This window comes from Sphingomonas sp. NFX23 (genome assembly GCF_049887795.1).
Lineage (GTDB): Bacteria > Pseudomonadota > Alphaproteobacteria > Sphingomonadales > Sphingomonadaceae > Sphingomonas.
Map to the genome: position 1 here is coordinate 111,796 of NZ_JAGEKH010000008.1, position 57,671 is coordinate 169,466.

The 57,671-nt window shown below is 62.2% G+C and carries 45 protein-coding genes and 3 pseudogenes (2 of these 48 only partly in view); 16 read left to right on the plus strand and 32 right to left on the minus strand.

Annotated features, from left to right (window positions below; genetic code table 11):
* Both J4O76_RS20415 and J4O76_RS20420 read left to right on the plus strand, forming a co-directional pair.
* A protein-coding gene (locus J4O76_RS20415; protein WP_051916163.1) for a YncE family protein crosses the window boundary here: on the plus strand, nucleotides 1-414 show its end. 1,005 nt of this gene lie to the left of the window's left edge; 414 of the gene's 1,419 nt are visible here — the last part of the coding sequence; the start codon falls outside the window, past its left edge; its stop codon occupies nucleotides 412-414.
* 161 nt (nucleotides 415-575) lie between these two features.
* A complete protein-coding gene (locus J4O76_RS20420; protein ID WP_426283887.1) occupies nucleotides 576-2,012 on the plus strand; it encodes an IS1182 family transposase in 1,437 nt (478 codons plus the stop codon).
* Between the two features lie 565 nt (nucleotides 2,013-2,577).
* On the opposite strand, the gene J4O76_RS20425 is transcribed toward J4O76_RS20420, so the two are convergent.
* On the minus strand, nucleotides 2,578-3,675 hold the full coding sequence (locus J4O76_RS20425; RefSeq protein ID WP_426283894.1) for a site-specific integrase: 1,098 nt from the start codon (nucleotides 3,673-3,675) through the stop codon (nucleotides 2,578-2,580).
* A 373-nt stretch (nucleotides 3,676-4,048) separates the two neighbouring features.
* Between J4O76_RS20425 and J4O76_RS20430 the strand changes: the two genes are divergently transcribed.
* From J4O76_RS20430 to J4O76_RS20470, 9 genes and pseudogenes are all read left to right on the plus strand, one after another.
* Nucleotides 4,049-4,330, plus strand: coding sequence for a type II toxin-antitoxin system Phd/YefM family antitoxin (locus J4O76_RS20430; RefSeq protein ID WP_426283895.1), 282 nt, complete (start codon nucleotides 4,049-4,051; stop codon nucleotides 4,328-4,330).
* Between the two features lie 88 nt (nucleotides 4,331-4,418).
* The gene (locus J4O76_RS20435) at nucleotides 4,419-4,724 is read left to right on the plus strand and encodes a hypothetical protein (RefSeq protein WP_426283896.1); all 306 of its coding nucleotides are present in this window, start codon (nucleotides 4,419-4,421) and stop codon (nucleotides 4,722-4,724) included.
* Nucleotides 4,725-4,881: 157 nt separating this feature from the next.
* A complete protein-coding gene (locus J4O76_RS20440) occupies nucleotides 4,882-5,079 on the plus strand; it encodes a hypothetical protein (protein ID WP_426283897.1) in 198 nt (65 codons plus the stop codon).
* Between the two features lie 227 nt (nucleotides 5,080-5,306).
* Nucleotides 5,307-6,182, plus strand: coding sequence for a transglutaminase-like domain-containing protein (locus tag J4O76_RS20445; protein ID WP_426283898.1), 876 nt, complete (start codon nucleotides 5,307-5,309; stop codon nucleotides 6,180-6,182).
* A gap of 265 nt (nucleotides 6,183-6,447) precedes the next feature.
* Nucleotides 6,448-7,347: pseudogene (locus J4O76_RS20450) on the plus strand (DUF6880 family protein); the annotation flags it as partial.
* Nucleotides 7,325-7,873: a DUF6880 family protein gene (locus J4O76_RS20455; RefSeq protein ID WP_426284009.1), complete on the plus strand. Its 549-nt coding sequence runs from the start codon at nucleotides 7,325-7,327 to the stop codon at nucleotides 7,871-7,873. The pseudogene J4O76_RS20450 and the gene J4O76_RS20455, both read left to right, overlap by 23 nt.
* 252 nt (nucleotides 7,874-8,125) lie before the next feature.
* A complete protein-coding gene (locus J4O76_RS20460) occupies nucleotides 8,126-8,917 on the plus strand; it encodes an SDR family NAD(P)-dependent oxidoreductase (RefSeq protein ID WP_426283899.1) in 792 nt (263 codons plus the stop codon).
* Nucleotides 8,914-9,960 carry a glycosidase gene (locus J4O76_RS20465; RefSeq protein ID WP_426283900.1) on the plus strand — a complete coding sequence of 349 codons (1,047 nt, stop codon included), beginning with the start codon at nucleotides 8,914-8,916 and terminating at the stop codon, nucleotides 9,958-9,960. The genes J4O76_RS20460 and J4O76_RS20465 overlap by 4 nt, the downstream gene beginning before the upstream one ends.
* A 213-nt stretch (nucleotides 9,961-10,173) precedes the next feature.
* A complete protein-coding gene (locus J4O76_RS20470; RefSeq protein WP_426283901.1) occupies nucleotides 10,174-12,009 on the plus strand; it encodes a cation:proton antiporter in 1,836 nt (611 codons plus the stop codon).
* A gap of 250 nt (nucleotides 12,010-12,259) precedes the next feature.
* Here J4O76_RS20470 and J4O76_RS20475 read toward each other — a convergent pair whose 3' ends face one another.
* Together J4O76_RS20475 and J4O76_RS20480 are read right to left on the minus strand one after the other, a co-directional pair.
* Nucleotides 12,260-15,634 carry a UvrD-helicase domain-containing protein gene (locus J4O76_RS20475; RefSeq protein ID WP_426283902.1) on the minus strand — a complete coding sequence of 1,125 codons (3,375 nt, stop codon included), beginning with the start codon at nucleotides 15,632-15,634 and terminating at the stop codon, nucleotides 12,260-12,262.
* Nucleotides 15,634-18,282: a PD-(D/E)XK nuclease family protein gene (locus tag J4O76_RS20480; RefSeq protein ID WP_426283903.1), complete on the minus strand. Its 2,649-nt coding sequence runs from the start codon at nucleotides 18,280-18,282 to the stop codon at nucleotides 15,634-15,636. The genes J4O76_RS20475 and J4O76_RS20480 overlap by 1 nt, the downstream gene beginning before the upstream one ends.
* Nucleotides 18,283-18,775: 493 nt before the next feature.
* Here J4O76_RS20480 and J4O76_RS20485 point away from each other — a divergent pair, with 493 nt between their 5' ends.
* Genes J4O76_RS20485 through J4O76_RS20495 form a run of 3 tightly spaced genes read left to right on the plus strand, consistent with a single transcriptional unit; the run spans nucleotide 18,776 to nucleotide 24,773 of the window.
* Nucleotides 18,776-19,972 carry a DUF6361 family protein gene (locus tag J4O76_RS20485; RefSeq protein WP_426283904.1) on the plus strand — a complete coding sequence of 399 codons (1,197 nt, stop codon included), beginning with the start codon at nucleotides 18,776-18,778 and terminating at the stop codon, nucleotides 19,970-19,972.
* A complete protein-coding gene (locus J4O76_RS20490; RefSeq protein ID WP_426283905.1) occupies nucleotides 19,969-21,777 on the plus strand; it encodes a hypothetical protein in 1,809 nt (602 codons plus the stop codon). Before J4O76_RS20485 ends, J4O76_RS20490 begins: the two co-directional genes overlap by 4 nt.
* A complete protein-coding gene (locus J4O76_RS20495) occupies nucleotides 21,774-24,773 on the plus strand; it encodes a DEAD/DEAH box helicase family protein (RefSeq protein WP_426283906.1) in 3,000 nt (999 codons plus the stop codon). Before J4O76_RS20490 ends, J4O76_RS20495 begins: the two co-directional genes overlap by 4 nt.
* A 58-nt stretch (nucleotides 24,774-24,831) precedes the next feature.
* On the opposite strand, the gene J4O76_RS20500 is transcribed toward J4O76_RS20495, so the two are convergent.
* Nucleotides 24,832-24,996 (minus strand): hypothetical protein, encoded by a 165-nt coding sequence (locus J4O76_RS20500; protein ID WP_426283907.1) that lies wholly within the window; start codon nucleotides 24,994-24,996, stop codon nucleotides 24,832-24,834.
* A 188-nt stretch (nucleotides 24,997-25,184) separates the two neighbouring features.
* Here J4O76_RS20500 and J4O76_RS20505 point away from each other — a divergent pair, with 188 nt between their 5' ends.
* On the plus strand, nucleotides 25,185-25,691 hold the full coding sequence (locus tag J4O76_RS20505) for an outer membrane protein assembly factor BamE (protein WP_426283908.1): 507 nt from the start codon (nucleotides 25,185-25,187) through the stop codon (nucleotides 25,689-25,691).
* Between the two features lie 255 nt (nucleotides 25,692-25,946).
* Here the strand turns inward: J4O76_RS20505 and J4O76_RS20510 are convergent, their stop codons facing one another.
* From J4O76_RS20510 to J4O76_RS20530, 5 genes are all read right to left on the minus strand, one after another.
* Nucleotides 25,947-26,084: a hypothetical protein gene (locus tag J4O76_RS20510; RefSeq protein WP_426283909.1), complete on the minus strand. Its 138-nt coding sequence runs from the start codon at nucleotides 26,082-26,084 to the stop codon at nucleotides 25,947-25,949.
* 206 nt (nucleotides 26,085-26,290) lie between these two features.
* The gene (locus J4O76_RS20515) at nucleotides 26,291-29,128 is read right to left on the minus strand and encodes a phospholipase D-like domain-containing anti-phage protein (RefSeq protein WP_426283910.1); all 2,838 of its coding nucleotides are present in this window, start codon (nucleotides 29,126-29,128) and stop codon (nucleotides 26,291-26,293) included.
* Nucleotides 29,085-32,039 carry an anti-phage-associated DUF1156 domain-containing protein gene (locus J4O76_RS20520; protein ID WP_426283911.1) on the minus strand — a complete coding sequence of 985 codons (2,955 nt, stop codon included), beginning with the start codon at nucleotides 32,037-32,039 and terminating at the stop codon, nucleotides 29,085-29,087. The genes J4O76_RS20515 and J4O76_RS20520 overlap by 44 nt, the downstream gene beginning before the upstream one ends.
* Nucleotides 32,040-32,056: 17 nt before the next feature.
* A complete protein-coding gene (locus tag J4O76_RS20525; RefSeq protein WP_426283912.1) occupies nucleotides 32,057-32,611 on the minus strand; it encodes a DUF3780 domain-containing protein in 555 nt (184 codons plus the stop codon).
* A gap of 38 nt (nucleotides 32,612-32,649) precedes the next feature.
* Nucleotides 32,650-35,751 carry an anti-phage-associated DUF499 domain-containing protein gene (locus J4O76_RS20530; protein WP_426283913.1) on the minus strand — a complete coding sequence of 1,034 codons (3,102 nt, stop codon included), beginning with the start codon at nucleotides 35,749-35,751 and terminating at the stop codon, nucleotides 32,650-32,652.
* Nucleotides 35,752-36,404: 653 nt separating this feature from the next.
* On the opposite strand from J4O76_RS20530, the gene J4O76_RS20535 reads away from it, so the two are divergent.
* Complete coding sequence (locus J4O76_RS20535; protein WP_426283914.1) at nucleotides 36,405-36,812, plus strand: hypothetical protein; 408 nt, start codon at nucleotides 36,405-36,407, stop codon at nucleotides 36,810-36,812.
* 534 nt (nucleotides 36,813-37,346) lie between these two features.
* Here J4O76_RS20535 and J4O76_RS20540 read toward each other — a convergent pair.
* From J4O76_RS20540 to J4O76_RS20650, 23 genes and pseudogenes are all read right to left on the minus strand, one after another.
* Entirely contained in the window at nucleotides 37,347-39,116 is a 1,770-nt protein-coding gene (locus J4O76_RS20540; protein WP_426283916.1) for a hypothetical protein, read from the minus strand.
* 84 nt (nucleotides 39,117-39,200) lie between these two features.
* Nucleotides 39,201-39,668 carry a hypothetical protein gene (locus tag J4O76_RS20545; protein ID WP_426283917.1) on the minus strand — a complete coding sequence of 156 codons (468 nt, stop codon included), beginning with the start codon at nucleotides 39,666-39,668 and terminating at the stop codon, nucleotides 39,201-39,203.
* Between the two features lie 183 nt (nucleotides 39,669-39,851).
* The gene (locus J4O76_RS20550) at nucleotides 39,852-40,739 is read right to left on the minus strand and encodes a hypothetical protein (protein WP_426283918.1); all 888 of its coding nucleotides are present in this window, start codon (nucleotides 40,737-40,739) and stop codon (nucleotides 39,852-39,854) included.
* A gap of 1 nt (nucleotide 40,740) precedes the next feature.
* On the minus strand, nucleotides 40,741-41,415 hold the full coding sequence (locus J4O76_RS20555) for a hypothetical protein (protein ID WP_426283919.1): 675 nt from the start codon (nucleotides 41,413-41,415) through the stop codon (nucleotides 40,741-40,743).
* An 80-nt stretch (nucleotides 41,416-41,495) separates the two neighbouring features.
* Nucleotides 41,496-42,284: a hypothetical protein gene (locus J4O76_RS20560; protein ID WP_426283920.1), complete on the minus strand. Its 789-nt coding sequence runs from the start codon at nucleotides 42,282-42,284 to the stop codon at nucleotides 41,496-41,498.
* A 205-nt stretch (nucleotides 42,285-42,489) separates the two neighbouring features.
* Nucleotides 42,490-42,876 carry a PIN domain-containing protein gene (locus J4O76_RS20565; RefSeq protein ID WP_426283921.1) on the minus strand — a complete coding sequence of 129 codons (387 nt, stop codon included), beginning with the start codon at nucleotides 42,874-42,876 and terminating at the stop codon, nucleotides 42,490-42,492.
* Nucleotides 42,873-43,118 (minus strand): annotated as a pseudogene (locus J4O76_RS20570) (AbrB/MazE/SpoVT family DNA-binding domain-containing protein). Before J4O76_RS20570 ends, J4O76_RS20565 begins: the two are co-directional and overlap by 4 nt.
* Nucleotides 43,119-43,768: 650 nt before the next feature.
* Nucleotides 43,769-44,728: a SphA family protein gene (locus J4O76_RS20575; protein ID WP_426283922.1), complete on the minus strand. Its 960-nt coding sequence runs from the start codon at nucleotides 44,726-44,728 to the stop codon at nucleotides 43,769-43,771.
* A gap of 145 nt (nucleotides 44,729-44,873) precedes the next feature.
* A complete protein-coding gene (locus J4O76_RS20580; protein WP_426283923.1) occupies nucleotides 44,874-45,512 on the minus strand; it encodes a TetR/AcrR family transcriptional regulator in 639 nt (212 codons plus the stop codon).
* A gap of 171 nt (nucleotides 45,513-45,683) precedes the next feature.
* Nucleotides 45,684-47,237 carry an IS66 family transposase gene (tnpC, locus tag J4O76_RS20585; protein ID WP_426283924.1) on the minus strand — a complete coding sequence of 518 codons (1,554 nt, stop codon included), beginning with the start codon at nucleotides 47,235-47,237 and terminating at the stop codon, nucleotides 45,684-45,686.
* Nucleotides 47,238-47,298: 61 nt separating this feature from the next.
* Complete coding sequence (gene tnpB / locus J4O76_RS20590) at nucleotides 47,299-47,646, minus strand: IS66 family insertion sequence element accessory protein TnpB (protein ID WP_426283925.1); 348 nt, start codon at nucleotides 47,644-47,646, stop codon at nucleotides 47,299-47,301.
* Complete coding sequence (gene tnpA / locus J4O76_RS20595; RefSeq protein WP_426283926.1) at nucleotides 47,643-48,089, minus strand: IS66-like element accessory protein TnpA; 447 nt, start codon at nucleotides 48,087-48,089, stop codon at nucleotides 47,643-47,645. Before tnpA ends, tnpB begins: the two co-directional genes overlap by 4 nt.
* Nucleotides 48,090-48,229: 140 nt before the next feature.
* Nucleotides 48,230-48,862 (minus strand): aspartate/glutamate racemase family protein, encoded by a 633-nt coding sequence (locus J4O76_RS20600; protein WP_426284010.1) that lies wholly within the window; start codon nucleotides 48,860-48,862, stop codon nucleotides 48,230-48,232.
* Entirely contained in the window at nucleotides 48,862-49,626 is a 765-nt protein-coding gene (locus J4O76_RS20605) for an alpha/beta fold hydrolase (protein WP_426283927.1), read from the minus strand. The genes J4O76_RS20600 and J4O76_RS20605 overlap by 1 nt, the downstream gene beginning before the upstream one ends.
* On the minus strand, nucleotides 49,623-50,450 hold the full coding sequence (locus J4O76_RS20610; RefSeq protein ID WP_426283928.1) for a 2,3-dihydroxyphenylpropionate 1,2-dioxygenase: 828 nt from the start codon (nucleotides 50,448-50,450) through the stop codon (nucleotides 49,623-49,625). The genes J4O76_RS20605 and J4O76_RS20610 overlap by 4 nt, the downstream gene beginning before the upstream one ends.
* The gene (locus J4O76_RS20615) at nucleotides 50,443-50,748 is read right to left on the minus strand and encodes a hypothetical protein (protein WP_426283929.1); all 306 of its coding nucleotides are present in this window, start codon (nucleotides 50,746-50,748) and stop codon (nucleotides 50,443-50,445) included. The genes J4O76_RS20610 and J4O76_RS20615 overlap by 8 nt, the downstream gene beginning before the upstream one ends.
* On the minus strand, nucleotides 50,745-51,896 hold the full coding sequence (locus tag J4O76_RS20620; protein WP_426283930.1) for an alpha/beta fold hydrolase: 1,152 nt from the start codon (nucleotides 51,894-51,896) through the stop codon (nucleotides 50,745-50,747). Before J4O76_RS20620 ends, J4O76_RS20615 begins: the two co-directional genes overlap by 4 nt.
* A gap of 70 nt (nucleotides 51,897-51,966) precedes the next feature.
* Entirely contained in the window at nucleotides 51,967-53,073 is a 1,107-nt protein-coding gene (locus J4O76_RS20625; RefSeq protein ID WP_426283931.1) for an FAD-dependent monooxygenase, read from the minus strand.
* Nucleotides 53,070-53,867 carry an FAD binding domain-containing protein gene (locus J4O76_RS20630; RefSeq protein ID WP_426283932.1) on the minus strand — a complete coding sequence of 266 codons (798 nt, stop codon included), beginning with the start codon at nucleotides 53,865-53,867 and terminating at the stop codon, nucleotides 53,070-53,072. Before J4O76_RS20630 ends, J4O76_RS20625 begins: the two co-directional genes overlap by 4 nt.
* On the minus strand, nucleotides 53,864-54,343 hold the full coding sequence (locus J4O76_RS20635) for a (2Fe-2S)-binding protein (protein ID WP_426283934.1): 480 nt from the start codon (nucleotides 54,341-54,343) through the stop codon (nucleotides 53,864-53,866). Before J4O76_RS20635 ends, J4O76_RS20630 begins: the two co-directional genes overlap by 4 nt.
* Nucleotides 54,340-55,080: an SRPBCC domain-containing protein gene (locus tag J4O76_RS20640; protein WP_426283935.1), complete on the minus strand. Its 741-nt coding sequence runs from the start codon at nucleotides 55,078-55,080 to the stop codon at nucleotides 54,340-54,342. The genes J4O76_RS20635 and J4O76_RS20640 overlap by 4 nt, the downstream gene beginning before the upstream one ends.
* Nucleotides 55,077-57,428, minus strand: coding sequence for a xanthine dehydrogenase family protein molybdopterin-binding subunit (locus tag J4O76_RS20645; protein ID WP_426283936.1), 2,352 nt, complete (start codon nucleotides 57,426-57,428; stop codon nucleotides 55,077-55,079). Before J4O76_RS20645 ends, J4O76_RS20640 begins: the two co-directional genes overlap by 4 nt.
* A gap of 127 nt (nucleotides 57,429-57,555) precedes the next feature.
* Nucleotides 57,556-57,671 (minus strand): annotated as a pseudogene (locus tag J4O76_RS20650) (citrate/2-methylcitrate synthase); its annotated part runs 109 nt beyond the window's last position; the annotation flags it as partial.

Consider the following 57,671-nt stretch of genomic DNA (forward strand, 5'->3'; position numbering starts at 1 on the left):
CAGGGGCCCCAAGGCGTGGCCTACGTTCCCGGCGCGGTGCCGGTAGGCGATGGCCGTGCAAACCTGATGCCGCTCGCCCAGGCCGGCATGAAGATCCAGCTGACTCTTTCCGGGACTGGGCGCAGCCAGGTCACGCTGTTCGATCAGGGCCAAGTCCAGATTTTGCAGGCGGCGGTTGCGGGCCTCAGTCCAAAGATGCCCTATGTCCTTGGGCTATCCTCCCGCGCTGATGGCAGCGGCGTGATCCAGCCTCTGGCGAAGTTCATGACCAATCCGGCGGGCGGCGCGATAGTCAACACGCTCGGACCGCTCCGCCAGATCGTCAGCGACGCAAAAGGCGACATGCGCCGTTACCTCGTCATTGCTCCGGGCGACCCGATGATGCCGGGCGCCGTCGTTCAGGTGCAAAAATGAGGATTCCGGTGAAACCTGCGATCTCTTGTCCGTATCCGGTATCTTGGTCATGACGCTGGTATAGGCTGCCGCAGCGTTTTGAGACTGTCGGAAAACACATCAGACCGTCCGAAAACCGCCTGATGGATTCCCGTAAGGTTTCGTATCCGGTATGATCGGGCATGGGCTACATCGAACGTCAATCGCGCGATCAAATGCTGCTGCTGCCAGCCTCGGTCGATGACTATGTGGCGGCAGACAACGCGGTGCGTTTCATCGCGGCCTTTGTCGACGATCTGGATCTGGGGGAACTGGGCTTTGACCGCTTTCGGCCAAAGGCGACGGGCCGACCCGGCTACGATCCCGCGGATCTGCTGAAGCTTTATCTCTATGGCTATCTCAATAGGGTCCGCTCAAGCCGATGCCTGGCGGCGGAAGCCGGGCGCAATCTCGAAGTGATCTGGCTGCTGGGTGGCCTGCGTCCCGACTTTCGCACGATCGCGGATTTTCGGCGCGTGAACCGGGCAGCATTCAAGCCGCTGTTTCGCGCCTTCGTGCTGCTGTGCCGCAAGCTCGATCTGTTCGGGCGGGAACTGGTTGCCGTGGACGGCACGCGCCTCAAGGCGGTGAACAGCCGCAAGCGCAACTTCACGCAGCAAAAGCTGGCCGGATGGATCAAGCTCGCCGACGAGCGGATCGAAGAGTATTTGGGACGGCTTGATCGGGCCGACCGCGCGGAAATCGAAGCGCAAGGCGCGGCGCGCCGTTCGGCCACGCTCGAGGCGAAGCTCGCGCGGGTGCGAACACGGCGTGAGCTGCACCAGGCGATGCTCACCGAACTGGTCGCCAGCGGTGAGAGCCAGCTGTCACTTACCGACCCTGATGCCCGGGGGATGGCGATGCACCCCAAGGTCGGGGTGGGCTACAATGCACAGGTCGCGGTCGATGCCCGATACAAGCTGATCGTCGAGCAGAACGTCACCAATTCGGGCAGCGACCTTGGATTCCTGGCCCAGACAGCCGGGGCCGCGCGTGAGGTGCTGGGCGTCGAACGTATCGATGCAGTCGCTGACAAGGGCTACTACAAGGGCGAGGACATTGCTGCCTGCGAGGATATCGGCGTCGTGCCCTATGTCGCGCGGCCGCAGCGCGGCTCGGCGGTTGCAAGCGGCTATTTCAACAGGACCGAATTTCACTACGACCCGAAGGCCGACTGTTACGTCTGCCCGAGTGGTGATCGCCTTGATCCTTATACCCGCACCCGCAAGGACGAGCATATCTCTATCCGCTATACCAATATGCGGGCCTGCCAAACCTGCTCCCTAAAGCCGCAATGCACTTCAGGCTCCCGGCGAACTATTGATCGCTGGGAAAACGAGGCTGTGCTTGAACGCATGGCCGAACGACTTGTCGCGCGGCCCGATATTCTCGACAAGCGACGCGAGACGGTCGAGCACCCGTTTGGATCAATCAAACAGTGGATGAACCAGGGTGCGTTCCTCATGCGCGGTCTCGCCAACGTCAATGCCGAGTTCAGCCTGACAGCGCTCGCCTACAACCTGCGGCGAGCCATCAACATCCTCGGCATTCCCGCCCTGCTCCGCGCCGCGCAGGCCTGAAAAGGCCGGACATCCATTTCTCAAGAGAATATCGCGCTGACGATGCCCAATGTGAGGGATTTGGGCCGCCGACGAGCGATCCAATCCAGAAATCCTGCCTCACGCGCCCTCCAGCGCAGCGCGCGCCTAATGGCATGGCCATCCCGGAGTTTTCGGACGGTCTGACATGATTTCCGATGGCACCTCCGTGGCCACGGACGTGGTCATTAATTGAGGCTCAGCCTGGACGACAAACCCTGTCGCTTTGCCTGAGTAGGCGGAAACCCGATCTTGGCGGTTTTCCGTCACTATCGATCGTTAGCGTTTAACTGGCTCCGTTCTGTGCGCCGCCCCCTGTCTCCGACAACGACATCAATCTTATTTTGCACGACGAAACAACCGGCGACACGAAGGTCGTTCAGCGGGCCGCAGCATCGACTGGGACGGTGCTACCTGATTCTTGAATCGTCGAGTTTAACCCGGACGTAATTTGGGATGACGGAGCGGTGAGCAGCCGGAGTGTCGTCGAAAGCACGAACTTTTGGTGCCACTCGCGCTATTCTCCCCAGCCCGGCGACTGACGAAATCACAAAAACCCCTCTCCAGCATGTTCGCGAAATCGCTCATGATCGCGCACGTATTCCGCGACCATGTCGATGGAGGCGTGCCGGCTATGCTCACGCATCTTGAACAGATTGGCATTTTGTCGCCCCGCCTCCGTCAGGAACCCAGCCCGCAGCGAGTGGCCGGAGAATAAGCCCTCCGGATAGCCCGCGGATCGGGCAGCGGCTTTCACGACAAGCGCCACACCCTGCCCGCTCATCGGCTGCTCGGTGAGCCGCCCTTGCGGAGTCAGCTTTCGAAACACCGGACCGCTGTCGATCGCGGCTTTCTCAAGCCAGGCGCGATAATGCCGGACGGGCTCGAGGCGCCGACCATCGGGTATGGCGACACTATGCCCCCTGCCCTCCTGGTCGGTTTTCGACGTCGGAACGCGGACCAGCAACCCGCGCGTATCGTCCAACACCCGGCCCACGGTAATCGCCACAAGCTCGGAGCGGCGAAAGGCCCCGGCCATTCCGATCGCCAACAAGGCCCGGTCACGGTACGACCGAAGATCCCCGCCATCGATCGTCCGCAACATATCACGCAACACGTCGCCGTCTGCGGGGCGCTTCTTACCCGACGGATCGTCGCGCTTGTCGCGCCGGATGGCACGCATGGCTTTTTCCAGCCGCGCGCCGTCTGGCTGTTGCGTCGGCGGATCGAACCCCGCTGCGCGGTGCGCAAAGACGATTGCAGATAGCCGTCGACCGATCGTCGAACGCCCTAACGGCTTGGCCAAAGCCTCGCGCCCTCCCCGCGCCCGATGCGGCGTCCGTGGGACGAAGCCGCGCTCGGCGAGTAAGGTCAGGAATGCAGCGACGATCGCCGGCGTCGCGGGCAGCGATCGATAACCGCTTTCCTCGCACCAGGCACAAAACAGCCGCCAGTCGGATTGGTAAGCGCGCAACGTCGCTTCTGCCGACGCGCGAGCGACATAGCCATCGACGCGGTCGCGATCGTCCGGCGCCAGATCGGGTAGGTATGCTGCGAGTTCGTTGACCTGATCGGCCACGACGAGGTCGCCGGCCAAGCTCGTGTCAGTTTCGGCGTCGTGTGACACGTCGGGTCGCTCGATCATCAAATAGGCCGGATGTCACGTTTTTCATCGCCTGACAGGTACGCGAACGCTCAATTTGACGCCAGCATGTTTCTAGCGGGAATGACTTTTATCGCTAGAATAGTTTCCCGAGTTTTTTGAGCTTAAACCGTCACTCCAGTTCTCCCGATTCAGTCGGTCTTCCAGCCTTCCGATATCTTGACGATTATCCCCCTTTTCCCTATTTCATCGATATCGGCTTTAATCCGGTCGTGTTTCTATTAAAACCCGCACGTGCAGGCTAAGCCCGCACGCGCGATCGAGCCCCCCGCGTACCGGCAGCAGCCTGCATGCGATCGAGATCCCGCCGCGCGGGTAGCAACCTGCAACGCATCCAGCACAGGAACACCCGCTCATGGCGACGAGCATGGAAATCGTACCCTCGGGCGAATTGCAAAAGCAGTTCGGCCGCTATTCCGACGAGGCGATGATCCGCCCGGTCGGAGTCAGCCGGAACGGCCGCGTGCGCTTCGTCATGGTCCCCGTCGATGAATATGAGCGCCTGCGCCGTCGTGAACGGATCGCCGGCCGCGTGGAGGATCTTGATGACGAAACCCTCGAAGCCATCTGCGGCGTCGAACCCGGCCGCGGCGCCCAAGACGCCGAAAAAAGGCTCAACGCTGCCGCAACCGGGTGAAGTCCTCAACTACAGCTACTTGTGGGAATATGAGTACGTTAAAGGCCGGGATGAAGGTATAAAGGACCGGCCCGTCGCCGTCGTTTTGGTGACCCGTCAGAAGGATGGGATCGATCAGGTGCACGTCGTGCCGCTGACCACCAAGGCCCCTACCCGCGATCAGTTGGCGATCAAGGTGCCGGAAGCCGTTCGCCGCGACTTGGGTCTGTCCGGTGACCGATCGTGGATCATCATCACCGAGTGGAACCGGTTCGCATGGCCCGGCTACGACATTCGACCCATCGCAGGTCGCGAGCCGGCGGTGAGCTATGGTTATTTGCCCGCCAGCTTCTTCCGGCGCGTCCGCGATGCGATCGTAGCTGCTGGGATCGGCCGGCCAGTGGATCGCGACTGACGCAACCGGCAGTGATCGAAATCAACCGTCCATCGCCCTCGGAATTCGCGCTTTCGACGACACTCCCGTCCTATGGCTACGGTCATCACGTCATGACCCGAACATTTAAAGGCGCCGCCCCTACGCCGACTTCGGCCGCTCACTCATGTACCTATGGTTGCGCAAATACTTCACCCTCTCCGTGGGTGCTCAAAACTTCACCGACGAGCATCCTGATCGCCTGTCGCCCAACTCAACGGTGCAGGTTTATCCGCTCAACGGTGGCACGTCGGATGGTCAGGTCTATCCACGTAACGGCGGTCCATTCGGCTTCAACGGAGGCTTCTACTTCACCCGTCGACGCGTGAAAATCTGAGACCTCGTGGGGGCGCGACTGCGCCCCCACGATTTGCACTCCGTGACGTAGCATGTTGACTAGACTCACTCCTCAGGGCCCAGATCATCCACGTCTCGCGCAGGACTCTGTCAGAGGAACATGAGCTCATTACGCGGGAACGCAACCACTGAGCCCGCCGCTGGTTTATGGTAAACATCAACGGCGGCCGGTCCGGTTCATCGCGGGTACTTTCTCGACGAGGCACTATGCTCATCCACGCTGGCTATTCCCTGACCTTCGACTGCAATGCCCCGACACCGGTTATCGCCATGCTCAATCTCCACCCTTCGCGACTGGCAGATTTGCGATCACCGTACGAAATGTACATCGGCGCGGCGACCGATCGGGAAGACTACCGCGATGCGTTCGGTAATATCTGCACCCGCCTGATGCTGCCAACCGGCACGACGACACTGTCCTGCGACTTCGTCATTGAGGATAGCGGCAAACCCGATCCACAGTATCCCGCTGACCAAAAACCGGTTGAGGAACTCCCGGCCGAGGTACTGACCTATCTTTTGGGCAGTCGCTACTGCGACACCGACCGCCTGACGACAGAGGCTTGGCGTTTGTTCGGCCGAACCGCACCAGGGGCGCCGCGCGTCCGCGCGATCGTCGACTTCGTTCATCAGCATGTCACCTACGGGTACTGCCACGCCCGCGCTACGAGGACCGCTTACGAGGCTTATGAAGAACGGGTCGGCGTCTGCCGTGACTTTGCCCATCTCGCAGTCGCCCTGTGCCGCTGCATGAACATCCCGGCGCGCTACTGCAGCGGTTACCTGGGCGACATCGGCGTACCGCCCGTTGACGTCGCAATGGATTTCCATGCCTGGTTCGAGGTTTATCTCGGTAATTCATGGCACGCATACGATGCACGGCATCGCATCCCGCGCACCGGCCGCATTTTGATGGCAGTAGGCCGCGACGCTGCCGATACCGCCCTCACTACCGCTTTTGGCCGGGCGCGGCTCATTCGCTTTGATGTTCACACGGAGGAGATGTCAGCGCTTGCACCGCGAAATGTACCGCGTCACGATCCCCTCCTGGCGCACGATGGCATCCTGGAACTTGTCGTTTAGTCTGGCGAACTGTGTTCCTATGCCGTCCCCTTTGTGATTGCTAATCCTACTTGGACCCATTCCTCGTCGTTCAACGCCATTTTATTGCTTCTCATCTCCGGCCCTTCGTTCACCTTGCCGGGCGGCCGTTTGGCTCATTGAGCGGGCTGAACGGCATGGGATAGTTGATTTCCGTCGTTAGAACCCAGTGGCCTCATATGGCGTAAACCGGTCCCCAGCTTGAAGTGCCGCTTGACGGATCGAGCCCTGATCGTGACGGAGGTGCATGCCGTCCGAGACGACGCTGAATGCGAAGAACCTCGCCGCGCTTGGAGCCGAGCGCCTGGCGGAGCTGTTGCTCGACGTTACCGCCGGTGACCCGGCGGCCAAGCGCCGGCTGCGGATCGAGTTGGCGAGCCGCAGCGGCGGTGACGTCGCAAGCGAGATCCGCAAGCGGCTCGTCTCCATCGGCAAATCGCGCTCGTTCGTCGACTGGCGCAAGGTGAAGGAACTCGCCCGTGACCTCGAGGGCCAGCGCGAGGCGATCGCCGTCCATGTCGCGGCGACGAGGCCGGGTGAGGCGTTCGACCTTCTCTGGCGCATGCTGGAAATGGCTCCTTCGATCTACGAGCGGTGTGACGACAGCAACGGCGCGATCGGCAGCGTCATCGACTCCGCACGGGACGATCTCGGCGCTATCGCCGTTGAGGCCGGCCAGCCGGTAGGCGCGTTGGCCGATCGGGTGTTCGCGGCCGTCTGCGCGAACGACTATGGCCAGTTCGCCGAGTTGATCACCCTGACGGCGCCGGCGCTAGGACCTGATGGGTTGAACCGGCTCAAGGCGCAATTCGAGACGTTGGCGGCTAACGCCCCCATAGGCGCTCCAGGCAGAGAACGCCGGGTGATCGGGTTGAATACGCGCGGGCCGATCTACCAGGACGATTACGAGCGCGGTCGTCATGGGCGCCTCGTCCGGTCGGCGCTGACCGAGATCGCCGATGCGCTCGGCGACGTCGACGGGTTTGCAGACCGCTATTCGGACAAGGAACGGGCCAGCCCCGCAATCGCAGCGGCGATAGCTGAGCGGATGCTGGCCGCCGATCGAGCTGGCGAGGCTCTGGCGGCGCTCGACAAGGCGGCAGACGGTTTTCGACTAGGCGGCCATTGGCCCGACTGGCAGCGCGTCCGGATCGAGGTACGCCCTTGGGCGATCCAGCGAGGCACAGGACGAGCGCTGGCAAGCGTTCGAGCGCGGTCTCAATGCCAGCTATCTCCGGGCGCACCTCAAGCGGTTGCCGGATTTCGACGACATGGAGGCAGAGGAACGGGCTCTGGGCCACGTCTCACGTCATCCCTCCTTCCATCAGGCGCTCGTCTTCCTGGTCGACTGGCCTGCGCTTGACCGCGCTGCCGGCCTCATCATGGCTCGGACCGACGAACTCGACGGCGACCACTACGGGCTGCTAACCCCGTCCGCGGATGCGCTCGAACAACGTCATCCGCTCGCTGCCACACTCTTGCTGCGAGCGATGATCGATCGCTCGCTCGATGCTGCCAAGTACAAGCGTTACGGCCACGCCGCTCGCCATCTTAAGACCTGCGAGCATCTCGCCCGGCGCATCGACGATTTTGCCCGACATCGAAACCACGCCGAGTATGTGACGGATCTCAAGCAGCATCACGGACGAAAGACCGGCTTCTGGGATGCATAAGCGAACATAGCGACGCGGTATGAAGCAGCAGCGGCGCGGCGGAATCCTGATTAAGCCTGCTCGACCCATCACGCGACTCTCGTCGCGCGCTTACGGTTCCGGAAGTTAGCATTTTGCTCCTGTCAGCCGAACGACACGATACCTAGCATCAGAACGCAACTATCGCTTATTTCAGCACCCGCAGGCAGCTCGCCTCCACGACATGACAAAAATGAGAATTGCTCACGTCGAAGCTCGCGCCGATACGCCTCGATGAGACTCGAAAAGGGCGACAGGATGGCGAACGGCAGGTGCGTGTTGGTGAGCGGCGCGGAAAGCGGGATTGGCGCGGCCTGCGCGGTCGCGTTCGGCGCGCTGGGCGACAGGGTGGTGGTGCTGTTCCACGATGCCCGTAACGATGGAAGCGACACCGTCGCCCAGGTGAAGGCGGCAGGCGGCGACGCGATCGCGGTCCAGTGCAATGTCGGCGACGAGGCATCGGTGGAGGCGGCATTCGCAGCCGCCGAGCAGGCGTTCGGGCTCGTGACCGTGCTGGTCAACTCCGCCGGGATCAACATGGCCGGTGTCCCTGTGCGGCAGATGACGATGCCGCAGTGGCAGCGCATGCTGGACACCGACCTGACCGGCGCGTTCCTCACCTCGCGTCGCTTCGTGCGCGACCGGCCGGCGAACACCCCCGGCGCGATCATCCACATATCGTCGATCCACGCCTATGCTGTGCGGGCCGGCGGCGCGGATTATTGCGCGGCCAAGGGCGGCCTGACCAATCTGATCGAGACGCTCGCGATCGAGGAGGCGCCCAACGGCATTCGCGTGAACGCGATCGAGCCGGGCATGATCCTGACGCCGATGAACGAGCGCGCCAGCGCCGATCCAGTCTATCGAAAGACGCTGGAACGCAACATCCCGATGGATAGGGCGGGCAGGCCAGACGAGGTCGGCGATCTTGCCGTGTTCCTGGCTTCGGACAAGGCGTCGTACATCACAGGCGCGCGGATCGTGATCGACGGTGGCCTGTCGCTTATGCAAGCACTCGGCGCATGACCGGCGGCATGTCCCCGGGACCGTCATCGGCGACCGGCGCCACCAATCAATCGGAGGTCGCGCCAGGGGTGCCGATCGTCTGGTCGCGCCTGCCCGCTGACAGCGTGACGGGGGACCGCAAGGTGCTGGTCGATCCCTCGTCCGGCTCGGTCGATTTCAATGTACAGGAGTTGCAGGACATCCAGCTCGTGGGCCCGCCGTTGCTGATGGCGCGTGACCTGATGAGCCCGTATGTCTGGTTGGAACCCGACGGCCGGTTCGGCATCATGGTGCGCGCGGTCACACGTCCCGGCGAGGCGATGACCGATACCGGCATCATCTGGGCCGGCTGGAGTAACGACGGCGTCAATTTCGCGATGCTTGACCAGCCCTCGATCCTGCCCGGCGCTACGGGCGAAAAGGATTCGGGCGGCGTGGAAGATCCGACCGTCGTGAAGATGGAGGATGGCAGCTACGTCGTCTATTATACCGGCGTCGAGGCCGACATGGCGCATGGCGAGATGTTTTACGCCGCTGGTCCCAGTGTTGAGAAACTGGTGAAGATCGGCGTCGCGCTTGCTTCCACAAAGTCGCTCGGCAACACGAAGGAAGCGACGGTCGATCGCGAGAAGGACGGGCGGTGGAGCCTGTTTTACGAATATGCGGCCGACGAGGCCAGTCGCGTCGGCTTGGCCATCGGTATCAAGGTGGATGGGCCGTGGGACGAGCAGCCGACACCCTTTATGCCGCGCGAGGACGGGTGGGACAATTGGCACCTGTCGACCGGCCCGATGCTGCTCGACGACCCCGAGATGCCAGTGATGTTCTACAACGGGGCGACGCACGATGCGCGCTGGCGGATCGGTTGGATCGCGTTCGATAAGGAACTGACCCGCGTGGTGGACCGCTGCATTGAGCCGTTGATCACACCGCCGCCTGTACCCGACCGGACGGCAAGCGATATCGCTTTCGCCGCCTCCGTCACCAGCCGCGACGGCGAGGTCTGGCTGTACTACTCGCTTGAGGACCGGCGTCTGTCGCGGGCGCGGCTGAGGCGGAGCTGAAAACCGCACGGGACGATAGAACTGGCAACCGGCCAGAACTAGTCCGAAAAGTGAGCTTATAGACCCAGAAAGCGACGTCCAAACGACCTTGGCGCCTGCCCGGCACCGGTCACTCGTTCATCTCAACTCGAATGCCCGTGACAAGAGCAGCACCGACCCGCCATGCACGCCTGGACGGCCGTGATGGACTGCCGCTCGCGTGAGGTGACCTACATGGAAGATACGATCCTGCTCCTGGTGGTCGGAGTGGCGGTAGCAGGCGTTTTTGGTCAGTGGCTAGGCTGGAAGCTCAAGCTGCCCGCAATCATCCCGCTGCTCGCTATCGGCGCACTGGCCGGGCCTGTCGCCGGTATTATCCGACCGTCGGTCGCACTCGGCGAGGTCATGCGCCCGGCGATCGGGATGGCTGTGGCGATCATCGTGTTCGAGGGCGGGCTAAACTTGAACTTGCGGGAGCTCCGCTCGGCGGGATCGGGCGTACTGCGGCTAGTGGCGGTGGCGCTACCGCTCAATTGGGTATTCGGAACGCTCGCGGCGCACTTCGTCGCGGGCATGTCGTGGCCGGTGTCGGTGCTGGTCGGCGCCATCCTGGTTGTGACCGGTCCGACCGTCATCATGCCGTTGCTGCGCCAGGCAAAGCTGGAGCCGCGCTCGGCGTCGTTCCTGAAATGGGAAGCGATCGTCAACGATCCAATTGGTGCCACGGTCACGTTGCTAGTGCTGAGCTTCCTCACTCTGTCGACGACGATGAGCACCGGCGACGCCGTCCTGCACCTTGCATGGCGGACGCTGGTCGGCGGTGGCATCGCCGCGGCCTTGGGCCTGGTCGTGCCGTTTGGCATCCGGACCTTGTTCCGCCGCGACCTCGCTCCCGAGTACCTGAAGACGCCCATTCTGTTGGCCGGCGCGCTGGGCGTCTACGCGGCCGGCGAGGCGGTGCAGCCCGAAACGGGGCTGATCGGCGCCACGCTGTTCGGCGTCGTGCTGGCGAACATCGACGTGACCGGGCTGCAGGAGCTGCGCCGCTTCAAGGAGGCGCTCACCGTATTCCTCGTCTCCGGCCTGTTCATCCTGCTGACCGCCAATATTGATCGTCAGACCGTGCTGATGCTCAGCTGGCCGATCGCCGCCACGACGCTAGCGATCCTGTTCGTCGCCCGGCCGCTGGCGATCGCGCTGGCGATGATCGGCGCAAAGGTTAGCTGGCGGGAGCGGCTGCTGGTCGGCTGGATTGGGCCACGCGGCGTCGTCGCCGCCGCGATCGCGGGCGTCGCGGGTGAGCGGTTGGCAAAAGCCGGCTATCCCGACGCTCAGCTCGTCTTGCCGCTCATCTTCGCGGTGATCGCGTCGACGGTCGTGCTGCACGGGTTGTCGCTGGCGCCGATCGCGCGACGCCTCGGACTTGCCTCGGGCGGACGGAGCGGATTGTTGATTGTCGGGGCGTCGAGCTTCACGGTAGCGCTCGGCGAGGCGCTACGCGAAGCAGGCGTGCCTGTGCTGGTGGTGGACCGGTCGGCCCTTGCCCTCAAGGCTGCGCGACTGGCGGGCTTGCAGACGATGCGGATTGAGGTGCTGTCTGTGCTGGGCGAGGAGACGATCGACCTGCGCGATTACGAACATCTGCTGGCCGCCACGCCGGACGACGCATATAACGCACTAGTCTGTACACGCTTCGCTAGCGAGCTCGGTCGTGAGCGCGTCTACCAGATCGCGCCGGACGAGAGTTCGGGCCGTCACGCCGCCTCGCGCGAATGGCGCGGTAAGATCGCTGTGGACGCCGACATGGTCCACCTCCGCCTATCCGACCTGATGCAGGGCGGTGCTGCCTTCGTGGTCGAGCCTGTTCCCGCAGATGCGGACGCTGGTCAGCCAGGCTGGCCGGTGGCGGTGGTAAGCGCGGGCGGTGGGTTTACGCTGGTCAGCCCCGACGACGAGAGCGAGAGCATGCCCGGCGACCTTGTGGTCCGGCTCTACCAGCCCGCGCTCATATCTACGCCGGTTGCGACGCGTCGACGTTTCGGACTGCCGAAGAAGCGGGCACTCGCCTGAAGCTGCCGGGCAACTGATACGGCTAGCAGTCCATATCTCTCGCAAGTCATGGCATGCCGAGCCTCACCTATCGGTGCATTATAGAAGACCGTGTCGCAACCGAACGAGAGATCGCAGCCGCGCGGACCCTTTCGGAACCGATGCCTTTTCCCATTCGGAGTTGTGCCATTTGAGTGTACCTTGAGAGGACCAAGCCCTTTTCTACCATTTCAGCTCAAACGGCGACAGAGCGAGTACGCTTTGGCGTGGCTCAGCAGACGGCCAAGACGCTCCCGCTGGTAACGAACACGACCATGCCTTTTGGAACACCGGTCACTTCAAGGTACCTCCGAACTTGCGATCGGTAATGCTCCGAAGCTGCTGCACTTGGATTAACATCGCTCTTCCAGTCGATCACCAACTCAGGCTTGCCATCTTCGCCAATGCAAAGCGCATCGACGATGCCAAAGGTGGCAAGTTCGACGCCGTCTTCCTGGCCCAGCCCATAGACCGGCAGCTCGGGCAGAAGCCTCCCCCGGATTGCGACGATCTGGGGCAACGCCAGCGTCTTCGCGACCGCCTTGCCCATCTCGTCCGGCGACAAACTTTTGGCTGGGTCAGTTCCGGGCTCACGGCCCAAGTCACGGATCAGGTCCGCAGCTCGTCCGACGAGCGTTGTGACGTCGTCTGCCGTCTCGCCGCTCAGTACCTCCTCGAACAGCTTGTGGATGACGAGACCGCGCTCACGGCCACCCTGAACGAGGACCTGCTCGTTTGCTGGCGGTTCGTCGTCGCCGGTAACTACGATCTGCGGCTCGGATGCGACAACCAGCGGCCCCATCGGATCCTCGTCTCTGCTTGGAGCAACCCAGCGTAGCCTGGTGGTCGCCGCCACGACGGCCGCCGCCTCGTTTGCAAAGACCTCGCGCGTCTGCCCATTCTCCGGATCGCCGTCGATCGTCTCGAACCCTGCCGGATGCTGCTCGATGTCGATCAGCGGAAGCCCATCAAGATCAAAGTCCATCAGCGCGTTCCAGCTGCTCTTTGAGGCCGGCACGTCTAGCTTTGGCAACACGAGTAGCTCGCGGGCGCGGGTCGCCGCCACGTACCATAGCCGCAGCCGCTCACGCTCACGCTCGGCGACTTCTCCTGCCTTGGCATCCTCATAGCCCGCAGGCGCAACGCCGAGGATAGGCAGGAAGATGGTCTTCGTATCGCTGTTGATAATCGGGTCGCGCACGTCATTACCAGCCGTCATCGTGTTGATCGGGACTACGATCGGCCATTCAAGTCCTTTAGAGGCGTGCATGGTCACCAGCGACACCGCCTCCTCCTGAGCGTCCGGCCGCCCCTCCGCCGATCGTGTCTTGCCCTCCCACGCCGCGGTCATTGCGTCTGCGAACGCCCTAAGGCCGCGCACGCCATAAGGTTGTGCGAGGCTCAGATAGAGATCGACATTGGCGAGCGGACGCTCCGCCTGCCCGCCATGGCGCTGGAGGAGAATAGGCCGGACGCGCAACAGGTCGATCGCCTCTGCAAGCATCTGGTGCGGCGTGGTCCCATTGATCCCTTGCCGAAGCGCCTGGAGCTTTTCGACGATATCGCGAGCGTGGCTATTTTCGATCGCTTCCGGATCGAGGTGCATGGTGAGCCGCGGCCGAGCATCGGGTCGCGCGGGATCGCGAGGCTGGCTCCAGACCAGATCGAGCAGTTGCTCCTCCGTCAGTCCGACCAACGGCCCCCGTAGGAGCGCGATCAGAGCAAGCGTGTCGCGACTGTCGGCCAACACGCGCGTGATCGCGATGAGGTCCTGCACCTCCTGGCGCCGGTAAAAGCCTTTCCCTGCCTGCGTCGCGACCGGTACGCCGCGCTTCTCAAGCGCCTCCTCGTAGCGCCACAATTCGGTGCCGCCCGGCGCCAGCAGGGCAATGTCGCCTGGCCGGCAGGGCCGACGCGTGTCGGTCTTGCGATCGACAATGATCTGGCTGCCGATCAGCCGGCAGCACATCTCGGCTACCACCTCGGCTTCGCAATCGCGCTGCGCCCCCGCCTTGGCCTTGCCGTCCTCGCCCGCGCAAGGAACAGCAAGTGCTGCAACGCAAAGCCCCTCGCCATGATCCGGGTGGAAGCTGTCGAGCGCTGTAAAGCCCGGCTGCCCCAGTTCCACTGACATGTGCGGTGCAAAGCGCTCGTTCACATATGCAAGGATCGCGGCGCACGAGCGGAAGTTGGTCGAGATCGACAGCAGGTCGTTGGGGCTCTGCGCCCGGATCGCTTCGCGAGCGCGGATGTAGGCGGCAACGTCTGCACCGCGGAATCGGTAGATCGCCTGCTTCGGGTCACCGACGAGAAACAGCGCTCCCGGCCTGATCCGGTAATTCGCCCAGTCCTGCGGATCAGCGCCATCGACCGGATCACCGCAGAGCCGCCAGAAGATCTCGGTCTGGAGCGGATCGGTGTCCTGAAACTCGTCCACCAAGACATGCGCGTAGCGCTTTGCCAGCGCTTCGCGCACCGGTGGATGATCGCGCAGCAAATCGCGCGCCGCGAAAATCAGATCATCGAAATCGAGCAGCGCTGCCGAGCGCTTATAATCGCGGAAGTTGTCGACGATCGGCTGGATCGCACGCATCAGGTCGGCCAGCACGCGCCCCGATGCAGCCTGGAGCAGAGCGGTCCAGCCCGCGCAGCAGGCGAGATGAAGGTCTTCTGCTTGGCCGTTGAGTAGGCCGCCGTCCGCCTTGGAGAGACCGGCAGTCTTTGCCGCCGCCTCCCATTTGCCCTTCTTTTTGTAGACGCTGAACGTGCCCTTGGCGGTACATAGCGATGGGTGCGGCACCGAGGCAAGCAGACGAACGAGTGTCCCTGGGCTTTCGTTCTCAGCCGCAACCGCTACCGCTTCGCCCATCTTCACAAAGGCAGACGCGCCAGCGATGCTCTCGAGCTCCTGCACTGCCGTCCCGATGACGAAGGCACGATAAGCATCGGCCGCTGCACGATAGGCTGTCACCAACGGCCCAAGTGCACTGACCTCGGGCGCCACGAGCACGCGATTGTCGCGCAGCGCGCCGGCCGCGGTTGCAATCAACTCACTCGCCTTGGTCGGGTTGAGGAAGACGAGCTCGGACACGAGGCTCTCTTCGCCGGAGTTGAGAATGTCGCGTAGCCACCGATCGACGGCATCGCCAAACACCAGGTCGGCTTGCGCGGAATCCATCAGGGAAGCGCCGGGATCAATGTCGGCCTCTACCGGATAGGGCTTGATAAGCCGCTGACAGAAGCCGTGGATCGTTGAGCAGGTGATCTCGTCGATCGCGGAGGCGGCTTGATTGAGGTTCGCCCGCTGCGCGTCCGATAGGCCGTCGGGCAGCGCGATCCGAAGCTCGCGTGGAACATGCCCGTCAAGCAACTCATCGACGAAGTCGCGGACGCGCGCCAGGAGCTCGCTTGCGGCCAGCTCAGTGAAGGTGACAGCTGCGATCGCCTTGGGTGCAGCGCCGCCCGCGAGCAGCAGCGCGAGCCGCCCGGCCATGACAGCGGTCTTGCCAGAGCCAGCGCCGGCTTCGACCAGGACAGAGCGATCGTGCGCGGTCATTGCGACCAGACGCGCGGCTTCATCGCGAAGGATTGGGGTCGCAATGTTCATCAGATCGCCTCCCAGACGAGCGCTGCGTCGCCCAGCGCTACACGGGCCGGCTCCGATTTGCGCGGACAATAGCCGTTGGCGGCATTGGCCGGCAGCGCGAAGCTCAGATCGTCATAGTCGCCGCCATTGTCGGGGCCGATCACGGCGCGGCCGGCGAGCAGGCTCGCCCGCGCTGCGCTCAGATGTCCAGCCAGCTCTTCCAACACGACGCCCGGCTCTTCAAGGTGACGGGCCTCGGTGTCGCGCGGGTAGAGAAGCGCCGCGTCGATCTCGACGCTATCGCCGAGCAGCGCCTTCACCGCATAGGCGTAGAGACAGCGCTGCAGCTCCTTCCCGCCCTGCAGGGTCACCGGCTTCGGAGGCAGCCTGCCGCCCTTGTAGTCCAGTACCCTCGCCTGTGCGCCATCTCCGGACAGATCTAGCCGGTCGATGTAGCCCCAGATCTGGAAGCCTGTGTCAGCGATCTCCACCGGCGTGGCTGGGTCCCAAGGCAAAGCTCCATCGTACTTGGCCTCCTGCCCGCCAAAGGGAACTTCGGTGTAAGATTTCTGACCGCCGAGAGCCGCCTCGGGATGCTGGAGAGCGTTTAAGGCGGTCTGCCGGGCCTCCTCGATCGTGCGTCGCCAGACGACGAGAGGCGGCACCGCCTGCTCGGCCTGCCATTGCCCGGCGACAATCACGGATGCCTGCTCAATCGCAGCAATGAGCTGATCCGAGCGTGCGCTGGCGAGGCTCCCCTGTCCTTCAAGCAGCCGCACCGCGTGATCCAGCGTTTCATGTAGCAATATGCCGCTCTGGCGCGCGTCTAGTACCAACGCCTCCTCGGCGCTTTCCGGAGCCCTGATACCGAGAGCATAGCTCCAAGTGAAGCCAAGCGGATTGCGCAGCAGTTTAGCGAGCGAACTCGCTGACTGCACCCGCTCCAATGCCGCCAGGAGCGAAGGATGATCGGCACGAACGATCCCGTCATGAGGCGTTACAGCGGCTTTCTGCCAGTTGCTCCAGCAGGCGACGGCCGATAGCGCCTGATCGCTGGCACCAAAGTCGGCGGGACGCGCCAGCAGGCGATCAGTCTCGCTCATTGCATGTGCCGGCCGCCGATTGCGGCGAACATAGCGAGGTTCGGGATGCCCGCGCAGCAGCGGGCTTTTGCCGAGAAGCCGCCCTTCGTTGTCACGCCGCGCGCGTGACAGCACGACTTGGCCCGTCGTCGTGCGCAGGATTGTCTCGAAGTCGCGGCGATCAGCTGCAGTAACGGGCAGCGGATCGAGCTCCGCGACGGGCACGATGTGGTCGGACAGCAACCGGTCTTCGGAGATCCGTCGCGGCCATCCCGTAGAGGTCAGGCCGAGCAGGCGCACGAACTTGCGGGGCGACGCCGCCAGCGCCGACGCCGGCATCCACGCGACCGACACGCACGCCTCACAAGCGTCTTCCTGCCGCAAACCGTCGATAGTTACGTCGATCGCTGCCGCACTGCCCGCAAGCAGGGCCTTTCTCCAGATACGCAGCGAACCGCCCGAAAGGAACGCTCGGCCAATCTCCTCGGCATTGCTGGTCCCGCCGCTGAGCTTTTCGACGATCGAGCGCAGCTTGGCCGTATGATCGATGCCGTCAGGCCATCGATCGGCGCTTAGACTGCTCAGAAGGCGCGCCCATGCTTCGGTAGACGATAACGGGGCGTCGCGCGGCAGCACACGTTGCCAGCCATCCGGCAGCGCCTGAAATGGTCCTGAGCCAGAGAGCAGCGTGGCGAGCCGACGGAGACGGCCTTGTGAGATCCCGCGCACCAATAAGTCGGCTAGCGCCGCCGCGGTTTGACCATCCCGGGTGGTCACCACGCGAACGCTGTGGACGAAGTGAAGATCGATGTTGGCGTCCGCACGGAGCGCCATGAACTCGTCGTCATAGGCCGCCGGGGCGGCAGCCGCGATCGCGATCTCCGACGGTTTAGCGATCCCGCTGGCAATCAGCTCACGCGCCCAGCGCAGCGCCTCGGTCGCCTCATGATAACCGCTGGCAGCACTCATTGCCTCCACCTTCGGTGTGGTTGGTTCAGAGCGGATGATCTGGACTGCGGAGCCTTCTAGCCATTTTGGTACAGAGCGCGGACCGGCGTACCAGCGCACGGGCATGGTGTCTGCCAGCGCAAGCAGCAGATCGCGCCAGCAGGGCGAAAGCTCGCTGATGCCAACGATTTCGATATCGCCAAAGAGCGCTGGCGCATGGCGGAGCCGCGCCATAGCTCTGGAGGCAAGATCGCCCGGTCGCAGCATCGATGATGGCAGATGCCCAATGACGGCTTGCTCGAGCGTCGCCATAGCGGCCAGCCGTGGATGATCGTCCGCCCTCCCCGAGAGATCGATGCCGGTACGCCAGACCTTGTGCAGAGTGTCTGCCGCAGCGCCTACCATCCCTGGTAGAAGCTTGATGTCGTCCAATTCGCCCAAGTCTGTCTCGGGTAGAGCCTGCTGGATTGCATCGCGCAGCGCCTCAGTGTCGATCGCTTGCGCGAAGCCGCCAGCGAGCCGCGCCGCCAACTGTTCAAAGGCCAACACTTGTACGCCGTGCCGCTGGTTGCGGGCGGCATCGAGCCGGATCTCACGAGAGGCGAGGCGACCGTGCGCTATGTAGGTCTGCCGCTTCATAATTTTCATCCAGTGCAGCTCATCGATTGCGAGCTTAGATGGCGGGGGAGTCGGGATCAACGGCACGACCGTCTCAGCACTTTCCACCCTCATTCAAGCTAGGTCGCGGACGGGGCTGTGTCTGTCCACGGGGCGGGTTGCGCACCGAGCCGTACCTGAGCAGCATGTCACTCGCAAATAGCGGCTCGATCGCGATTCCGTAAGCATCGAAATCTGGCTCATCTTCATCTAATGGCTTGGTCTTCGAGGCTTACTAGTTAAGCTCAGGCGATCGCGGGGGTGCCTCGCAATCGAAGAACGCCAGGGCGGGGAACGTATTGGACAAGCTGCTCGACCAAAGTCTGTTTCTCCTGCGACTCGCCTGCTCCCGCCGCTGGGTGGTGCCCTTCGTGGCCCTTGGGACCATTCTCGCAATGCCAGGACTGCTCCGTTGGCGCGCCGGACGTGCCACGCGCCCGTTCACCGCCTCTGCCCGGCGCCGAGCGATGGGACAATGAACGTCGACGCCACGGATCCAGCGATCGGCTGGTTCATGCTTTCCGAGGCAGACCGCGCGGCGGCGTCGCGGCACCTCGCGAAGCTCGCTTCGGACGGTACGCGCGACGAACTCGGCTTCGCGCCGATCCACTTCGCGTTCGCCGACCGCTTCTTCCCAGGCACCTCCGTCCAGCACGCCCAGCTCCGCTACGTCCTCTTCGTCGCCTGGGCCTACCAGGAGCTTCTGGAGGCCGATCCGGGAGCCCGCTTCAGCGAGGAGGATCTGCGCGAGATCGAGCGCCGGTACTCGCGCCGCCTCATTGACACGGCTCCCCAGCTGCAGAACTCCGGAATCTCGGGTTGGATGAAGTACGAGGCCGGAACGCTTCCCGCCGTGCGCGCGAGCACCATTTACTGGACCGCGCTCCGCTCCTGGGGGCTGGTCCGGTCGCCGATCACCGGCGAGCCACCATCGGAGGCGGAACTGCGGAACGCCTGGCCGCGGCTCGTCACGCGGGCGGAAACGGACAACGGGAAGGCGGCGGCGATCGACATCTTCGAGGGAATTCCAAAGCGCCCCGCCGACTGGACCCGCAAGACCGGACCGCTGGACTTCGACCTGAGGCCAGCTGAGGCCAGGTTCCTGCAGGCACGCTGGCGAACGGCCGGTCACGGCGGAACGCAGCCGCTCATGAGCAAGGTAGCCGATGCCGGCATCCATACCGGACCGCTTTGGTCCCGGGAGGTCCGGCGCGTCGCCAGCGAGCGTGAACGTGTCTCCCTCGACATCGCACGACGCGCCGCCTCTATGGCGTGCATCGCGCGTGCCGCACACGCCGCGCTGATTGAGGCCCGCCGCAACCAGGACCTCGGACGCGATGACGCCCGACACCGCGACGCGCTGCCGAAGCTCGTCGAGGACCATCGCCAAGCCACGCTCGAACTCGACGTTGAGGCGCTGAGGGTCGAGACCGGGATGGACCACAGGCTCGCCACGTTCATCGAGCGGATCAAGGCCTGGACTACTGATCGCGACAAGCTCGCGGCGCTCGAGGACACGATCGTCCGGCGGGAGCATGAGCTGAAGGGCGGTCGTGCATACCTTTCCAATGAGAGGCGGCGGGTGGACTGGAGTAAGGGGGTCGCCGAGCCCCTAGACTACAGGTGGCCCACGGTGACCCATCTGGTCGCCAGCGTGCTGGAGGTCGCATGAGCTTCGAGCCGGGCGACGGGGCGTCCGTGTTCGCCGCGATGCGACCACGCAAGGGACAGATGCTAACCCGCGCGGTCATCGCCACCTATTCGCTGGACATGGTCGCGCTGCTGGGGCTGGTGCTGGCACTCGGCGGAGACGACGAGGCCGACTTCGCGAGCTCGCCGCTCAGCTTGGTCAAGGCGTTCGAGCAGGTTCGTGGCAAGCTCGTCGTCATGCACCAGCTCGGACGCATATCCGCGCCTCGCGCGCACCGCTCGATCCTCCCTCTCCTAGACACCATGCTCCACGGCGTGGCCACCGACGAACGGACAGCGAGCTGGCATCCCAAGATCATGCTTGCGCGGTACAAGGGCGATGGTGGCCCCGAGTGGCGGTTCTGGATCGGGAGCCGGAACCTCACCGGCTCGACCGATCTCGAAGCGGGTCTGCTCCTCGTATCGGGCACCGGCCGCGGGACGAGGCAAATCGCCGACGTCCACGACCTAGCCGCCGAACTGCTTGCAGGCAGCCTGCAGGAGGGAGAGCTCACCGAGCTGCGGGAGGCCAAGTGGTCCGCGCCATCCGGCGTGACGGTGCGCCGGCTGCTATGGCGCAGGCCAGGAGAGGATAAGTCGTTCATCGACGAGTGGGAGAACCGTCGCCCCGAGAGCATTCGCGCGTTGAGCCCGTTCATCGACAGGACCGGGGTCGGTGCCATCCTCGGGGTGATCAGTGGGCCCATGACCCTGATGACGACACGGGAGGCAATGTCGAGCTGTGGGCCGTTGGGGCGGGTCGAGTACCGCACGGCCGCCGCGCCCGATCCGGAGGCCGAGGTCCGGGTTGAGGACCAGCAGGAGGAGGCTGCCGGAGACTTCTCCGACCGACCCACCATCGGGGTGCACGCCAAGCTGCTGATGACGACGCGCGGACAGAAGGCGGAGATGATGCTGGGCAGCGCGAACCTCACGCGACGCGGCCTTCGAGGACCCAACGCGGAAGCGGTCGCGCTCCTGGACATTTCCGATCCCGCAGTATCCGGGCCGCTCGCGGGCTTCATCGACCAAGGGGTCCAACTCTCGGCGGAGCAGCCGGACGAGGAGCGCCAGACGCGTCTGCAGATCGAGCGGGAGCTCGACCACGCCATCTACGCGCTGCTCGAGCGACCCATGGCGCTCCGGCTCGACGGTGCCGGCCTGCGTCTCTCGATCGACGGGGGGATCGACGATCTGCTCGCCGCCGCCACCGTGTCGGCCGCGTCGTTCAGCGCGAGCGAACGGCAGGTGCCGTGGCCCCCCGGAGCATCCGAGGTCGTGCTGCTGGAGCGTCCGCCTCCGCTCGAGGAACAGAGTTCGCTCGTGATCCTTATGGCCTCCAGCGTAAGCGACCCGGCGGTGCAGCGCAGCTGGGTGCAGCAGGTGGAGCTACCGGGTCTCGACAAGGAGCGTCGCGACCGCGCCCTGCTCGCGCGATACGTGGGCGTTTCTCGGTTCAGGGCGTGGCTCCGTTCCCTTCTAGACGGCTACGACGCCACCGGAGGCGAGCGTTGGACGGACGACGCCGCAGATCGTAGGAAGGGCGCATCCCTCCCCATCTCGCAATTCGAGCATTTCGCGCTGGAAAACATGCTCGCGAGCTGGGCGCGCGACCCGCTCGGGTTCGAGGCACGGCTCAAGGGCGTGACCGCCATGCTCGACACGTTCGAGGAGACGTTCGGGAGCCTCCCCGAGGTCGACGAGCGCTCGGCGGCGCTGCGTGAACTGGGCGAGGTGCGTCCGTTCATCGCGGCCGTGACGCTCGCGATCGGACAGGAAGCAGTATGACCGAACTCGCCCCCTTCCAGCGCGCCACGGTCGACGCCGCCGCTCGACGCCTCTCCGGCGACCGGCCGCGGCGCTTTCTTGTCGCCGACGAGGTGGGGCTCGGGAAGACGGTGATCGCACGCGCCGTAGCGGAGCAGCTCAAGGGCAGGTCGAAGCGGTTCAACGTGATGTATCTCTGCCCCAGTCTCGAGATCGCCGGGCAGAACCGGCCGAAGTTCGTGTCGCTGACGGGCATCGAGGAAAAGGCCTACCTTCCAGGTGGAGACCGGCTGGCGCTCGTCCCGGGTTCGCCTCCGAGCGAGGGCAACGGCTACCGCATCTTCGCCTTCACGCCCGAGACGAGCCTACCCGGTTGGAAGCCCGGGCCACGGACCGGCCGCAAGGCCGAGCGCTGCCTGATCCGTTCCGTCCTCGCACGCTATCCCGACATCGAGGGGGCGGTGCTCGCCCTCGACGCCGAGCGCGACGCCAGACCCCTCCTGGAGGACACCGCCGCCCTTGACGGCTTTACACACGTCGGAATCGACCGCGCGCTCCGCGACGTCTTCGCGTGCGGCGATGGCGAAGCGCTCGGACCTAAGGTCACCGGATGGCTACAGCGCGGCGACACCGGGCTGGCGGAGTTCATCGCGCGGGCGCGGTCGGCGCTGGCGCTGGCGACGCTCCGGTCAAAGACGTTCAGGCCCGACTTGGTGATCTTGGACGAGTTCCACCGTTACGCCGACCTCATCCTTCCCCGGCCCGTGGTCGGCGGCAAGGACATCGAGCGCGAGCGGGCCGCGGTGCATAGGCTCCTCGTGGACGAGCTCACCGCGGGCCCCGAGGCCCCAGCCCTCCTCCTGTTGTCGGCGACCCCCTACAGGCTGCGGCGGCTGGACGGCGAGGAACTGCACGCCGTCGAGCACTACCGGGCGCTGATCGACTTGGCAGGGTTCCTCACGGACGATCAGGGAGCGAGGCAGCAGGTGGAGGAGGCGATGCGCGCCTACCACGACGCTCTCCTCGAACCGGACCCAGAAAAGGTGAGGACATCGCTACGCGCCGCCAAGCAGCGCATCGAGACCATCCTCCAACCAGTGGTTTCGCGGACCGAGCGCGCGCTCGTGCATGAGGAAGATCTGTTTGATCGCCCGGCGACGCCAGTCGTAGTCGAACCCGAGGACCTCAGGGTGTTCCGCCACTTCGCGAAGGCTGCCTGCGCCGTGGACGCGAAATGGGCGGGCTGGACGCCAGCGATGTGGAGTTCAATCCCCTACCCGACCCAGACACTGCACGGCTACGCGCTATGGCCAAAGCTGCGCCACGCGACCGGGCAACCCGCGCTGGCAGGATCGGGCCGGGGGCAGCTGGCGCACCCCCAGCTCAGAAAGCTAGCGGAGATCGCCGGGGATCCCAGGCAGCTCAGCCTGCCATGGCAGCCGCCGACCGCCCCCTGGTGGCGGCTGGAGGGACCTTGGTCCGCCGCGAAGCGCCAGCTAGGAAAGACGCTACTGTTCTCCCGGTGGAAGGCCGCACCGACCGCGATCTCCGCGCTGCTCTCGCTCCAGATCACCGGTGGGATGCGCAAGCCTGGGAGCAAGCCACCCGTCCCGCTTCTGAGGCCAGGCGGCGGCGAGGCGGGACCACTGCTCGGCCTGTTCATGCAGTGGCCGACACTGTCGCACGCGATCGAGCCCGCCAAGACGGGCGGAGGCTCGATCCGGGCAGTGCGCACCAAGGCGCGAGACGACTTGCGGCAATTCCTCGAGGAAAAACGGATAACCCTGACCGGCAAGGGGAAACGCGGAACATGGCTGGTCGCCTGCGCTCTCGAGAGACACCTCTCTCGCCAAGGCTTCAACCGCATGAAGAGCGCCGTCCTAATCGCGAACACCGGGCGCGGCGGCCTTGCCTGGGATGACATAGAACCTACAACGAGCATTTCCCCGGGCGAGCTGTCGGCGCTCGCCGATCTCCTCATCTCCTCGCCTGGCGCGATCGTCGCACGGTGCGCTCGGCGACACAGCGTACCTTTCGATACTGCCAAGGAGGCAAGAGCGGTATTCGCTTTCGCCTGGGGCCGGCTTCGCAGTTACCTCGGACACCGCACCTTCGCGGACACGATCCTGTCAGCCTCAGACCGAAAGCGCTATCCCGACGCGCTTTGCGACGCGATGCTCAAGGGCGGCTTCGAGGCTGTGCTCGACGAGCAGATGGGAATCCTTGGCCAGCTCGGCGATGCCAAGGGTTTACAGATCATCGACCGGCTGTCCGCCAGCTTGATGGATCGTCCGGGCCTTGTTCGCCTGCGCCGTGGCAAGGCAGATGCGCGCATACCTGTGCAGGCGGTCGTGCCGTTCTCCGGAGGTGAGCAGCGCCGGACCTCAAAGGGAAAGGGAGGCAAGCTGCGAAGCGACGGTCTTCGTCAAGCCTTCAACTCGCCCTTCTGGCCGCACATCCTATGCACCACCTCGGTCGGGCAGGAGGGACTGGACTTCCACCTCTGGTGCCGCAGGCTGGTCCACTGGGACCTTCCCTCGGACCCCGTCGACTTCGAGCAGCGCGAGGGCCGGATCGCGCGCTACGGCAGTCTCGCGGTGCGTCAATCTCTCGCCAGCGCCCACGGCCGCCAAGCCCTGGCAGAGGCCAAACGTACGAGCCCGTTCCTGGGCATTTTGAGGATCGCCCGCGAGCAGCCCGCCGGCGGGACCGGGCTGGAACGCTGGTGGCTGCCTGCGAACGGTAGACCCGAGAGCATCAGCTTCGATTGGAAGTTCAGCCTGCGATCCGTCCGCAAGGAACGGATGCTGAAAGACCTCCTCCTCTACCGGCTGGCGCTTGGGCAGCCTGAGCCGGATGCGTTCGTGACGATGTTGCGGCGTATCGATGCCGACGCCGCCGAGGCCCGAAGTCTGGCGATCTGCCTAGCGGCCATATCGAAGGTCGACGCCGTCGCGCCCGCGGTCACCGTGACCGGGCCATCGTTGCGGCCGCGTGCCCCGTCTGTGGACGCTTAGAAACTGCTTGAGGGAAGAGCGCTAATTCTCCGCTAAACAACGCTAAGCCCCGCTGCCCTCATAGCGGACAGCGGCCAGACGTCTCAGATTCCAGCCGCAGCATCACGAAGGCGAGCAACGTCGCGATCATGTCGAACCGGCCGTCGACCGTGTCCGGCACCGCACCGCCCACATACCAATGCTCCGCACGGGCGCGTGCGACCACGGCATTATACAGCGGCAACGCCTCGTCCGGCTTCTCACCGAGCAGTCTTCCGAACCTGCCTAATCCGTCGTCTTTCAGGTCGCAACCGCGCTTCGGCTTGTTTGCCCGCGCAACCTCGCATATCGAGGCGCTCGGCGACCGATGCAATCCGTTCGCCCGTGTTCCGCGTGACCCAGTCTTGGCTTTATAAGGCCTCGGGAGAGTATATGAGCGTCGTTTCGACCCGTATCGTCCAGGTCGCGGCCATCGGTCTCGTCGCGCTGGCGAGTGCGGGCTGCACCCAGCTTCGCTCGCACCAGGGCTATGTCGTCGATACCGATCTCGTCAACTCGGTGCAGCCGGGCGTTGACAACCGCCAGTCGGTCCTGGCGACGCTGGGCAAGCCGACGCTCGCCGGCCAGTTTGACCAGGGCGACTGGTATTATCTCGCGCGAGACAGCCGCAACCTCGCGTTCCGTAATCCGCGCCCGAACGCACAAATCACGCTGCAGATCAGCTTCGACCAGAGGGGCACCGTCACCCAGATCCGTCGCGGCGGCCTCGATCAGATCGCCTCGATCAAGCCCTACGGCAAGAAGACGCCGACGCTGGGTCGCGAGCGTGGCTTCTTCCAGGATCTGTTCGGCAACATCGGCACCGTCGGTGCCGCGGGCGCTGGCGGCGGTCCTGGTAACGGCAGCAACACCGGCGGCGGCGGTCGCGACCAGCCGTGATCGCGCGGCGCGGTTAAGGCCGCGCCACTTTTACTCAGCGTCGCACGCTCGGACGTCCGCTCGATTGGCTGCGTGATCCGCTATGTAAACGACACCAGGCACGAAGGTGCTCTGACGCAATCTACGGCGAAGTTTCGCCAAACATGCGGTTTCGATCGGACTCCCGCCGTATCGGATCCAGTCGCGCTGTACTGTCCTCGAAGGGGTCGGGATGGACGAGTCGTTATGCCTTTAGACGGCTTGGCGCGCGAGACTTTACTCTTTGCCGCGGTGGGGTTTTTCGTCGGTGGGATCGACGATCTGCTTGTCGACCTGGTCTTCATCGCCCACCGGAAGTTCCGCGGACGTCGAGACCGCCTGAGCGAGGTCCTCCGTCGCATCGCTGCGCGGCAATGCCTATGGCTTCCTGACGACGGAGTCGAACGCGATCGTGGCGCCGATCCATCCAAAGGCCATGCCAGTAATTCCACGACGAGAATTATGACCGATGGCTTTCGGCGCCCTGGGATGAATGACAAGTGCCGTGGCGCCCTACCCCTTCCAGCTGATGCGCGTGAAATGACCGCTCTGGGACTTAGCGCTGGTGTCCTAAGTCGCCTCTAAACTTTACCTCGCGGCGCCTGCCATCCGGCAGACAGCAGTCGCTCGACGTCATTCCGCGCGAAAACCTTGCTCGCTGCCGCCCAGGCGTCCTCGTCTACCAGATCGCCACTGGAGCGGGCCTCGAACGGATCGAAACGTTTTCGCGGGACGGTGAAGGCTCGCAGCTTTTCCTCTAGGTTCTCAATGTCTTCGATCCAGTCGGCCTCGATCGTCTCGGGCAGCGTCCCAAGAATGTCGCTTGTGTTCTTTAGACGGTCCGACAGGACACGGTAGACCTTCTCATCGATAGTGCCGGCGTAAGTCAGGTTTGCCATGTCGACCCTCGACCGGGTCTGGCCGAACCGTTTGATCCTTCCTATCCGCTGCTCAAGTCGCGATGGATTCCACGGAAGGTCTACGTTGATAAGGGTGCCCAGCGTCTGAAGGTTCAGGCCTTCGCATGCGGCGTCAGTTGCAACCACGAGCCGTACCTCACGATCGGCGACAAGTCGCTTGATCTGTGCGCGTTCCACGCTCGTGGCCGCGCCGCCTATGATCAAGCGTGACTTGCCCGTGCCAGCATAGAGCGCAACGACCTGTTCCGGCCTGTTGCGACTGAGCGCCTCCGCCATCCATGCGGCAGTATCGTAATACTGACTGAACACGATCGACCCCATCTCTCGCCAGGTGCGCCGGTCTGTGCGGTGTTCATCAAGGAAATACTCGACGGCGCGGAGCTTGGGGTCGTTGCCGCCAGCCAGAGCCTCGATGATCGTCCGAAGGTGCTTCCGCTCCTCTGAGCGCGCGTCGAAGCTAGCGCTGTCGAGTTCCTCCTGAACCTCGTCGTCGAGTTCGCCGTCGCCGATCAGCGCTCTTGCGGTCGCCACGGCAGCGGCTTGACTTGAGCATAGCCGCTGCAGCAGCAGGGTCCGCATGAAGCCTGCTGGCTTGTCGCGTCGGCCATACGCCTTCGTGAATTCGGTCACGGCCTCAAGGGCAGTCGCGAACGCATCGGACGTGTACAGGCTCAGCGCATCGAAGAGATGCGTCGGCCCTGGATGCTCGGCGCTTGGATGGATGTCGACGGGCAGCGCCGGGATGAGACCGAGTCTCTCCAGGTCGCGCCTCTTCCGCAGCACGACGTGACGCACGAGCGGATTGTCACGTTGGAAATAGCCGAGACCCTCACGCACCCCCGTCAATTCCATCTCTGCCTTCATGGTGACGACAGGATTGCCCATGTCGGACGCGAACCTCGTCGTTGTCCATGCGTCGGCCCGCAGATCGAGCGAAGCGCGGATATCAGCGAGGAGATCGTCGTCACCGGTTGGCGGAAGCGGGTTGGTGATGAGTTGCCAGCCCTCCCGCAGATCCATCACCTGACGCTCGCCCTTGAGGTAGGGGAGAACACGGTCAGGGCGTTGCCATTGTGAGAAGGCATTCCCCAGCACGAACTCGGCATCTTGGTTGAGCGCCTGCAGCAGATCCCAGAGATCATGCTCGCTGGTCTGGATTGGTGTTGCTGTCGACAGCAACATGTGGCGTGTCCGGGTAGCCATGCGCGTGATGAACTTAAGCAGATTGTTCGGGGTTCGATCGTCCGATCCGATTGGCTCGGACCCCCGCGCTTTGTGCGCCTCGTCGAGTACCACCATCCCAAACTTCCGACCTAGGAGATGCTCAGCCTCGGTCCCCGGCTTGGGCTCCCCGTGTCGGTCGACGCCGTGCACTATGAGCCCGGTCGACACGAGGCCAATCGCATACGGGCAGCGTGCCACATCGGCCACTCCGGCCCCCTTCACGACGCGGCCTGACGGGTCGATCCAGCATTTTCGGGTGCTGTGCCATCGTGCCACCGGCATTGCCAACCTGTCGAGCAGTTCGATCTGCCACTGCTCCAGGAGCGTCGATGGCACGAGGATCAGCACTGGCCCGTCACCAAGAAGCACGGATACGAGGGCGGACGCCGCAAGCGACAGTGTCTTCCCGACTCCAACCTCGTCGGCGAGCAGCAAGCGGACCTTCTGATACGTCTCGCGATGATGCAGGAACTGCGACACAAATGAACGCTGCCAAGGCTGTAGCGATTCACCCTCGCGATAGATCGGCGTCTCCGCCAGCGCCGCAGGTGCGATAGCGTTAGGGTCATCGTGAAAGTCGACGATCTCGACTTCCTGCCGCTTCGCCAGCCGCCCGACTTCGCGGATGATCGCATCCGGCAGCGGCTTGCCTAACGCCCAGAGTTCATCGAACTCGGCTTGCACCCATGAAACCCCCTCGTCGGACGTATCTTCCCATACGAGCTCGTAGTTGTGAGCCCAGGCGGCCCGGGTCTCGTTGATCGATCCCATGAAGGCCACTGCGCCGTCAGCACCGGTGATCACGCCGGCTTTTCCATGCAGGAATGGCGCGACGTTCCTGGGAACGACCCGGATTTCCACGAGTCCTGATAGCAGGAACTCGTGAAGCCGTTCGTATCTGTCTCGATGGACTGCGGCATCCACGATCATGTCAGACTCGACGAACCGCTGAAATAGCAGAGCTTCACGGACACGCTGTGCTGCCTCGATGTCCTCGACGTCCAGGTCGGCGTTAGCGACGATCCGCACCTTGGCGAGCGAGCTGATCTCCTCACCGACGAGTTCGAAGATCGACGAGCGGAAGTAGCCCGCGATGCGGTCGTAGGTCTTAGCGCCCTTCAGTCGGTCGGCGAGGTAGGCATGTGAGAGCCGACCCTGCCGAGACGAGAACCTCGATAGCCTGCCGCCATCGAGGAAGCCGGTGCTGTTCGACGGCGACGAGGGTTTCAAGTCAGAGTCTCTCGTTTCGCATAAGGTTAACGAGGATGGCGGCATGTCGCCCTTCTACGGTGTGGGCACCCCGGCGGCGAGCCAGATAGTCGGCAACCTCCACAAGATCGCCTCGCTTCTTGAAGTAGTCGGGCAGGAGTTCCCGCATCTGCTGCAGCACCACGTCCGGGTCTATTTCACGAATGAGCCCGTCGATCCCGAAGAGGGCTGAGCGGATGATGCCGGTTCCGAAGTCGGGTATGTCAAAGCCCGTCCGAGTCCCGAAGTCCTCCGCCCGGCGCAACCTCGCCGCGTTCGGCCTGACACTCGCCATCAGCGGATTGTAATCGCCGACGCGGAACGCCCGCGAGAAGTTCTGGTAGTTGTCGAGCTTCGTAATGCCCTCCGCCTCGAGGCCGACCATCTTTAGGTAGAAGCGCTCGGGACCCTTGAGCGTCTGCCAAAGGCGGGCCTGCAGCCCATCGGGCACCATGTGCTCATTGGCGACACCAACGGCGAAGTCGATCATCCGGTCGACGAAGCTCGTCTCGCCCTTTCGTCGCGCGCGGAGAGCCTCGACCGTCATGTCCTTGCCGTCGATTTTGGTGTATCCAGTTAGAACGCGGAGCGCGGCGGCGTAGCCAGCCATCTGAAGATCGGAATCCTCGAACAAATTCTCGATCCGTCCCGCTCCCTTCAGCGACTGATTGAGACCGACGAGTGTGTCGATCTGATCCGCTACGTGGGCACGAACTTCCTGAACGATCTCGTCCTCGTAGCCCACCTCAGCGTGGAGGCGCTTACGCAGGACGAGAATCACGGTGCCTTGAACATAGCCACCTTTTTTGAGTTCGCTGGTCGTTTCCGTGGCTATGTACCAAGCCGCCCGGACTTGAAGTCCGGCGCCCCAGAATATCTGCGCGAGTTCAGCCCACACCGAGCCCGACTGGTGCGTGAACATGACAATCTGCAGTCCGTTATCGGGCATGTGCTCGGCCATCGCTCGATATGCCTCCACCATCTCGCGCCGGAAGGCATCACCCTCGCCCTTGATCGCAAGAGGTCGGCGTGAGTCCCATGTCCATTGATCGAATGGCTCCGGGGGGTTGCGGCGCAGCCACCCGATGAAAAACTCAGTGATCTCGTGATAGCTGACCGCATCGGCGTATGGTGGGTCGGTTATGTAAAGGTCGTGTGTCTCATTCACTGCCGATGCAGGCCTCGTCAACACCGCACCCGTTCCTCCGATACGGACGGTCTGGCTCCTGTCTTTGAGTAGATGAGTATAGACGTAGGCGGACCGGGCAGCGTAGTCGAACTTAGTCTTCAGAGATTGATCCTCGAAGCTGTGATTGACTGTATCGAAGCCGCGAAACCACTGACATCCTTTCGCATTCCAGTTGGCTTGATGAGCCACCTTCAGTGCCCCAGCTGGCGATTTTCTCAGGACCTCGGCCATTAACCCTAGGACGAGGAGGTTCCGCGGCGAGAACAACTGGTGCCAATAAGTCCACCCCCTCGTTCGCATTGGCTCCGTGGTTTTATCGCCTGCGAGGATTGGCATGTCAGGAACGACGCCGTCGGCTTGCCAAGAGGCGAGCCTTTTTCGCACATAATCGACTACTCTTTGGTCGCGGTCGAGGTCGTCATTTGTCGGAGCCCTAAAAAAGGTGGTTTGGCGACCACGATCCAAGGTGTCGGCAGTTATCCATTGGACGCAGTACAGGCGCTCCCTGTATATATCGTCAGGTCGATAGACGATCTCGTCTTTTTCCCATGGCCGAAGCAAGTTCCCAGTCTCGCCATTTTCCCGACGCCAATCACCTCGAATCGACTTGATTGACTGCCGGTAAGTCTGACCATTTAGTTCGTAAACCAGGTATTCTCCTTGCTTGGTTCCAATGCTTGCACGCTTCATCATTTCTTCAGAAGCATCCTCGATCACAACGAAGTTGTAACGACGGCGATCGTAGTCTGGAACAAGGTCTATGATCACGCGCCGCTTCTGCGAGACGATCCAAGACTGGCAGATTGGAACAGTCCACTCAGTCTCGGGGCAGTGGGTTTCGAGGCAGTAAAGAAAGGATTTAGCTCGGTTGCCATCTTCGGTTTCGACGCCGAGTTCATTGATGATATCTTCTACATGCCGAGCTGCCTTCTTCTCCAGATCCTGCAGTTCCAAACGTGCTTGTTCGTCGCCCCCGATGACGTTTAATGCACCCCAAGTGAGCATGCAGGCGATCGGATTGAGGTCGGAACCTGTGGCATCGCAACCAATTCGAGCAGCTTCGAAAGGGATTGATCCGCCGCCGGCAAATGTGTCGGCGACGCGCGGGGGGCGACCAAAGCGCATCTCGCCGAGCTGCTTAATAAGAGATGGTAGATCATGAGCCGTCGTGCCAAGTCGCTGATTAACAAATGGCCAAATATGCTTGGTCACCTGCTCAGACAGCTCTTCCGGACGAAGTGCTCGATTGACGCGATCTTCATATGGTAATGTAGCTAGGATTCTGACTTTCACTTCTTGCCGGTCAGAAGCAGATAAGTCCGGCCGCCATTTCGCCGACTGCTCGCGAGACTCACCCGGATCTTCGGGATCACTCGAGAGAGGACGTTCGTCTCGGTCCACGAACGCATCAACCTTCATTCCGTGCGCTTTGGCAATTTGCACCAGCTTCGGGGCTGTTGTTGTGACATCACGATACCCGAAAGCGTCGTCGTCCATTGCCATCAGCGTTTCGAACAGCACGAGGTCCCCTTCGGGATCGCTCGTGGCAGGCAAGAGACAGCCCAAAACGCACGCGCGCACAAGCACCAACGGCTTGCGCCCCTTCCAATAGGAGCCGAGCGCCGTCAAGGTCTGTCCGGATCCAGCCTTGCGTTCCTTCTTCGCTTCCGCGGAGAGCTTTTGCGCAGGCCACAGGCGCTCGATCAATGCAGGTGCGTTAGCAAGAGGTGGGGTTTCGTTCGTCTGCATCGTATTCACCGTTCTGGTCAAAATCGGTCCAAGAGCGTGGATCTGTGTGAGTCGGGCAGGGTCGCGCCTTCGGTGAGGCCGAACCGGATGGCCTTGCGCCAGCCTCGATCATGGTCACCTGCCTTGCCTGATGTGTGCGCGGCCATGGCAAAGAGCCACCAGCGCTCCTCGGGCCGGAGCCCAAGCCAAGCGTTGATGCCGGCAGGAACAAGGTCCTCCTCGCACTGCTCCACTGCCCACAGCAGCACGCACATCTCGCGGCCAAGCAGGCGATGAACGCGGTTCTCGCCGACATCCCAGCGGCCAGTGCGGTAGCGTCGGCTCTTAAGGCGCTCGTTGAAGGCGTTCTTCAGTGGTGTCGCCACCATCCGCCAGCGGCGTGGATGGATAGTGCACCGCACGACGCGATCGACATAGGTGTTTTCGTCGCTGTCGATCCGCGGGCCGGATATCCCGTAGTCCTCGATGATCGTTACCAGTTCGCGACCGGTAGGGCTGATCTGCACGACGAAGTGCTGCGGGTCTACCTCATCCTCCGGCACGCCGAAGCCGGCTCTGGGTCTGCTTGCCATCTTTGTTCCTCGCTCGGACCATTCCGCCCGGCTCCAATTCAGTTCTGTTCGATCTCGCCCGAGGCGAGCGTCTCGCCGGCCGCAGCCATCAGCTGGTCCAGGTCTCCCGCGCGATCGGCTTCGACCAAGCGCCACGTGACGGTGACGTCCGCGTTCTCGTCGCCGAGCTCCGCTCTTGCGTACTTGGCGAGCCGCTCGATGGCCTCGGCTGTCACGTCGAGGTCTGATCCGAAATGCGTGCTCACGTTTCGGCTGCCGGAACCAACGGTCACCAGGACGTTACGGAAGCGCGCGCGCGTCTCCTTGCCCTTTGCAATAGCCGCGAAAACCTTGTCCGTGGTGGTTAGCTGTACTTGCTTGCGTGCCCGACCAGGCCGCTCGAGATCGACCTTTGTGCCTTCGCCCTCACGCCTGGCGATCCTGAACTCGCGCGTCGTCTCGATCCCGCCCGAGCTTGCCCAAGCGTAGATGACCACATCCTTGTCGCCTTCGAGGCGGATCGGACCGCCGTATGCGTGCCCGTCGCGCGCTGCCGTGGCGTCCGTGTTCCATTTAATCTCGCCGCTGGGGACCACGGAGAGCTTGACCTCGTAGCCTGTGCCAACCGCTTTCGGATCGTGGGTGAGGTTGAGGCGGTTCGTCCAGACCATCACGTCCCCGGTTTCGTGCTCACCCATCGGATCTACGGCAATGAAGTACAGCCTCATCTCCGACGTCTCGAGCCGCGGGGCATCGAGCCTGGGCGAGGTCGATGACACGTCAGCTGTGTTCGACCAGTGGATGCGACCTCGGCGGCCGGCGTTGCGTGCCAGCACATTGATCGTAGCGGTTCCGCTCAGGTCATCGTAGGCGGACTCAGTGACGCCGACGCTGGTCTGCTCCTTCTCGAACGGGCCCTTCTCAATCCCGCCAGTGCCGGTCTCGCGCCAGCGCTGCCGTGACACGGCGAGCCGCCGCAGCTCGTCCAGACCGCCGCGGGGCAGCCAGAGCCATCGGACGTTACTCATTGAGCGGTCCTGAATGTCTCCCCAGGTCGTTGATCTGATGTTCGCTGGCCAGAGCATGTCCTCGGCGCGATCGGCGAGCATGTCGAAGTTGGCCTCGACGTCCACAATCAGCTTGCGGCTACCGGTGGAGGTCAGCGCATTTTCGACGGCTGTCTCGCCATCATACCCTGCGGCCCCCTCGCGACGGAAGCTGTCGAGCTTGAGCGTAGCGCCCAGAAGGCGCTCGCCACCCGAGTCACGACCGGGATACCAGATCTTGTTGAGGGTCGACGCGATCGTTTGGTAGACGTCGAGTTCAGCATCGGCTTGGCGACTCTCTAGATCAGGTCGGTTGGGGCTGCTCTGACCCTCCTGATCCAGAACCTTTGCGATTGCGTAGGCGATCCGCAGCTTTTCCTCGACTGATGCCAGATCGAGCCCCTCACCGCTGACGATGGCAAAGTTGTTGCGCTCCGAAGTGGCGGCGAACAGCTGCTGCGCCTTCTCGGGTGGGATCTTCGCATCTGGCGAGAGAACAATAAGGGCCCGGTCGCTACGGGTGTTGATGTCCTCCACCCGCGGGAGAGCATGGACGCGTGAATACGCTGCCCGTCGCCGGGTTGTGAATATCTCGTCGAGCCGCCGTGCCAGATCCTGCTCGACTTTGTGCGCCGGGGCGTTGCGAGCGAGGTTCTCGATCTTCTTGGTCAGATTCTCGTTTTTAGAAAAGTGCCAAGCGCCGTTGTCGCGCTTGTGCAGGTACCAGCAGCGAGCCACCAGTGCCTCAAGGGCGGCCACGAAGTCGCTTTCAGACCGGAGCGGTGCAATAAGGAAGGACAGGATGTCCGCCGGCTGAAGGCCCTTCACGGCGTCCGACGACTCGGCAAGCGATGCCATCAGAACCAACCGGGCGGTCTGGCTGGCCGCATCATTCCCCATGTCGGCGTCTATCAGCTCGGCGTGAGCATCGCTGGCACCGCTGTCCACGATGTCGACCGTTATCGCGGCGTCGAGATCGTAGATGTTGTTGACCATGTCGCGGATGCCGCGATCGGACAGATCGAGATGCTGCGGACCGATCAGGTAGACATCATTCGTCTTTCGCTTCTGGACCGACTTGATCATTAGTGCGGCGATGGTCATCAGCCCGCGGGTCTGGCGAAAACCCTCGTTGTCCTTGAAGGTGGCAACAACGGTCTTCAGGCTCGGATGGAACGGGTAGGTTGCCGCTACCTCGTCCGCGATCTTTTCTGCGGCGCGTTCGAGCGTCTTGGATTTGACCGCATCAGATAGGACCTGTCCGTAGGCTTCGGCCACGCTCTCCACGACCATCGGGGCGGGTTCGCGTGCCAGCAATCGCTTCCGTAGAATGTGGTAGATCTCGTCGGAGCCGAGTTCGACCGGGGTGATCGGCTTCGCCTGACGCCGTGCCTCATTCGTGATCTGCGACATGATGCGCGACAGGTCGCCGCTGGCTTTGTATTGACCAACGAGAGTTGAGAGGACGATGCAGAGCCGCGGCAGTTTGATGGCCGCAGCAAGCAGGTTCGAGATCGCCGCGGACGTCACGTCGCCCAGCGTTCCCGCACCCACCGGGATGGTTACCGCGTTCTCGAGGTATGGCGGGAGTTCGTCGAAAAGCATCAGCACGGGCTGATCACCGATCAGGCCAATCCAGTCGTCCTCGTTCGGTGCACGCGCGCCGTTGCGCCAGAAGCGGGCGAACTGCTCACCCTTGCCGAGCTGATCGGCGATCGATCCCCAGAGGAATCGGTCGTGGTCAATGTTGCGACCGCTGATCACGACGACCTTCGCCGCCTGCGGCGTGAAACCTTCGGTGATACGAGCAGAAGTCGCGCCCGCGATCTCAGGGTGGGCGGCCAAGTATCCAAGTGCGAGCATTGAGTGAGTTTTGCCGCCGCCCATTGCCTGCCGCAGCTCGAACGCTGCCTGATCGTTTAGGCCGGCGAGGCGTTGCAGCCCCTGTCGCAGCAGCTGAGCCATGCCGTCGGTGACGTAGGTGCGATCAAAGAAGTCGCGCGCCTTCGCGTCGTCATGGTCAACGAGATCGGCAAGATCTTCGATCTGCTTAGAGAGGGCGTAGTCAAGGGCGTCCTGCTTGAACTCGCAGGCGTCAATAATGGTCTGGAGCATCAGGCTGTACCGTCCAAGCTGTTCTCGATGGTGGATATCAAATGGGCGACGCAGTTGCCTCGCCGGCGCAGGATCGGGAGCAGTCTCGTGCCCACGTCTGTCGGGCATCCGTGCCCACCTGCCCAGTTTCGCACGGTGCGATCCGTCACGCCCAGATCCCGGGCGAGTGGGGCCTGCCACCTGGCGCCGTAAAGCATCTCGCCCACGTTGCGCAGAATGACATGATCGTTCCCCATTTTCCGGGTTGTAGGAAAGACATCCGTCCTCGGCAAGCCAACTGGCGGCGCCGGCCCCGATCTAACTAATCGGCCGTCGGGGCGTTCACCGTTTACCCGTCAGCTCGACCTTCCCGTTACGCATCAGCTCGCCACCGGAAGAGGTTTGCAGCCGCGCCCTCACTATTGTGGGCGTTTTGCTTACGCCGGATGTGGCGCCTCACTGAGCGAGGCAACGTCTATAGCTTCCTGACTACCGAGCTGAATGCTGCTGTTTCACCTATCCGTCCCAAGGCGATGCCAGTGGTTCTTGACGAGGAGGATTACGATCGGTGGTTTTCCGCTCATTGAGATGATGTAAAGGATATTGTTGCCCCTATCCGACTCAGCTTATGAGCGTGAGGTAAATTCTTTGACTAACGCCATCGGAGTGTTGGGATGGAAGTGGCAGCTTTATTGTCTCCGGTAAAAGCTGCGTACGGATGGATGGCTCGGCGTGTTGCTAAGCGCATGGAACGTCGCGACACTGCGAGTGTTGACCAACTCGTTGACATCCTGAGGCATTCCCACTTTGAGAACGGAAAGTATCTCGTCACCGTCTATATGCGATCAGGCCGTAGCTTCACCGGGTTTGTTGATCGATACGATGATTACGAGCACGCCCTATGGTCTGTAGATAAGGGTCATGTCGTTTTAACCTCTGCTAAGCCTCTCTCCGGGCATGTCTCTTACGAAACGATAACAATCCTATTTTCTCAAATCGAAGCTGTCATGTGGCAGAATGTTCACGGTGCCTCCGACGAAGAGACTATTAGCGTTGCCCATGCCACTCTCTCTCGGTTTTGAGCATAACTCAACTTCCGGTGTTCATAAAGAGTCCTCTCTGCAACGTCAAACGAGGTATGACGTTCGAGAATCAACATGGCCTTTATCTCGGTGCTGGAGAGCGCTTGCCTACAGTATCTGACGTCTGGGATATGTAAGGTCCTCATTCTCTGTCTTCTAGGCTGAGCTCACTCACGGAAGTAATGTAACGCGGCACATCACGACGGTCTGTTTGGGGATCCTCTTAGGAAACCACAAACTGCCGGTCTTTTCCAGTAAAAATGATCTTTAAGAAACAGCAGGCAATTTGGGACAAAGTCCTTTTAAATTATAGATGTATCAAGGACCATCGAGCACCTACCCTACCAAGACCGCTACTAACAGGCGAACGTCATGGTTTGGCAACGCAGGTGGTCGGACATGCCTGTTGCTTGTGTTGCTACTGCAGCGTCCCAACTGCTCGACTGTGGGGCCGATAACGTTCAGAATTAATTGACCGCCGTCACGCACCTAGTTGCGTCAGGCTGACCTCCTCAAGGCTGGCGTATGCCGCGATCACAAAAGGGGCTGCACCGCCGCCACGCGTCCGTCCTCGATCTTCCAGGCCATCTTGAAGGGGCGCTCGAGCGCGGTCCGCATTTCCTCGATCTTAGTGATCCCGTTGGCGATCCGCTCCCGCTCCATGAAGATGGCGCTGAGTGCCTCGTCGCCTGCTCGAATGATGTTGAGCTTGCGCCCGTTCATCGCGCTCTGCGCCCAGCGTGACGAGGCCGCACTGAGCTTTTCCCGCACCACTGCGCTCACCCGTCGAATCCGTTCGCCGCTCTCCCTCAATTCATCCAGCGATGCCTCGATGTCCTCGCGACGGCGCCGCTTGCCGATCTCCCCTTCCGGGAACTGGCAGAGCAGCTGCCACCCGAGGGCGCGGGCGCGCAGGCAGAGGGTCAGCTGCTTAAGCAGGTCGCTAATCCTGCGCTGTGCCTTGTCGATCTTGTCTACGAAGTCGGACGAGGTGAACCAGCCCCCATCCTTCACCTCCTGCAGCCCATCCACCGCCTTGGCGAGATCACGCACGAGGTGATGCTGCCTGCTCAGAAGATCGCCTTCCCGCCGCTCGATTTCTCCGAGCACGCTTGTCGACAGCTCGCCAGCGAAGATCGATGGCGCCTTCTGCTCGAAGTAGGCCACCGCGGCGGTGAGATCGGAGAGGCGCTCGTTCGACTGAAACGCCTTCACCTCCTGCACGTCGTCGCTCAACGCCGACAGCTTCTCGCTGATATCGGCGAGGTGCTTCTGCGCCAGGGCGATGGATGCGATGTTCATTATGGCCGAGGCGCTCGCCAACGCAGTCAGCTTATCGGCACTAAACAGGTTTGCGTGTACCGGCTTGCCGTCCACGACCGAGATTGCCCGCTTGCCACCACCCGAGATGGCATTCACGAGATCGCCATTGCAGACGACCTCCATGTATCGGGTTCCCGTCATGCCGGTTATCTCCGCAGCCGTCGCCACAGCCGGCACGGCCTGCAGGAGAGCGTTGAGGCGGCCGATACCCTCGTCGCCGGACTCGATCCTGTGCCACGCGCCCGCATTGGGTTCGCCTATGCTGGTCAGCGCGAGCATGCGCGCGCCGTCCTCGTCCATGATCTCCAGCGACGTACTCGCGTGTCCGTCCACCCTGGTCGTTGCGCCGCGGGACCCGGTCTGGATGTCGCCTGCGCCACGACCCTCCTCGATGATCCTGCGCCGGAGGAAGGCCACATGCAGGGCGCAGGGAACCGTTACACGGTAGCTGGGGTCGAGCAGGCTGATGCCCAGCGCCGCGCTTCCCGGCCCCGCGAACACGGTGGTCATCAGGGCGAACGATCCCGTCCGGGCGTACCAGCCGCCATGCGACGTTTTGCCAAGCGCTGCCTTCCGCGCAGACTCCATCAGCTCTTCGCGCTGCGCAGGCTCCAGCGCCTGCCAGCGCTGCTCCAGGAAGATGTCGAGCAGGTTGGCCTCGTTCGCGACGGTGCGACCCTTCTCGTATGGTACGCTCAGCTTCCAGCAGACGTCCGCGACCACCTCGTCGTAAGGCGGGCCCTCGCCGAGCCGGCGCAGGTTCATCAGCGTGTTGCCGCCGAACAGCCTGAGCTCGTCTCCGATCAGCCGATGGTACCGGGTGTGGTCCGGCTGGTGGCGCTTGTAGTCCTCGCTGACGTCAAGCAGGTTGGAGAGTTTCGAAAGTATGATCCGGACCAGGGGGTCAAGCTCCTCCTTCGTGCTCAGAGCCAGCACGGCGTAAAGGTCGCCAGTCTTCGCCTCTTCAAGCAGTCCCTGCATGCCGTCTTCCTCTGTTCGACCCGAAACAGCAGATCGCGCCTCCCGTCCGGAGGTATGTTCTACGCTAAGCACCACGGCAAGCCGTCAGACGCTCGATATTGGTGACGGGTGCGGCAGATGCCAGAAGGCGGACGAGCGCGGCCGGAGACTGATCGGTCGCGGCAAACTCCACCGCTGCCGCCATGTCGACAAAAGTGAGCGCGCCCGCGATGCTTTCCTCGTCGAGCAGGTGATTTCGTCGATCGCGGTCGCCGCCGCGTCGAGATGCGCCCGCTGCTCGGCCGAGAGGTCGTCCGGCAGGGCGGTCCGCAGTTCGCGCGGGACCCGCCCGTCGAGCAACTCGTCGACGAAATCGCGGACACGGGCGAGCAGTTCGCTCGCCGCCAGCTCGGTGATCCGCTCGACATGTCGGTTATAATAAGAAGTTTGAAGATTCCCGTGAGCTAGCTTATATTGCTTGTACGGCAACGCATGAGCGGACCGGCTGCGGGCAGTTTCGACTGTTGGCAGCTCGCAAAGCCAGTCGAGTCCGAGATTGTTTCCTTGCGGCATTCTCGGACGTGCGCGCTCCGGTTAGACGTCAAATGCGGCCAGGCCTGGCACGTTTGATGTGGTCGGATATGCGAAGGTAGGTGTGAGGGTGATACAAAGCTATGCTTTGTCATTATCCGTGATGCTGAAGAGCAAGCAAGTTCCACGGGCGGGGCGGGTCGGAAACGATCCGCCCCGTTCCGTTTAACGGATGTAGTCGCTAGGCGCGATATTCACATATGTGGCATCGGCCGGTGCTGTCTGCACAGCATGACAGTTGGGATATGCTCGATCGACATTCCCGCGAGCGTATTTACAGTCGTAATGGAACTGGGAATCGAATGGCCCCCCCAATCTGACCCGACCATTGATCAGGCAGGCCGGCAGATGTCCAGTTCCGCCCTGTTGTGCCATGCCATGCCGATTACTGCCGGGGCTGTTGAAGCGCAGGCGGCGCAAGTCCTCATAGAACCGGGTTCTGGTTTTACCGATGCCGGCAAGCTGGATTGGATGCGCGGTTGCGATCGCTTGGCTTGCCTGATGCAACATCGCGCGGGGATCCACAGCCGTCCCAAGTCCACCAAACAATGCGGCGATCTGCGGACGCACGACGTCGGATTTGAAATTTGCGAGCGGTAGCAACAGGGGCGAGAAGTTTCTCCCGCTGAGTATGTCCCGCACGGCGTGCATCCGTGCCATGAGTGCAGCGATCGCAACTTCGACGCTGTCGACGTAAGCCAATAGCGCCGCGCGGCGCCCGGCCTTGGGGCCGGCCTCGGGGTCGAACAGATCGAGCGGCGCGTGGATCGCGAAAGGGAAGAAGGTATCGACGAAACGCTGCGTCTCATCGCCTTGATAGGCGACATAGGCCAGGATCACGGCGACCTCGTCTCGAGGGTTGAGCGTGGCGATCCTCCCTTCGAGGTCTCGATGATAGCCTTCAGCCATTCCGGGGCGATAGCCATAGGGTGGCTTGACCGGGCGGATGATCGGCCGGTTAACAGCATCCCCCGTAAAGGGTTTGGCGGACCGCGACCGGATTTCGTCCGCCACGGCGATTGGCAGCCCGGCAATGCAGGTCAGGACCTTCATGTCAGAGATGTCGTGTTTCCAGCGTTTTGATCACGTCGAGCGGTAGGCTCACACGTTTCTGCTGATCCTTGTCGAGCGCGTTGATCAATGCGGTCAATAGGCTTTCTTGCTTCGAATGCTGCCTATTGCGTTGAATCAGGAAGGGGCCCTGATCGAGCCCCTGTGCGTCGAGCCATTCCGCGATGCGGCCCAGAATCACGTCAGGCATTGCAATATCTGAACCTTTGGGAAGGAACTTGGCATCGATCTCTCTGATCGTGTCGTCTTGCGTTGCGAGCTGAGCAGCATCGGCCGCAAAATCGAACGTCTCGATGTCTATGAAACGGCGCTCGCCTTCCTGCAACGGCACCTTGAATGCAGCCCAGAACCGACTGTTGTAGCGCGGCGTGGCCACTGGCGGCACGACTGTGCCCGCTGGAGCAATGAGATACAGAATGTTGTCGTGCTGCCCAGAACGACCGATCTTATAATCGAAAGCATCGGCGACGAACTGGGACATCTTTTTGTGGGTCAGATTCTCGAGCAGCTTACGATCAGCCTCGCCAATCTGGTTTCCAAGCTGCGAGAGGTAATATGCTGGTTTGCCGGTGGCGAAGTGGCCCTCGATCAGAGTTGCGATGCGTGCGCGGATCCTCACTACTTCCGCTTTCTGGCCTTCGTCCAATTCAGTCGCCATAATAATGCCCGTCTTCCCTGATCATTCGGCATCCGGCCGATCACATTTGCCCTCTGGTAGGCGAACTTCGACCACGAGCGCTAGTCGGACTTGGGCGCATCACCTCGTGCGTCGACCCGCGCTTTCATATCGTCGAAATTGACGAAGAATGGCGTCACGATGTCCTCGGCCTTGGGCGCGTCGTCGAGTTGTATCATCTTGCCATTCTCAAGGCCAAAGACAGGTAGCACGTGGCGCGCCATGAACCAGTCATGATAGCCTTGGCAAACGCGATAAAACTCACTGAGCATCCGCTGTACGTGATCGGCGAGGAGATTAAGAGCATCCCGGCTCGACTCCATGTCGAACAGGATCGCGAGTGCACGTAAGTGCAGCGTTTCCGCGCTCATGAATAAAGTGGTAGCAAAATATCGGCCGCGATAGTCGACCATCTCCGTATCGGCGATGCCATTTAGCGACTGCTTTGCGAGCGCGACGTCCTGATGGGAGCCGAGCTTATTTCGCAGAAGGCGAAGAGGAGCATCCTTCTTGTCGAAATACTGCCGGATCGCCTTGATCCCCGCCACGGCATCCTCGTCAAGATCGGTCTTCCAGGTCGGCAAGAATGTGCTGAGCTCCTTTAGCAGTTCAAAACCCTCACTGAGGCGACTAGCGAGAAGCCTCAGGTTGAGGAATTCGGCCGCGATCTGTCCGTGCATATCTTCGTCGGACCGCCCCTGTGCTGGTTTGGTCCGTGCGGTCAGGAGTTGCCGCGTTAACAAGATGCTGTCGTTCCAGAGCTGGCCGAGAAGGAGATATCCGAGGCGATGCTGTTCCGGAGCCCGGTCGAAAATTTCGCGTGGGTACGCGAATTTGAAAATCGTAGACACGCGAACGGCTCCTGAAAAATCCGCCGATGTACCACGACTGTTCCTCGTAAACATTAGGCGTTGATGATGATGCATGCCCAAGCCTTGCCCTAGGAGCCAGTCCTCAAATCTTTCTGAGGAGAGGAAGCTTTCGGCCCTTTGAACGCCGTCCCGGAGCCCAGGACGTTTGCGACAGGTGGTTGCCCCCTGCCCTGCCCGCCACGTTCTAGCGGATCGTCACGACCTTGACCTCGACCGCATTCGCGATCTTCTTCCAGTTCTGGTCGCTGGCCCAGGCCGGCAACCCATCCCGTCGGGCTAACGTCAGACAAAAGCGATCTGCAAGGCTAATGCCCGCCCCGGCCGTCACGGCGCGCAGCCGCCCGGCGATTTGCGCCAATGCCTTGTCGGCCGGCACTACCGTCAGTGGCAGCAGATCAAGCATGGCGTCGACTTCTCGCTCGGGCATTCCGGCGTGGATGAAGTGGGTCACCACCTCGGCGTAGTTCACGCTGCTCACCCGTGCACTGGCGATACCGGCTGCGACCTTGGCGGATCCCTTTTCTCCCTTGATCATGGTGATCAGGGCCGAGGCGTCGAGGACCACGCTCATTCGCCGCTGTCTTCGCGACGCCGGTCGAGGAATGCGTCAACCGAGGCGTCGGGATTACCGCCGGTATATCGCTTGGCCAGTGCCTACGCCCGTGCCACCGCCTGGTTGGCGGTTCGCAGAACCACGCCATCTTCCGTTTCTTCGAGATATACCGCGCCACCACCGGTCAAACCCAACCGCTTGCGAACCTCAGCGGGCAGGCTCATGCGCCCACTTGGCGTTATGTTGATCTGTAGCGTCATGATTACCCCCTCATCCCCGATGAGCATCATTATGATCAGTTAAGCGGTTACCAGCCTAGCAGCAATCAACCCCCCGGCATGCCAGCAGAACTAGCCTGTGCCATGCCGCTCGGATGATGGCTTGCCGACGCCCAGCTGCCCAACGTGCACAAGATCCGGTGCTTTTAGCGTATAACCCCAGCGCACCTCTCTAATCTGGTCCGTTTTACGTCAGAAACTTACGCATAAAATTCTGGTCAATTTGCTCGGTTGGTCCGGCTTAAGCCTTAACCAAGGAGGACCATACGATACCCATTCAAACGGCACCGTTGAAGGTGCGCGTGATAAGAAGCGTTCTGTCGCAGCCAACGCACCATCTCAAGCTGAAATACCTCTAGCCGCTGATACTAGCCCGATCGAAAAAACGCCTAATGTCGGCCATGTGCGTCTCGAAACCACCATTCCTTCGACCTCCGCAGTAGGTGACGTACTAATGCGCAGAGCGTTTTTGACCAACTGCCCGGCCGGTTTGCCCATTATAGCGAGGTGCATCCGCACCGCGCTTTGCGCTATCGATCACCACGCGAGTTCATCGTGCAAACCTGCGAGGATCTGTCAGAACTTTTTGGGGGCAACAACAACCCATACTCCTTACCCTCAATACATACCCGCTACTGTTGACCAGATTCCGGGCGTTTTTGTCCTGACGATAGGTTAACAGCCCACTGAATCCAGAGCCGACTGCCCTGCGGCCTATTATATGCAACGACTTCCTTCTGGTACTTCAGTGCAAAGCCGCCTCGTTTGGTTTGCACAAAAACCTGCGGACCGAGAGCGAATGCCTCACCTCTGTTGCCATTGAGATATCGCATACCATTCTGGCGATCATCACTTAGTTGCTTGTAATAATAGCCGTTGAGCTCAACGGTGACGTTGCTTTTAATTTTGTAGCCACTGGCAAAGTCAACATCGATCTCATCTCCGGTTTTATAGTTCGTTTCCTTGTTTCTCCAATTGTACGCATAATTCATTTGCATGTTCAGGCTGAGTTTCTGCGTAGGAAAGAATGTCACCCCGACAAAAGGCTGAAAGGTCCACCGGTTGCTCCCGGGGTTGACCAGTCGACGATTGTCGTAGGCGCCGGTCGGAATATTGAACAGCGGATCAATGGTGAGGAGATAATGACCAAGAACCGGAACATTCCCCTGTAAGCCGAGTGTGATGGGCGATATAATGGTGTCACCAAATCCGGAATGACTATCGCGGATAGCTCCTGCACCCTTTCCCACCCGCGCATTCAACTTGAGGAGTATGGGTTGCGCTGCCCAAGTCGACAATTGAACCTCGCCGATATGAGCCCAGGCAAAATCAAGACGGGGTGTGACGACTGCGGCATTTAGCTTGAAGTCCGGAAGGGCCTTGTCGCCGTCACTATCGTTGATTCGATCTGCTGAATAGACAGTATTGTACTGAAGATAGGTGAAGTCAGGGCCCGGCGAGATGCCCGAAACTACCGTGCCTAAACCCACTGGAATGTTCGAACTATTTCGTTCGCTGGCGAACGCCGCTTTGGGTGCAATGCCAACCGACATGATAGCAATCAGTGTTGCGACGGAATCTGCGTAACGCATCTTATCCTCCCCATCAGTGGCCGTCGTAATGCAGCCTACTGTACGTGCGTACAGGTTTGAAGTCTGAAACGGGGCATGTCAATTCAAATCAGCGACCTAGTGGCTAACACAGCGGTCATTTTCGTATGAAACGAAGGGGCTGGAATTAGGAGCAAGTTGGACAGGCAAGGGCTCTGATTCCAGCGGCTCCGAAACGTACCATTGGATCGAGACTGCCTGCGACATCGTGACTGGTCAGAACGCCGTTGGAAAAATAATCGACCAGTCTCGTGTCAGCGAAGACGCTGACCATGGTCCCGATAACCAGCACGTAGCCACGAGCCGCTGTAGGTTGGTCAAGCCTCGGTTCTGCTATCATGATACGCTTGATCATGTCTGTAGCAACCGACCCGAAATGCCGGGTCGCCAAGTCGGTCCACCGTGCGTCCTGCGTCAGCATTGCGTGCAGGCGTGCATAGGCTCGCCAGTTCCCTGGCGCGCGTTCGATCAGCAGAACATAGGGGTGGAAAAAGGCGTGTAGCAGTTGCTCGAGCGTCGCGGTTTCAAGGGCGCCCAGTGCGTCTCGGCGAGCGGCGTTCAGGACGTCCGCCCGGCGTGCTACAACCTCCTCGAACAGGACGTCTTTTGTCGGGAAATGATAGGTGACAAGACCGAGTCCGACCGGTGCGGCATCCGCGACCATCCGCATCGACACGCCATCGAAACCGTGCACCGCGAACAAGGTTTCCGCAGCGTCAAGGATCGCATCCCGGCGCGTTTGTTTCACAGTTTGATCCTTAGCCATCACGAAGGCTTAGATTTTAAGCGCGCGGCGGGCAAACCCGCTTCGAGATGGAACCGATCCCGCCAAGCGAGGCGTACCATGCGTCGAGCCAATTTTGACCCTCACACACAGAATAGCGCTGCTAATGCCTACAGGGTGGGCTTAGCGTAAGCGTGGCCGGGAGGCCACGCACTATGCAGCTTGTGCTACCGACTTCTCAGGCTGTTGGGCCCAGTTCCAGGGCATGAGCTCGTCCCATCGCGCAGCTGGCCAATCAGCTGCGATCTTCCCAGTGACGTCGGCGATGTAGGCCTGCGGGTCGACACCATTGGCCTTGCAGGTTTGGATGACGGTGTAGATCGCTGCGGCACGCTCGCCGCCCGTTTTCGAACCGGCGAACAGCCAGTTGCGTCGTCCGACGGCAACGCCGCGCAGCGCACGTTCGGCGATATTGTTGTCGATCTCCAGGCGCCCGTCATCGAGGAAGCGACACAGCGCGAGCCATCGCTTCGTGCCATAGGCGATAGCCTTGGCCATGTCGGACTTCGGCGACAGCCGGCGCAGTGCTGCGTCGAGTATCTCGCGCAGCGCATCGACCAGCGGCCTCGTCCGGTTCTGACGCGCCGCCAGCCGCACGTCGGGCGGCCTGCCGCGGACCTCCGCTTCTATGCCGTACAAGGTACCAATGCGTTCAAGAATGTCGGTGGTCAGCGGCGTGGCAACCCGCTCGTGCAGATCGAACACTTTGCGCCTGAAATGGGCCCAGCATGCGACTTCGGTGGCGCCGTTTCGATAGAGCCCGTCGTAACCGGCATAGGCGTCAGCTTGGAGGAAACCTCGAAATCCGGCAAGATGGGTTTGCGGGTGTGCACCGGTGCGGTCGGTCGTGAAGCGATACCATGTCGCAGGCGGGGTCGTTTTGCCGGAGGCGCGGTCGTCGACCGCATAGACCCACAGCCGCCCGGTCGCGGTGCGTCCACGGCCGGGGTCGAGCACGGGAACTGGCGTGTCGTCGGCGTGGATCTTGTCGCCTTTCAGCACTTCATCGCGGATGCGGCTGACGATGGGGTCGAGCAGCGCTGCTGCCTGGCCGACCCAGCCCGCCAGCGTCGAGCGGTCGATGTCCAGGCCTTGGGCGGCCATCATCTCGGACTGCCGGTAAAGCGGCAGATGATGGTCGAACTTCGAGACGACAACATGCGCCAACGTTGCAAATGTCGCCTTCCCGCGGGCGACCGCCTTCACCGGGGCAGGCGCTTGGACGATCTTCTCACACGTCCGGCAGCTATATTTCGGTCGGACGTTCCGCACCACGCGCCAGTGCACCGGCAGGACGTCGAGCATCTCATGGGCGTCCTGCCCGAGGCGGCGTAGCGCACCGCCGCAGTCCGGGCATGTGCAGGCGCCGGAGGCGGGTTCGTGGACGACCTCCTCGCGTGGCAGGTGGTCGGGCAACGCACGGACTGGTGCCAGTCGCCCGGGCGTGTCTGGCAAGGCCGCGCCGATCTCCGGGACTGCGCTCTCGGTTTCCAGTTCCTCGAGCGCGAGTTCGAGTTGGGCGATCTCGCGCGTCAGCTTCTCGGAGGATGCGCCGAACTGCATCCGCCGCATCCGGGCGATCTGCCCACGCAGTGTCTCGATGAGCAGGTCGCGGGCGGCAAGTGCTGCATTGGCCCGGGCGAGCGACGCCTCCAGCACGGCAATCCGCGCCTCGGCATCAGATGGGGCAAGAGGGGCTTGCGACACCTCATTTTCATAACAGTTCGCGCACTCTCACACGAGCAAAATTGGCGGAAAAGCTATGTTTTCAGCCGGCCAATGTTGGTGCCCATGTCCGCTCTGGGCGGCGCCAGTCGATGCCTTCCAGAAGCATCGACACCTGCGCCGATGTCAGCGCCACTGTGCCGGTCGCGGTCACCGGCCAGACGAAACGCCCCTGGTCCATCCGCTTCGAAAACAGGCAGAGTCCCTGACCGTCGAACCACAGCAATTTGATCAGGTCGCCGCGCTTGCCACGGAACGCGAACAGCGCACCGGAATGTGGTTTCTCCCGGAGCACCTGCTGCACCAGTACCGCCAGGCCATCGAAGCCCTTGCGCATGTCGGTGACGCCGCACGCCAGGAATATCCGCGTCGATGTCGGCTGCGGGATCATCGTGCCAGCACGCCGATCACACGCGATAGCGCCTCGGCGTCGACCGTGCCGTCGACGGTCAGTCGCACACCCGAAGGCAGCTCGATGCCGATCTGCCCCGCGGTCCGGGCGTCCGCTGACACCTCGGCGGGCGGCGCCGGCAGCATCACGGGCGGCTCGCTGATCCGGACTTCGGTAAATGTGGCCTGAGGCCGGGCCGGCACTCCGCCCAGCGCACCCGACATAGCTTGACGCCGCCAGGTGTAGATCGCGCCGCTGCCGACCTCGTGACGCTCGACCGCCGCCATGACCGACCCATCCGGCCCAAACGCATCGCGTAGGATCGCCAGCTTCTGCTCGACCGTCCAGCGGCGTCGACCCGACACCCGACCGACAATCTCGATACGACCGGTCGTATGACTACTCGCTACATCTGCGGCTGGTTCGATAGTCTCGTCTGACATAACGGCCCCGTTCAAAGAGCTGCCATCAACCCGTTCAACGCTCCGCCTACAAGGCGACCTTCAGACCACGCTTACGGCTTAGCCCGCGCTGGGTTCCGCATAGCCGCCTTACCCGCGATCACGATGTTGGCGGCGGCCGTTTATTTGAGCATCTCCGCCCGCAGCGATAGTACAGCACATTCGGGTGTAGTGAGCACAGGCTTACCCGTCGCCTGTGCCACCTTCTTGGCTGCACGAGCAAGGCTGAATTGAGCGAGTGCAATCACATCGCATTCGCTGAGTGTCGTAATAGCGGCCTCTGCGGCAATCCTATCATGCTCGTCACCGTTGCCGGCTTGCAGCGCTTCTAGTGCCCCACCGCAATGACACGTTACAACGGTCTGAGCAGAGTTAAACTCCCGAACCATGCTTTCCAACGTCGGTGCGAAACTGGCAAGCAGGCCGACGCGGCCGAAATCCCCTGCCGCCGCAATCATAGCGGTGTTTGGCTTGTGAACAGGTAACGGTCTGAGATCCGCGGCCACAGCGTCGATTGCAGGCCCAAACGCAGAACAGGTAAATAGGATCGCATCTGCTCCCGCGTCACGGACATAGCGGCCCAGTACCAGGAATCGTTCGATCAACGCGTCGCTCAATTGCCCATCGCGAGCGCGGTCCGCGGACAAGCTATCGTCGAGCACGTTCATTCGGCTCGCCTCGGGCCAATGAGCGTCAAATGCAGCGTTGATCGGCGTCACGGATTCCCGCAAGGCATGGATCAGAGCCACCCGCATCATAGCCCCTTTGCGAAGGCGGCAATCGCTTCACCGAATGCCACTGGAGCCTCCACGTTGGCGAGGTGAGCAGCATTCAACGTGATTAGACTTGCGTTTGGAATGGCGTCGGTGATGGCGGCAAGCCCGGCAGGCTGCGCCGCCTGGTCATGCTCGCCAGCTACCACAAGGGTCCGAGCCGTGATTCTTGGCAGAAGCTCGCGGTGATCTAGCGTCGAGATCATCGTCGCAGCCGCCACGAAGCCTTCATCCGGCGTCCCGAGGATCAGACCGCGTACCCACTCGACCGTCTGGGGCGAAGCTTCGGCAAAGGACGGCGTGAACCAGCGTCCGAGTGTTCCGCCCGCTTGCCCGGCCAAGCCGCCTTTTTTGACCCCGTCGACACGGTCCCGCCACATGGCTGCAACCGGCGGCGGCGTGTATGCCGCACAGCAGGCGAGAACCAATCCAGCGACCGTGTCCGGATTTCGGACCGCGATCTGCATTGCAACCATCGCCCCGAACGACAATCCAACCAGCACGAACCTGTCTATGCCGATATCCGCCAATGCCGACACCACAGCGTCGGCGTAGCTTTCATAGTCCGCGCTTCCTGGTAGCAACGGACTGGCGCCATGTCCGGGCAGATCCACACGTACGACACGGAAGTCGGTTCCGAGAGGCGCAACCTGTGGTGCCCATAACTTGGACGAGGTGGCAATCGCGTGAAGGAGGACGACCGCGGGCGAATCGTCACGTCCTTCAATCTGGAGAGCGAGCGTCATGCCGCCAGCCTCCAACGACCTAGCGCGATGCCCGTGTACCACTGCGTCATCGGGTGATAATAGTATGTCTCGAACGGCGCGCATTCAGCGATGGCATGGGCGATCAGCCAGTTGCGAACCTCTTCGGCACCATTGCCCGCGGTATTAACGTTTTCCCGCGAGAAGTCGGCTACGGCTTCGCCGCCCCCCTGCTCGAGCCGCGACAGAAATCCTCGGTCGAACTCCTCGTTGAGCCTTCCCATCCTAGGTGTACCGACATCGTGGCTCAGGCCCCCTGTTGCCAGGACGGCGACGCGCTCCGCTCCGGTGTAGGACGTGATCGCAGCGCGAAGGGCGGCACCGAGAGCCAGGCTCCGCCGCATCGACGGCATTGGCGGCTGCACCGCGTTGACCATGATCGGAACGACCGGGTGTTGCCCCGCAAGCCCTGCCAGATCGAGTGGGGTCATCATACCGTGATCGAGCGTCAGCTCCATCGAGAAAGCCGGGTCGAAGCCGTTTTCGATGACTTCGCCGAGGATGTGGGCACCGAGCGTCGCATCGCCGGGCAGCACCTGCTTCACTACCTTCAACCAGCCCTCGACGGGGCTAGGGTACGACGGAGCGATGCCGATGCAGTAGGCAGGCATGTTATCCAGGAAGAAGTTGTGGAGATGGTCGTTGGAAATCAAAACCACCGCGTCGGGTCGCAACGCGCCTATCTCTTCGCCGACGCGCGTGAATTGCGCGAACGCGGCGTCCCGCAGTTCCGCACCCGGCGCGTCGGGCATGTTGTTCATGACGGGGGTGTGACTAGTGGCGAAAACGCCGACGATCTCAGCCATATGCTTGTTCCTCCACGGCGCGCAGCGCGGCCAGATAATCAGCCTCGGGTACGCGAAGCTGCAGGCAGTAGGCCCGCAGTAGATAGGGATTGACGCCCAGCAGATAGAGGGCGCCGATGTCGGTTTCGGAAAGCGCCCGGCGCGCCTCGTCGGACAAGTCGGCGTCGGCGATATACGCTTTCGGATCGGCAAAGAACCGGGTCTCCTCCACGCGGTCATGTTGGACCTTGTGCAGGATCTTGCCCAATCGGAACGCCTCCTGTGAAGGTACGTCCTGAACCCAATTGCGCACGTTCATGCCCTTGTCTCCATATTTACACGTTCGACCAACCAGTCGATGATCGTCGGCATCGTCTGGGGTGTGATGCCCATGTGGCCGCCCGGGAACATGCGGACCGCCTTGGGGGTGCCATGACCGACCAGGAGATCAATGTCGGCGACCGGACATTGCGTATCGCCCCGACCATTGGTCAGCAGCATGGGTGCGCAACGCTGATCGAGAAGCCCCTGGTCCAGCAGCGAAAGCCGCGCGAAGGCCTCTGCGTACCCCTCTTCGTCTTCAACCCCCAGCATCCGCATGCGGGTCTCGACGAGCTCCATGAGATAACTGTCGGGATGGCGTGAGCGCTCGATCCATTCGCGCTGGAACATGAAGTGGGCGCCGCCCCCCCAGTTGACCGCACCCGCGATCCGGTCAGGCACCACATGCGCGAGCTTGGTCGCCCAGTATCCGCCAAACGACCGGCCCAGCAGACCCACCTTGCTCGCGGCAAGGTCCGTCTGCGCCGCAGCCCAGTCCATCACGGGGAGGAACTGACGGTCCGCTTCGGGAGTACCCTTGACCGGGGACTCGCCAGTACCCGGGCCGTCCAGTGCGATGGTCGCGACACCTTGCGCGAGCGCTAGGTCGCTTGCGGCGGTCATCTGCTCCTTCCAGGCGTCCACGCCGCCCCACATCATAATGACCGGAGGACGCTCGATCCCGGCGGGACGACGGTAAAGGAAGACGACCTCGCTGCCTTCGAATGGCACGGATATTCGCGCCACTGGATTGTCGAACAGGGCACCTGCAGCAAGATAGGCTTCACGTTCGCGCGTTGCCGAGGTAAGCTTGTCGGGATGGTTCGGACAGGGGAAGCGCCCCAGAAAGAAGAAGCCCTGCGCCCGAAGAAACGCCGCTCTACGAGCCTCTAGGTCTTGCGTGTCTTCTGCTGCCTTCCAGGCATCCTCTCCCGCCGATCTCCACGACGCGGCCCAGCGCACCGGATCAAGTCCGTCGAGGGTTTCGACAACCCGGGCGGTGTCGTCGACACTAAGGTTGTTCATCGGGTGAATGCGCCGACGCGTACGGTCGAGCATCCAGGCCTTCGCCTCTTCGAGTGTTCGAGGCCGTTCCTGGGACGGATCACTCGTCCTCGGCGGCAAGCTGGGTTCCTGGTCGAACATCTTATCTCCTACTGTACGATCGTACAGCGCGCATGGCGTGCGCGCCATAGGTATCTGCATCGGTGCTGAATCAGACCGGTTCGGCGAGCCGCGCCAAGGATTGCGCAACGAGCCGCGTCTGCTCGGATGGTGGCGCACCGGCTTGTTCCAGCCGGCCGATCTCCAATGAATTCTCGACCACGAGCCGGCAACGTGCATCGCGTCGCGCCTGGTAACGCCGCAGGATTTCGGGAACCTCGCCGCCACCGTCGATCTCACGGCCGAGGACGACTGCGTCCTCCACGGCCATCCCTGCGCCAGATGCCAATTGTGGCGTCGTCGGATGTGCTGCATCCCCTATCAACAACACACGATCGGTGTGCCACGCTCCCGGCAGCACGAACGCCTCGAGCGGTCGCATGACAATCGGTGAGGCGTCGTGCAGCTCATCGCGAAGCCGACCGACGATACCACCGTAGCCCTGCATCAGAGCAGCCATCATGGCCGGGAGCTCCGCATCCGGGATCATTGGATGACGTGGCGTCTTTTCGAGTAAAAAAAGATATAAGCTGTCTTGCGACACCGGCGCGATGCCTATCTTGACTTTGCCTCCCAGGAAGAAATGCCGGCGATCGAATTCGGCTGGCCGCTTAGCGAACAAACGCCAAACAGATTGGCCAGTGTAAGCAGGCTTGGGCGCATCCGGAAATGTGAGTCCGCGTACGGCCGAGTTCAAACCATCGGCTCCAATGACCAGATCGTAGCGGTCGTTCGAACCGTCTGAAAGCACAACCGCGGCACCGTGCTCATCCTCATCCATGCTCGATACCGTGCAACCCAGGCGCACGTTGGTACCGATCTCCAACGTGCGCTCGGACAGTATTCGGTGAAGAATGGGCCGCATGATCCCTCCACTACCCGGCATGCCGGGCGGATCGGCAACCTCATCGACGGGAACGCCTTCCATCGTGCAGATGCGAATGCCGTTCCCGGAGAACCCGTCCCGCAGGACGGCGTCGAGAATGCCAAGGTCACCGAACGCCCTCAAAGTCGGACTGGTGATCGTGATGCCCGCACCATACACCCGCCAATGCGGATCAAGGTCGACCAGATCGACCGCGATGCCACGGCGGCCAAGCTCGATTGCCGCGGCCATTCCGCCAATCCCGCCGCCCACGACGAGCACTTTACGGATCATATCAACTTCTCCACGGCACGCGCAGCCAGAACGCTCACCAGCTGCGCGCGATAGGCGGCGGGAGCATGCAGATCGGTGATGAGGCCATCGACCGGCCATTTGATCGAGCGAGCCTCGTGAGCGCCGCCACCAGCGGCCAATCCTGCCTCGATAGCTGTAGCGCGAAACACGACAGCCCCAGCGCCGATCACGGCAACCCTGGGACCGGACGGGTCTCCGTCCGCGACGAACACGCCGGCAATGGCGTATCCCGAAACCGGGTTGTTGAACTTGGCATATGCACTGCGGCGATCGGTTGGAAAGCGGATCGCGGTAACGACCTCATCCGGCTCAAGTGCCGTTTCGAACATGCCGACGAAAAAGTCGTCAGCGGAGATCTCCCGCCGGTCGGTGACGATCGTCGCCGCGAGCGCGAGCAGTGCCGCTGGATAATCGGCCGCTGGATCGTTATTGGCTACCGAGCCACCAATGGTCCCACGATTGCGAACCTGAAGATCTCCGATCCCGTTTGCCAACGTCGCCAGCCCTGGGAGCAGGTCACGAACGATCGTCGAGTGCGCAACGTCGTAGTGGCGGGTCATTGCCCCGATCTCGATCGCCTGCTCCTGTCGGCGCACCCCGTAGAGTTCATCGATGTGAGCCAGATCGACGAGGGTACCAACGGCCGCCAGCCCCTGCTTCAGAGTCGGAATAAGCGTCATGCCCCCCGCGATCGGTCGCGCATCCTCGAGCTCGCGCAAGGCTTCGATGGCTCCGACAAGCGTGGTGGGACGAACATAGTCGAACGGCGTCATAGCTGGAGCTCCCGCCCGGCTTCAAGTATGGCCTCAATGATCGGTTGGTACCCCGTACACCGGCAAAGATTACCCTCGATCGCTTCGCGTACGGCCTCTGCATCCGCAGCTGGATCAGTATTGAGTAACGACGAAGCAGCCATGATCATGCCGGGCGTGCAGTAGCCACACTGAAGGGCGTGACAGCGCTGGAAGCTCATCTGCAGCGGATGCCTGCCTTCCGGATCCAGACCTTCGATCGTCGTAACGCAGGAGCCGTCCGCCTGCACGGCGAAGATGGTGCAGCTCTTGGTTGCGATACCATCGACGTGGACGGTGCACGCGCCACACTGACTCGTGTCACAGCCGACGTGCGTCCCGGTGAGGTCCAAAGATTCCCGCAAGAAGTCAACCAACAGCATCCTCGGCGGAACGTCGGCATCGACGGTGCGCCCATTAATTTCGAGGGTCACGGGCCGGGTCAATTCGGCGCTCATGGCCGGAGCGCAAACATGATCGTCATGAAGACGAGGAGGAGCGCCAGGATGATGATCGTGAAGATCTGTGGATCGAATCCACGTCGAGGTTGATTTAACTGCGAGGGCGAGTGGGTCGGTAGTCGCGTCGGGGCTGCCGCGGCGCGCGACGTCAAAGGCGTCGGCTCTGCAGCAACGTGGGGCGGTGCCACGTCCGGTCCTGCCGCAAGCACCGCGGTCGCTCCAAGACCGTCGCCATTAAGCGAAGGTGCCGGATCAAGCGGCTGCGCGGCCCCCGTTGGTTCAGCGGTTGCCTCCTCGCCCCCTACGACGCGCGCAAACGCACCGAAGAAATCGTCGGCGTAGCGTTTCGCGAAGCCGTCGATTAACCGGGAGCCGATCTGCGCGAGCTTACCTCCGATTTGTGCTTCGGCCTCATAAGTGAGGATCGTCGCGGCACCCTCCTCGACAAGCCGCACTACCGCACCGCCCTGCGCAAAGCCCGCCGCACCACCACTGCCCTCGCCGACGATCCGACAGCTCGCCGGTGCGTCAAGATCCTCAAGACGGATACGGCCCGCAAACTTCGCGCGTACCGGGCCGACCCGAATGACCACTCGCGCTTGCCAATCGGTCGGAGTGTTCTGGACGATCTCCTCGCATCCCGGCAAGCACCGGCTCAGTACCTCGGGATCGTTCAGCGCACGCCACACCGCGTCGCGAGGCGCATCGATCCGGTATTCTCCGACGAACTTCATGCAGCTTCCTGATTCTGAAAGGACGGGGTGTTGGCAGCCGCGATGGCCGACCAGACACGCGCAGGAGTAAGTGGCATGGCCAGGTCATTGACGCCGAGCGGTCGCAAGGCGTCAATGACGGCGTTTACCAAGGTGGGCGGCGAGCCTATCGTTCCCGATTCACCGACACCCTTCACGCCCACTGGATTGGTGAGACAGGGGACTTCGGCGAGTTCCGACACGATATGCTTCGGCATCATCTCCGCACGTGGCATCCCGTAGTCACTGAAGCTGCCGCTTATGAGCTGACCACTTTCCGGATCGTAGGCGACCTGTTCGAGGAGTGCCTGTCCCAGCCCCTGGGCGATTCCGCCCACGATCTGGCCTTCACAGATCATCGGGTTGAGGACGCGACCGACGTCATCGACAACGGTGTAGCGATCGATGTGTATCTGCCCTGTCTCGGGGTCGACCTCGACTTCGCAGATATGCGCCCCATTTGGAAAATTCGGCGCCTCGCCCCCCGCGGAGCCGGTCACGGTGAAACCGACCGATTGTCCGCCAGGAAGGCCGACAGGGCGGAAGAAGGCCTTCGCGACATCAGCGAATGACAACGACCTGTTCGTGCCCGTTGCGGAGAAGACGCCGTCGGCGAATCCGATTGTGCCCTCGTCGACATCAAGAAGGTGGGCCGCCATCCGGCGCCCCCTCGCGATCGCCTCCTGGGCGGCCGCGTGCAGGGCCGTTCCACCAAGCATCGAACTACGCGCCGCATAGGTACCGCGGCCAAACGCCACCTTGTCGGTATCGCCCTGAATATACCGGATCGTCTCGTACGGAACGCCAAGCCACTCGTGGACGAGCTGAGGGAACACGGTGGCATGTCCCTGGCCGTGACTATGCGTTCCTGCGAGTATGGTTACGTTGCCCTGGGGATCGAAGCGCAGTTCCATCCGGTCGTTGAACACGCCTGCGCTTTCGACATAGCAGGTGACCGCACGACCGCGCACCAGACCCGCAGCCTCGGTTGTCGCGCGACGCCCCTCAAACCCCTCCCAGTCGGAAAGCTCGAGGCATCGATCCATCATCCCGACGAAGTCGCCACTATCATAGGTGACGCCCGTTGCGGTCGTATACGGCATCGCCGCAGACGCGATCAGATTACGACGCCGGATCTCCACGCGATCCATGCCGATCCGATCCGCCGCCTCGTCCATCAACCTTTCGAGAGTGAAGCACGCCTCCGGGCGACCCGCTCCGCGATAAGGGCCGGTCGGCGAGCAATTCGTGAATGTAGCAGTGTTGCTCACATGCACCGCAGGAATATCATACACCCCAGGGAACATACGCATCGAATAGGTGATGGGCGCGACCGTTGCCGATGCAACATACGCCCCGAGGGCATGCCTCGCCTCGACGCGCAGCCCCAGGGCCCGCCCCTCCGCGTCCAGGGCCAAAGAGGCCTCCGCCACCTGATCGCGCCCGTGATTGTCGCCCATGAGCGCTTCCGAACGTGTCGCGACCCATTTCACCGGCCGGCCGACCCGACGCGATGCCCAAAGAACTATCGCGTCCTCCGGGTAGGCATCCGCCTTCATCCCGAACCCACCTCCCACGTCAGGCGAGATCACGCGCAGATCGGCCTCAGGAATGCCGAAAACCGCATCAGCGAGCATCTTGCGAACGCCGTGGGGATTTTGCGAGCTGGTGTGCAGCGTCATCCTGCCGTCGGCCGGGTCGACGATGCCGACCGCCGCTCGCGGCTCGATCGAATTGGCAGATATCCGGTTGTTCCGGATCGTCAGACTGACGACGTGGGCGGCGTCTGAGAAGGCAGCGTCAGTTGAAGCTGCATTGCCGAACGCGAGGGTGAAACAGGAATTGGACGCGCACTCATCCCACACTAGGGGAGCTCCGCGCCGTGCGGCGCCATCGGGCGTAGTAACCGCGGGAAGAGCGTCTATCTCGACTTCAATGAGGCCCGCCGCATCGCGAGCCGCTCGAAGCGTTTCCGCCACAACCACAGCAATACGATCCCCAACGCAGCGGACTCGCTCGCTCACCAGAATTGGCCGGATCGTCCGATAGCCAGGTGGCCCACCCATGTCCGCGGGCATGAAGTAGGGGGGAAGCCCGCCGATTCCATCGGCCAAAGCGTCCATTCCAGTCAACACGTCAAGGACGCCGTCTGCGTGCCGCGCGGCTTCGACGTTCACCGATCGAATGAGGCCATGAGCATGGGACGAATAGACGACAGCCGCATAGGCGAGCTGAGGAACGCGCAAATCGTCAACGTAGCTTCCACGCCCTGTTACGAAGCGTCGATCCTCGCCGCGACGGACAGCTTGTCCGATTCCGAACGCGCTCATTAACCTCTCCTTCGTCTTTTCGACGATGCCCCATCCCTAAACAGTACGATCGTACAGTCAAGCCAAAAGGGCCCCTGCTTTTGATCGATACGAGCAATCGCCTCGAAACGATCACGCCAGTGTTGTATCAGCTTTGGCTTGGCGCGGTTTTACCGCGCTTAACGCCCGGTACGTAGCTGCGCTTGGTCGGGCCGGTGTCGAGCTGGCGCGGACGGCCGAACTTTGCCGGGTCCGAGACCATTT

Bases quoted from the DNA above. Each gene is read 5' to 3' on its own strand.
- J4O76_RS20420 (WP_426283887.1), top strand. From the start codon at position 576: ATGGGCTACATCGAACGTCAATCGCGCGATCAAATGCTGCTGCTGCCA.
- J4O76_RS20425 (WP_426283894.1), bottom strand. From the start codon at position 3,675: ATGATCGAGCGACCCGACGTGTCACACGACGCCGAAACTGACACGAGC.
- J4O76_RS20430 (WP_426283895.1), top strand. From the start codon at position 4,049: ATGGCGACGAGCATGGAAATCGTACCCTCGGGCGAATTGCAAAAGCAG.
- J4O76_RS20445 (WP_426283898.1), top strand. From the start codon at position 5,307: ATGCTCATCCACGCTGGCTATTCCCTGACCTTCGACTGCAATGCCCCG.
- J4O76_RS20460 (WP_426283899.1), top strand. From the start codon at position 8,126: ATGAGACTCGAAAAGGGCGACAGGATGGCGAACGGCAGGTGCGTGTTG.
- J4O76_RS20465 (WP_426283900.1), top strand. From the start codon at position 8,914: ATGACCGGCGGCATGTCCCCGGGACCGTCATCGGCGACCGGCGCCACC.
- J4O76_RS20470 (WP_426283901.1), top strand. From the start codon at position 10,174: ATGGAAGATACGATCCTGCTCCTGGTGGTCGGAGTGGCGGTAGCAGGC.
- J4O76_RS20475 (WP_426283902.1), bottom strand. From the start codon at position 15,634: ATGAACATTGCGACCCCAATCCTTCGCGATGAAGCCGCGCGTCTGGTC.
- J4O76_RS20480 (WP_426283903.1), bottom strand. From the start codon at position 18,282: ATGAAGCGGCAGACCTACATAGCGCACGGTCGCCTCGCCTCTCGTGAG.
- J4O76_RS20485 (WP_426283904.1), top strand. From the start codon at position 18,776: ATGAACGTCGACGCCACGGATCCAGCGATCGGCTGGTTCATGCTTTCC.
- J4O76_RS20490 (WP_426283905.1), top strand. From the start codon at position 19,969: ATGAGCTTCGAGCCGGGCGACGGGGCGTCCGTGTTCGCCGCGATGCGA.
- J4O76_RS20495 (WP_426283906.1), top strand. From the start codon at position 21,774: ATGACCGAACTCGCCCCCTTCCAGCGCGCCACGGTCGACGCCGCCGCT.
- J4O76_RS20505 (WP_426283908.1), top strand. From the start codon at position 25,185: ATGAGCGTCGTTTCGACCCGTATCGTCCAGGTCGCGGCCATCGGTCTC.
- J4O76_RS20515 (WP_426283910.1), bottom strand. From the start codon at position 29,128: ATGCCGCCATCCTCGTTAACCTTATGCGAAACGAGAGACTCTGACTTG.
- J4O76_RS20520 (WP_426283911.1), bottom strand. From the start codon at position 32,039: ATGCAGACGAACGAAACCCCACCTCTTGCTAACGCACCTGCATTGATC.
- J4O76_RS20525 (WP_426283912.1), bottom strand. From the start codon at position 32,611: ATGGCAAGCAGACCCAGAGCCGGCTTCGGCGTGCCGGAGGATGAGGTA.
- J4O76_RS20530 (WP_426283913.1), bottom strand. From the start codon at position 35,751: ATGCTCCAGACCATTATTGACGCCTGCGAGTTCAAGCAGGACGCCCTT.
- J4O76_RS20535 (WP_426283914.1), top strand. From the start codon at position 36,405: ATGGAAGTGGCAGCTTTATTGTCTCCGGTAAAAGCTGCGTACGGATGG.
- J4O76_RS20540 (WP_426283916.1), bottom strand. From the start codon at position 39,116: ATGCAGGGACTGCTTGAAGAGGCGAAGACTGGCGACCTTTACGCCGTG.
- J4O76_RS20545 (WP_426283917.1), bottom strand. From the start codon at position 39,668: ATGCCGCAAGGAAACAATCTCGGACTCGACTGGCTTTGCGAGCTGCCA.
- J4O76_RS20550 (WP_426283918.1), bottom strand. From the start codon at position 40,739: ATGAAGGTCCTGACCTGCATTGCCGGGCTGCCAATCGCCGTGGCGGAC.
- J4O76_RS20555 (WP_426283919.1), bottom strand. From the start codon at position 41,415: ATGGCGACTGAATTGGACGAAGGCCAGAAAGCGGAAGTAGTGAGGATC.
- J4O76_RS20565 (WP_426283921.1), bottom strand. From the start codon at position 42,876: ATGAGCGTGGTCCTCGACGCCTCGGCCCTGATCACCATGATCAAGGGA.
- J4O76_RS20575 (WP_426283922.1), bottom strand. From the start codon at position 44,728: ATGCGTTACGCAGATTCCGTCGCAACACTGATTGCTATCATGTCGGTT.
- J4O76_RS20580 (WP_426283923.1), bottom strand. From the start codon at position 45,512: ATGGCTAAGGATCAAACTGTGAAACAAACGCGCCGGGATGCGATCCTT.
- tnpB (WP_426283925.1), bottom strand. From the start codon at position 47,646: ATGATCCCGCAGCCGACATCGACGCGGATATTCCTGGCGTGCGGCGTC.
- tnpA (WP_426283926.1), bottom strand. From the start codon at position 48,089: ATGTCAGACGAGACTATCGAACCAGCCGCAGATGTAGCGAGTAGTCAT.
- J4O76_RS20600 (WP_426284010.1), bottom strand. From the start codon at position 48,862: ATGCGGGTGGCTCTGATCCATGCCTTGCGGGAATCCGTGACGCCGATC.
- J4O76_RS20605 (WP_426283927.1), bottom strand. From the start codon at position 49,626: ATGACGCTCGCTCTCCAGATTGAAGGACGTGACGATTCGCCCGCGGTC.
- J4O76_RS20610 (WP_426283928.1), bottom strand. From the start codon at position 50,450: ATGGCTGAGATCGTCGGCGTTTTCGCCACTAGTCACACCCCCGTCATG.
- J4O76_RS20615 (WP_426283929.1), bottom strand. From the start codon at position 50,748: ATGAACGTGCGCAATTGGGTTCAGGACGTACCTTCACAGGAGGCGTTC.
- J4O76_RS20620 (WP_426283930.1), bottom strand. From the start codon at position 51,896: ATGTTCGACCAGGAACCCAGCTTGCCGCCGAGGACGAGTGATCCGTCC.
- J4O76_RS20625 (WP_426283931.1), bottom strand. From the start codon at position 53,073: ATGATCCGTAAAGTGCTCGTCGTGGGCGGCGGGATTGGCGGAATGGCC.
- J4O76_RS20630 (WP_426283932.1), bottom strand. From the start codon at position 53,867: ATGACGCCGTTCGACTATGTTCGTCCCACCACGCTTGTCGGAGCCATC.
- J4O76_RS20635 (WP_426283934.1), bottom strand. From the start codon at position 54,343: ATGAGCGCCGAATTGACCCGGCCCGTGACCCTCGAAATTAATGGGCGC.
- J4O76_RS20640 (WP_426283935.1), bottom strand. From the start codon at position 55,080: ATGAAGTTCGTCGGAGAATACCGGATCGATGCGCCTCGCGACGCGGTG.
- J4O76_RS20645 (WP_426283936.1), bottom strand. From the start codon at position 57,428: ATGAGCGCGTTCGGAATCGGACAAGCTGTCCGTCGCGGCGAGGATCGA.